The 57,671-nt window shown below is 70.7% G+C and carries 50 protein-coding genes and 1 tRNA gene (2 of these 51 cut by a window edge); 35 read left to right on the top strand and 16 right to left on the bottom strand.

Going from position 1 to position 57,671, the window contains the following annotated elements; translation table 11 throughout:
* Together Bequi_RS08365 and pyk are read left to right on the top strand one after the other, a co-directional pair.
* A protein-coding gene (locus Bequi_RS08365; protein WP_249737479.1) for a glutamate synthase subunit beta crosses the window boundary here: on the top strand, window positions 1–1,308 show its 3' portion. 171 nt of this gene lie to the left of the window's left edge; only the last 1,308 of its 1,479 coding nucleotides appear in the window; its start codon lies beyond the left edge, outside the window; the stop codon is at window positions 1,306–1,308.
* Window positions 1,309–1,484: 176 nt separating this feature from the next.
* On the top strand, window positions 1,485–2,957 hold the full coding sequence (gene pyk / locus Bequi_RS08360; protein WP_249737478.1) for a pyruvate kinase: 1,473 nt from the start codon (window positions 1,485–1,487) through the stop codon (window positions 2,955–2,957).
* A gap of 87 nt (window positions 2,958–3,044) precedes the next feature.
* Here pyk and Bequi_RS08355 read toward each other — a convergent pair.
* A tRNA-Leu gene (locus tag Bequi_RS08355) sits at window positions 3,045–3,127 on the bottom strand.
* A gap of 218 nt (window positions 3,128–3,345) precedes the next feature.
* On the opposite strand from Bequi_RS08355, the gene Bequi_RS08350 reads away from it, so the two are divergent.
* The gene (locus Bequi_RS08350; protein WP_249737477.1) at window positions 3,346–4,020 is read left to right on the top strand and encodes an ANTAR domain-containing response regulator; all 675 of its coding nucleotides are present in this window, start codon (window positions 3,346–3,348) and stop codon (window positions 4,018–4,020) included.
* Window positions 4,021–4,117: 97 nt separating this feature from the next.
* Here Bequi_RS08350 and Bequi_RS08345 read toward each other — a convergent pair whose 3' ends face one another.
* Window positions 4,118–4,561 (bottom strand): hotdog fold thioesterase, encoded by a 444-nt coding sequence (locus Bequi_RS08345; protein ID WP_249737476.1) that lies wholly within the window; start codon window positions 4,559–4,561, stop codon window positions 4,118–4,120.
* Window positions 4,562–4,623: 62 nt separating this feature from the next.
* On the opposite strand from Bequi_RS08345, the gene polA reads away from it, so the two are divergent.
* The 6 genes from polA to aroD all read left to right on the top strand — a co-directional run bounded on the left by polA (window position 4,624) and on the right by aroD (window position 12,989).
* Window positions 4,624–7,341, top strand: coding sequence for a DNA polymerase I (gene polA / locus Bequi_RS08340; protein WP_249737475.1), 2,718 nt, complete (start codon window positions 4,624–4,626; stop codon window positions 7,339–7,341).
* Between the two features lie 178 nt (window positions 7,342–7,519).
* Complete coding sequence (gene rpsA, locus Bequi_RS08335; protein ID WP_249737474.1) at window positions 7,520–9,004, top strand: 30S ribosomal protein S1; 1,485 nt, start codon at window positions 7,520–7,522, stop codon at window positions 9,002–9,004.
* A gap of 145 nt (window positions 9,005–9,149) precedes the next feature.
* Window positions 9,150–10,370: a chorismate synthase gene (gene aroC / locus Bequi_RS08330; protein WP_249737473.1), complete on the top strand. Its 1,221-nt coding sequence runs from the start codon at window positions 9,150–9,152 to the stop codon at window positions 10,368–10,370.
* Window positions 10,370–11,020 carry a shikimate kinase gene (locus Bequi_RS08325; RefSeq protein ID WP_249737472.1) on the top strand — a complete coding sequence of 217 codons (651 nt, stop codon included), beginning with the start codon at window positions 10,370–10,372 and terminating at the stop codon, window positions 11,018–11,020. Before aroC ends, Bequi_RS08325 begins: the two co-directional genes overlap by 1 nt.
* Window positions 11,017–12,162: a 3-dehydroquinate synthase gene (aroB, locus tag Bequi_RS08320; RefSeq protein WP_249737471.1), complete on the top strand. Its 1,146-nt coding sequence runs from the start codon at window positions 11,017–11,019 to the stop codon at window positions 12,160–12,162. The genes Bequi_RS08325 and aroB overlap by 4 nt, the downstream gene beginning before the upstream one ends.
* Window positions 12,159–12,989, top strand: a complete 831-nt coding sequence (aroD, locus tag Bequi_RS08315; protein WP_249737470.1) for a type I 3-dehydroquinate dehydratase — start codon at window positions 12,159–12,161, stop codon at window positions 12,987–12,989. Before aroB ends, aroD begins: the two co-directional genes overlap by 4 nt.
* 60 nt (window positions 12,990–13,049) lie before the next feature.
* Here the strand turns inward: aroD and Bequi_RS08310 are convergent, their stop codons facing one another.
* Window positions 13,050–13,904, bottom strand: coding sequence for a trimeric intracellular cation channel family protein (locus tag Bequi_RS08310; RefSeq protein ID WP_249737469.1), 855 nt, complete (start codon window positions 13,902–13,904; stop codon window positions 13,050–13,052).
* A 57-nt stretch (window positions 13,905–13,961) separates the two neighbouring features.
* Between Bequi_RS08310 and coaE the strand changes: the two genes are divergently transcribed.
* Window positions 13,962–14,564 carry a dephospho-CoA kinase gene (gene coaE, locus Bequi_RS08305; protein WP_249737468.1) on the top strand — a complete coding sequence of 201 codons (603 nt, stop codon included), beginning with the start codon at window positions 13,962–13,964 and terminating at the stop codon, window positions 14,562–14,564.
* Between the two features lie 54 nt (window positions 14,565–14,618).
* Window positions 14,619–16,724: an excinuclease ABC subunit UvrB gene (uvrB, locus tag Bequi_RS08300; protein ID WP_249737467.1), complete on the top strand. Its 2,106-nt coding sequence runs from the start codon at window positions 14,619–14,621 to the stop codon at window positions 16,722–16,724.
* 93 nt (window positions 16,725–16,817) lie between these two features.
* On the opposite strand, the gene Bequi_RS08295 is transcribed toward uvrB, so the two are convergent.
* A complete protein-coding gene (locus Bequi_RS08295; protein WP_249737466.1) occupies window positions 16,818–17,363 on the bottom strand; it encodes a roadblock/LC7 domain-containing protein in 546 nt (181 codons plus the stop codon).
* Window positions 17,360–18,007, bottom strand: a complete 648-nt coding sequence (locus tag Bequi_RS08290; protein ID WP_249737465.1) for a hypothetical protein — start codon at window positions 18,005–18,007, stop codon at window positions 17,360–17,362. The genes Bequi_RS08295 and Bequi_RS08290 overlap by 4 nt, the downstream gene beginning before the upstream one ends.
* A gap of 185 nt (window positions 18,008–18,192) precedes the next feature.
* Between Bequi_RS08290 and Bequi_RS08285 the strand changes: the two genes are divergently transcribed.
* Complete coding sequence (locus tag Bequi_RS08285; protein ID WP_249737464.1) at window positions 18,193–18,564, top strand: roadblock/LC7 domain-containing protein; 372 nt, start codon at window positions 18,193–18,195, stop codon at window positions 18,562–18,564.
* Between the two features lie 69 nt (window positions 18,565–18,633).
* Here the strand turns inward: Bequi_RS08285 and Bequi_RS08280 are convergent, their stop codons facing one another.
* Together Bequi_RS08280 and Bequi_RS08275 are read right to left on the bottom strand one after the other, a co-directional pair.
* On the bottom strand, window positions 18,634–20,379 hold the full coding sequence (locus Bequi_RS08280) for a bifunctional 3'-5' exonuclease/DNA polymerase (RefSeq protein ID WP_249737614.1): 1,746 nt from the start codon (window positions 20,377–20,379) through the stop codon (window positions 18,634–18,636).
* Window positions 20,373–21,065, bottom strand: coding sequence for an MBL fold metallo-hydrolase (locus tag Bequi_RS08275; protein WP_430623105.1), 693 nt, complete (start codon window positions 21,063–21,065; stop codon window positions 20,373–20,375). Before Bequi_RS08275 ends, Bequi_RS08280 begins: the two co-directional genes overlap by 7 nt.
* Before the next feature lie 121 nt (window positions 21,066–21,186).
* On the opposite strand from Bequi_RS08275, the gene uvrA reads away from it, so the two are divergent.
* From uvrA to secG, 9 genes are all read left to right on the top strand, one after another.
* Complete coding sequence (gene uvrA, locus Bequi_RS08270; RefSeq protein WP_249737463.1) at window positions 21,187–24,036, top strand: excinuclease ABC subunit UvrA; 2,850 nt, start codon at window positions 21,187–21,189, stop codon at window positions 24,034–24,036.
* A gap of 5 nt (window positions 24,037–24,041) precedes the next feature.
* Entirely contained in the window at window positions 24,042–25,937 is a 1,896-nt protein-coding gene (gene uvrC / locus Bequi_RS08265; RefSeq protein WP_249737462.1) for an excinuclease ABC subunit UvrC, read from the top strand.
* A 58-nt stretch (window positions 25,938–25,995) separates the two neighbouring features.
* Window positions 25,996–26,907 (top strand): RNase adapter RapZ, encoded by a 912-nt coding sequence (gene rapZ / locus Bequi_RS08260; protein WP_249737461.1) that lies wholly within the window; start codon window positions 25,996–25,998, stop codon window positions 26,905–26,907.
* Window positions 26,904–27,956, top strand: coding sequence for a gluconeogenesis factor YvcK family protein (locus Bequi_RS08255; protein WP_249737460.1), 1,053 nt, complete (start codon window positions 26,904–26,906; stop codon window positions 27,954–27,956). Before rapZ ends, Bequi_RS08255 begins: the two co-directional genes overlap by 4 nt.
* A gap of 3 nt (window positions 27,957–27,959) precedes the next feature.
* Window positions 27,960–28,973 (top strand): DNA-binding protein WhiA, encoded by a 1,014-nt coding sequence (gene whiA, locus Bequi_RS08250; protein ID WP_249737459.1) that lies wholly within the window; start codon window positions 27,960–27,962, stop codon window positions 28,971–28,973.
* 182 nt (window positions 28,974–29,155) lie between these two features.
* Complete coding sequence (gap, locus tag Bequi_RS08245; RefSeq protein WP_249737458.1) at window positions 29,156–30,160, top strand: type I glyceraldehyde-3-phosphate dehydrogenase; 1,005 nt, start codon at window positions 29,156–29,158, stop codon at window positions 30,158–30,160.
* A gap of 138 nt (window positions 30,161–30,298) precedes the next feature.
* Entirely contained in the window at window positions 30,299–31,498 is a 1,200-nt protein-coding gene (locus Bequi_RS08240; protein WP_249737612.1) for a phosphoglycerate kinase, read from the top strand.
* Entirely contained in the window at window positions 31,495–32,271 is a 777-nt protein-coding gene (tpiA, locus tag Bequi_RS08235; RefSeq protein ID WP_249737457.1) for a triose-phosphate isomerase, read from the top strand. Before Bequi_RS08240 ends, tpiA begins: the two co-directional genes overlap by 4 nt.
* 122 nt (window positions 32,272–32,393) lie before the next feature.
* A complete protein-coding gene (secG, locus tag Bequi_RS08230) occupies window positions 32,394–32,636 on the top strand; it encodes a preprotein translocase subunit SecG (protein ID WP_249737611.1) in 243 nt (80 codons plus the stop codon).
* Window positions 32,637–32,754: 118 nt separating this feature from the next.
* Here the strand turns inward: secG and pgl are convergent, their stop codons facing one another.
* The 4 genes from pgl to tkt form a co-directional block, all read right to left on the bottom strand.
* Window positions 32,755–34,503 (bottom strand): 6-phosphogluconolactonase, encoded by a 1,749-nt coding sequence (gene pgl / locus Bequi_RS08225; protein WP_249737456.1) that lies wholly within the window; start codon window positions 34,501–34,503, stop codon window positions 32,755–32,757.
* Entirely contained in the window at window positions 34,500–36,035 is a 1,536-nt protein-coding gene (zwf, locus tag Bequi_RS08220) for a glucose-6-phosphate dehydrogenase (protein WP_249737455.1), read from the bottom strand. The genes pgl and zwf overlap by 4 nt, the downstream gene beginning before the upstream one ends.
* A 115-nt stretch (window positions 36,036–36,150) precedes the next feature.
* Window positions 36,151–37,266, bottom strand: coding sequence for a transaldolase (gene tal / locus Bequi_RS08215; RefSeq protein ID WP_249737454.1), 1,116 nt, complete (start codon window positions 37,264–37,266; stop codon window positions 36,151–36,153).
* Between the two features lie 91 nt (window positions 37,267–37,357).
* Window positions 37,358–39,454: a transketolase gene (tkt, locus tag Bequi_RS08210; protein ID WP_249737453.1), complete on the bottom strand. Its 2,097-nt coding sequence runs from the start codon at window positions 39,452–39,454 to the stop codon at window positions 37,358–37,360.
* Window positions 39,455–39,765: 311 nt separating this feature from the next.
* On the opposite strand from tkt, the gene Bequi_RS08205 reads away from it, so the two are divergent.
* The 10 genes from Bequi_RS08205 to Bequi_RS08160 all read left to right on the top strand — a co-directional run bounded on the left by Bequi_RS08205 (window position 39,766) and on the right by Bequi_RS08160 (window position 49,249).
* Complete coding sequence (locus Bequi_RS08205) at window positions 39,766–40,725, top strand: heme o synthase (RefSeq protein ID WP_347271984.1); 960 nt, start codon at window positions 39,766–39,768, stop codon at window positions 40,723–40,725.
* 14 nt (window positions 40,726–40,739) lie between these two features.
* A complete protein-coding gene (locus Bequi_RS08200) occupies window positions 40,740–41,693 on the top strand; it encodes a tyrosine recombinase (protein WP_249737452.1) in 954 nt (317 codons plus the stop codon).
* Window positions 41,694–41,741: 48 nt separating this feature from the next.
* Window positions 41,742–42,614 (top strand): ParA family protein, encoded by an 873-nt coding sequence (locus Bequi_RS08195; RefSeq protein ID WP_249737451.1) that lies wholly within the window; start codon window positions 41,742–41,744, stop codon window positions 42,612–42,614.
* A complete protein-coding gene (locus tag Bequi_RS08190) occupies window positions 42,614–43,528 on the top strand; it encodes a pseudouridine synthase (RefSeq protein WP_249737450.1) in 915 nt (304 codons plus the stop codon). Before Bequi_RS08195 ends, Bequi_RS08190 begins: the two co-directional genes overlap by 1 nt.
* A 59-nt stretch (window positions 43,529–43,587) precedes the next feature.
* Window positions 43,588–44,718: a prephenate dehydrogenase gene (locus Bequi_RS08185; protein WP_249737449.1), complete on the top strand. Its 1,131-nt coding sequence runs from the start codon at window positions 43,588–43,590 to the stop codon at window positions 44,716–44,718.
* 19 nt (window positions 44,719–44,737) lie between these two features.
* Entirely contained in the window at window positions 44,738–46,978 is a 2,241-nt protein-coding gene (der, locus tag Bequi_RS08180; RefSeq protein ID WP_249737448.1) for a bifunctional cytidylate kinase/GTPase Der, read from the top strand.
* Window positions 46,979–47,070: 92 nt separating this feature from the next.
* Entirely contained in the window at window positions 47,071–47,814 is a 744-nt protein-coding gene (locus tag Bequi_RS14235; RefSeq protein WP_283774833.1) for a TM2 domain-containing protein, read from the top strand.
* A 6-nt stretch (window positions 47,815–47,820) separates the two neighbouring features.
* On the top strand, window positions 47,821–48,294 hold the full coding sequence (locus Bequi_RS08170; RefSeq protein ID WP_249737447.1) for an NUDIX hydrolase: 474 nt from the start codon (window positions 47,821–47,823) through the stop codon (window positions 48,292–48,294).
* On the top strand, window positions 48,291–48,905 hold the full coding sequence (locus Bequi_RS08165; RefSeq protein ID WP_249737446.1) for a hypothetical protein: 615 nt from the start codon (window positions 48,291–48,293) through the stop codon (window positions 48,903–48,905). Before Bequi_RS08170 ends, Bequi_RS08165 begins: the two co-directional genes overlap by 4 nt.
* Complete coding sequence (locus Bequi_RS08160) at window positions 48,902–49,249, top strand: hypothetical protein (protein WP_249737445.1); 348 nt, start codon at window positions 48,902–48,904, stop codon at window positions 49,247–49,249. Before Bequi_RS08165 ends, Bequi_RS08160 begins: the two co-directional genes overlap by 4 nt.
* Window positions 49,250–49,270: 21 nt before the next feature.
* On the opposite strand, the gene purU is transcribed toward Bequi_RS08160, so the two are convergent.
* On the bottom strand, window positions 49,271–50,185 hold the full coding sequence (gene purU, locus Bequi_RS08155; protein ID WP_249737444.1) for a formyltetrahydrofolate deformylase: 915 nt from the start codon (window positions 50,183–50,185) through the stop codon (window positions 49,271–49,273).
* A gap of 140 nt (window positions 50,186–50,325) precedes the next feature.
* Here purU and Bequi_RS08150 point away from each other — a divergent pair, with 140 nt between their 5' ends.
* Together Bequi_RS08150 and Bequi_RS08145 are read left to right on the top strand one after the other, a co-directional pair.
* Entirely contained in the window at window positions 50,326–51,723 is a 1,398-nt protein-coding gene (locus Bequi_RS08150; RefSeq protein ID WP_249737443.1) for a sodium/glutamate symporter, read from the top strand.
* A gap of 65 nt (window positions 51,724–51,788) precedes the next feature.
* Entirely contained in the window at window positions 51,789–52,250 is a 462-nt protein-coding gene (locus tag Bequi_RS08145) for a hypothetical protein (RefSeq protein WP_249737442.1), read from the top strand.
* 396 nt (window positions 52,251–52,646) lie between these two features.
* Here the strand turns inward: Bequi_RS08145 and Bequi_RS08140 are convergent, their stop codons facing one another.
* The 4 genes from Bequi_RS08140 to Bequi_RS08125 form a co-directional block, all read right to left on the bottom strand.
* On the bottom strand, window positions 52,647–53,774 hold the full coding sequence (locus Bequi_RS08140; RefSeq protein WP_007926561.1) for a DNA cytosine methyltransferase: 1,128 nt from the start codon (window positions 53,772–53,774) through the stop codon (window positions 52,647–52,649).
* Window positions 53,774–54,526, bottom strand: coding sequence for an MAE_28990/MAE_18760 family HEPN-like nuclease (locus Bequi_RS08135; protein WP_249737441.1), 753 nt, complete (start codon window positions 54,524–54,526; stop codon window positions 53,774–53,776). Before Bequi_RS08135 ends, Bequi_RS08140 begins: the two co-directional genes overlap by 1 nt.
* Window positions 54,513–55,598, bottom strand: coding sequence for a DUF262 domain-containing protein (locus tag Bequi_RS08130; RefSeq protein WP_007926559.1), 1,086 nt, complete (start codon window positions 55,596–55,598; stop codon window positions 54,513–54,515). Before Bequi_RS08130 ends, Bequi_RS08135 begins: the two co-directional genes overlap by 14 nt.
* A gap of 111 nt (window positions 55,599–55,709) precedes the next feature.
* A complete protein-coding gene (locus Bequi_RS08125) occupies window positions 55,710–56,072 on the bottom strand; it encodes a hypothetical protein (protein WP_007926557.1) in 363 nt (120 codons plus the stop codon).
* A gap of 227 nt (window positions 56,073–56,299) precedes the next feature.
* Between Bequi_RS08125 and Bequi_RS08120 the strand changes: the two genes are divergently transcribed.
* Window positions 56,300–57,304 (top strand): DNA-processing protein DprA, encoded by a 1,005-nt coding sequence (locus tag Bequi_RS08120; RefSeq protein WP_007926555.1) that lies wholly within the window; start codon window positions 56,300–56,302, stop codon window positions 57,302–57,304.
* Window positions 57,305–57,558: 254 nt separating this feature from the next.
* On the top strand, window positions 57,559–57,671 hold the start of the coding sequence (locus Bequi_RS08115; protein WP_128277088.1) for a Cmx/CmrA family chloramphenicol efflux MFS transporter. The gene runs 1,051 nt beyond the window's last position; only the first 113 of its 1,164 coding nucleotides appear in the window; it begins with the start codon at window positions 57,559–57,561; its stop codon lies off the right edge, out of view.

Here is a 57,671-nt window from a genome sequence, read left to right as displayed (position 1 = left end):
TGCCACCAGGGCTGCCCGCTCGGCAACCTCATCCCCGAGTGGAACGAGCTCGTGTACCGGGAGGACTGGCGCGAGGCCGCCGAGCGCCTGCACGCCACGAACAACTTCCCGGAGTTCACGGGCCGCGCGTGCCCTGCTCCCTGCGAGTCCAGCTGCGTGCTCGGCATCAACCAGCCCCCGGTCACCATCAAGAACATCGAGGTCTCGATCATCGATCGCGCCTTCGAGGAGGGGTGGGTGACGCCGCTGGAGGCGCCCCGCCAGAGCGGCCGCACGGTCGCAGTGGTCGGCTCCGGGCCCGCGGGTCTCGCCGCCGCCCAGCAGCTCACGCGCGCCGGGCACAGCGTCGTGGTCCTCGAGCGGGATGACCGCATCGGCGGGCTCCTGCGGTACGGCATCCCCGAGTTCAAGCTCGAGAAGCGCCACCTCGCGCGGCGGCTCGAGCAGATGCGCGCCGAGGGCACCCGCTTCCGCACCGGGGCGGCCGTCGGCGGCGAGGGAGAGGGCGCGATCAGCCTCGCGGAGCTGCGCAGCCGCTTCGACGCGGTGGTGCTCGCCACCGGCGCGCAGGCCCCTCGGGACCTGCCGGTCCCCGGCCGCGAGGCGGCGGGGATCCACAGCGCGATGGAGTACCTCACCCAGGCGAACCGCCGGGTCGAGGGCGATGAGGTCCCCGGGCAGATCACGGCCGAGGGGAAGGACGTCATCGTGATCGGCGGCGGCGACACCGGGGCGGACTGCCTGGGGACCGCGCTGCGCCAGGGCGCGCGCTCGGTCACCACGCTCGCGATCGGCTACCAGCCGCCGAGCGAGCGCGACGAGCGCCACCCCTGGCCGCTGCACCCGGTGCTGCTGGAGGTCTCCGGCTCCCATGAGGAGGGAGGGGACCGCTCCTACCTCGCCTCCACGACAGGGTTCGAGGTCGACCAGGACGGCGCGGTCGCCGGGATCCGGGTGGCGCGCACGGTGATCGAGGACGGCCGCCGCGTGCCCGCCCCCGGCACCGAGCAGGTGCTGCCTGCGCAGCTGGTGCTGCTGGCGATGGGCTTCACGGGACCGGAGGACAACCAGGGCCTCCGCGAGGCCGGCGTGGCCCGTGACTCGCGCGGGAACCTCGCGCACGACGAGCGCTGGGAGACGACGGTCCCCGGCGTCTTCACCGCAGGCGACTGCGCCCGCGGGCAGAGCCTCATCGTCTGGGCGATCGCGGAGGGCCGCGCGTGCGCCGCCGCCGTCGATGCGCACCTCATGGGCTCCACCGCCCTTCCCGCCCCTGTCGCCCCGCACGCCAGAGCGCTCGCGCTCTGAGCCGAGAGCCTCGCCGCGCGGAGGGGAACTCGCGGCGAGGCTCTCGCTGTGCGCCGCGAGGCGCGATAGGGTGGGGACAACGGATCCCGGTGATGCGACCCCGTCAGAGGTGCGCTCAGTGTCGCCCGTCTGCAGGGGTCGGCCATCGGCCAGACCACTTCTACAGATGGGTTGACATGCGCAAAGCGAAGATTGTCTGCACGCTCGGTCCCGCGACCAGCAGCTACGAGCAGGTTCGCACTCTGATCGAATCCGGCATGAACGTGGCGCGGATGAATCTCAGCCACGGCACGTACGACGACCACGAGGCCGTCTACGCGAACATCCGCAAGGCCGCCGAGGACCTCGGCCGCAACGTGGCCGTGCTGGTCGACCTCCAGGGCCCGAAGATCCGCCTCGGCAACTTCGCCGACGGCCCCCACGACCTCGCCGTGGGCGACACCTTCGTCATCACCACCGACGACATCGTCGGCACCAAGGAGCGCGTCTCCACCACCTTCAAGGGCCTGCCGGGCGACTGCCGCCCCGGTGACGTCCTGCTGATCGACGACGGCAAGGTCTCGGTGCGCGTCACCGAGGTGACCGACACCGACGTCACCACGGTCGTGGAGGTCCCCGGCCCCGTCTCGAACCACAAGGGCATCAACCTCCCGGGCGTCGCCGTCTCCGTGCCCGCCATGAGCGAGAAGGACATCGCCGATCTGCGCTGGGGCCTGAACCTCGGCTGCGACCTCATCGCCCTCTCCTTCGTGCGCGATGCGCACGACATGGACGACGTGCTGCGCATCATGCAGGAGGAGGGGCGCCGCGTCCCCGTCATCGCGAAGATCGAGAAGCCCCAGGCCGTGCGCGCCCTGCGCGCGATCGTCGGCGCCTTCGACGGCATCATGGTCGCCCGCGGCGACCTCGGCGTCGAGCTGCCCCTCGAGCAGGTCCCCCTGGTGCAGAAGCGCGCCATCGAGCTCGCGCGCCGCAACGCGAAGCCCGTGATCGTGGCCACGCAGGTGCTCGAGTCGATGATCACGAGCCCCCGTCCCACGCGCGCCGAGGCCTCGGACTGCGCCAACGCCATCCTCGACGGCGCCGACGCGGTCATGCTCTCGGGCGAGACCAGCGTGGGCGCGTACCCCTTCGAGGCCGTGCGCACGATGGCGCGGATCATCAGCAACACCGAGGAGAACGGCGCCGACCGCATCATGCCGCTCGGCACGATCCCCCACACCCGCGGCGGTGCGATCACCCGCGCGGCGGCGGAGATCGGCGCCCAGCTCTCCGCGCAGTACCTCGTGACCTTCACCGAGTCCGGTGACACCGCGCGCCGTCTCGCCCGCCTGCGCCCCGGAATCCCCCTGCTGGCGCTGACCCCGTACGAGCACGTGCGCCACCAGCTCGCGCTGTCCTGGGGCATCGAGGCCATCCTGGTCCCGATGCAGAAGGACACCGATGAGATGGTGCGCGTGGTCGACGAGCTCATGCGCGAGCAGAAGGGCCTGCAGAAGAACGACCTGGTGGTCGTCGCGGCCGGTTCGCCCCCCGGCGTCCACGGCTCGACCAACACCCTGCGCGTGCACCGCATCGGCGATCTCGACGGCACCGAGTCCGCGCGCATCGAGGCCGATCGCATCGCCCAGGGCGCAGAGAACAGCTGAGGGATCACGGCCCGCTCCGCGAGGGGCGGGCCGGGATGCGATCGGGGCCGGCAGTCGCTGCAGCGACTGCCGGCCCCGCTCCTGTCGTACCGGATGCGGGGCTCGAACCCGCACGCCCTCACGGACAGCGCATTTTGAGTGCGCCGCGTCTACCATTCCGCCAATCCGGCTCGCCCCGGTGAGGGGGAGCGCCATCCGCCGGCAGACGCGCACGGGTGTGCACGCGCCGTCCGCCCGACAGAGCGGTGCGACCGGTGGACCCGGTGCGCCGAGGATGAGCTGGTCTAGAATGATACCCGCTGGATGAGGGGCCGCCCCGGCCCGGACCCGGCCACAACGAACAGTGCGCGGCTCTGCCGCCGCACGCACAGGAAGCGAGCCCGACCCCATGAACGAGGACACCCCGCGCGACCCCGACGCTGAGCTCGACACCGCGGTCCAGGACGCCCCGGCCGTCGCCGAGGAGGGCGCTGCTCCCGCCCGCCGCACCGCGGTCGTCGCCGAGGACGAGAGCCTCATCCGCATGGACATCGTCGAGACGCTCACCGAGGCGGGCTTCGACGTGGTCGCCGCGGTCGGGGACGGCGTCAGCGCCGTCGAGAAGGTGCGCGAGCTGCGCCCCGACATCGTCGTGATGGACGTGAAGATGCCGCAGGCGGACGGCGTCACCGCGGCGGAGGAGATCGGCGAGGAGAACCTCGCGCCCGTCGTCATGCTCACCGCGTTCTCCCAGTCGGAGCTCGTCGAGCGCGCCCGCGATGCCGGAGCGATGGCCTATGTGGTCAAGCCGTTCACCGCCGCGGATCTCCTGCCGGCGATCGAGATCGCGATCTCCCGCTACGCCCAGATCGTGGGCCTGGAGAACGAGATCCAGGATCTCGGTGAGCGGTTCGAGACCCGCAAGCGCGTGGACCGCGCCAAGGGCCTGCTGCAGGCGAACATGGGGCTCGCCGAGCCCGAGGCGTTCCGCTGGATCCAGAAGACCTCGATGGACCGACGGCTCACCATGCGCGAGGTGGCCGACGCGGTCGTCGACCAGCTGGGCGGCTCCGGCAAGGAGTGACCCGCCCGGGTCGGCGGTGCGCAGCGCAGCGGATCGTGCGCAGCGGATCGCCGATCGGAGACAGGTCCCGAGCGCGCGGGCCCGTGCTCGGCGCGCGTCAGCGCGGGGGCAGGAGCTGGGTCGTGACCTGGATCGTCGAGATGAGCGTGCCCTGCTCGTCGTGGACCTCCACGAGATACGCCGCGACCTGTCGGCCCAGCTGGCGCGCCGTGCACGTGGCGCGCACGCGCCCCGAGCGCGCAGAGCGGTGATGCACGGCGGAGACGGTGGTGCCCACAGCTGCGGCGCCCTCTCCGTGGACCGCCCGGGCCTGCAGGATCGCGGCCATCGACGCGACCGTCTCCGCGAGCGAGATCGTCGCCCCGCCGTGGAGGAGCCCCGCGGGCTGCAGATTGCCCTCCACGGGCATCGTCATCGCGCCGCCCTCCGGGGCCAGCTCCTCGAGCTCCATCCCCATGCGCGCGCTGAGCGTGCCCTCCAGGGCGGCGCGCAGCGCGCGGAGGCGGTCGTCGGTGCCGGGGAGCGCGGCGTCATGATCCATGCGCTCAGGGTGCCACAGGGCGCGCCCCGGAGCACGCGCGCTCTCGTGGGAGACTCATCCCCATGAGCTCGAGCGATCAGAACCTCCCCGCCGCCCCCGGACTCACCGACGGCCCCCTGCTGCTCATCGACGGGCACGCGATGGCGTTCCGCGCGTTCTTCGCGCTGCCGCCCGACGGATTCACCGACGGGCGCGGGCAGTCCACCAACGCCGTCTACGGCTTCGCCCGGATGCTGATCAACGTGGTGGCCGCCGAGCAGCCCGCCTATGTGGCCGTCGCGTTCGACATGTCGGGCGGAACGTTCCGCGATCGCATCTACGACCAGTACAAGGGCGGGCGCGACGAGACGCCCGCGCAGCTCGTCGGCCAGTTCCCGATGATCCAGTCCATGCTGAACGCGATGGGCGTGACCTGGCTGGAGGTCCCCGACTTCGAGGCGGACGACATCATCGCCACGCTCGCGACCCGCACGGCCGCCGAGGGCGGGGAGGCGCTGATCGTCACCTCCGATCGCGATGCGATCCAGCTGGTGAGCGAGCGCATCACCCTGCTGCAGCCCGTCAAGGGCGTCACCGAGATGCGCCGGATGGATCCCGCGGCGGTCGAGGAGAAGTACCAGGTCGCGCCCGAGCGCTACTGCGATCTCGCGGCGCTGGTGGGGGAGAGCGCCGACAACCTGCCCGGCGTGCCCGGAGTGGGGCCGAAGACCGCCGCGAAGTGGCTGAACCAGTACGGCGACCTCACGAACCTCCTCGCTCACGCCGAGGAGATCACCGGCAAAGCCGGCCAGTCGCTGCGCGACCACATCGCCGACGTCGAGCGCAACCGTCGCATGAACGCGGCGGTCCTGGACCTCGAGCTGCCCGCGGACCCTGCGGTCTACGCCCTGGGACGAGGGGACCGCGCCGCGCTGATGGGGGTCTTCGACGACCTCGCGTTCGGGCCGACGATCCGCAAGGACGTCCCCGAGGTGTTCCTCGCCGACGGGGAGGAGGGCGCCGAGCCCGCCGCCGCCGAGGAGCTGGGGGAGATCATCTCCGCGCAGGGGGAGCAGCTCGCGCGGCTGCTGGCCGGAGAGTTCGCGCAGGGCGCGGCGCTCGCGATCGACGGCCGCTGGGAGCTCGGATCCGGGGAGGCGACGGCGCTCGCGCTCTCCGCCGAGGGTGCGCTCGCGGTGGTCGATCTGCAGACGCTGGATCCGGAAGGGGAGTCGGCGCTCGCGTCCTGGCTCGCCGACGCCGCCGTCCCCAAGACCGCCCATGACGTCAAGCTCGCGATCCACCAGCTGCGCGGACGCGGCCTCGAGGTCGCCGGATGGCGCACGGACCTCGGGATCGCGGAGTTCCTGTGCCGGCCCGACCAGCGGCCCACGGATCTCGCCGGCCTCCTCATGCGCCACCTCAGCGAGGATCTGCAGGTCGCCAGCGCCGCCTCCCAGCAGGAGCTCTCCCTGGACTCCGGCGACGCCGCGCAGGAGGAGCTGGCGCGGGCGGCGGATGCGGTGCGCCGCCTCGAGCCGCTCCTGCGCGCGGACCTCGAGAAGCATGCCGCCGCCTCCCTCCACGACGACCTGGAGCTCCCGCTCGCCATGATCCTCGCGGACATGGAGGAGGCGGGGATCGAGGTGGACGACGCCCAGCTCGCGGAGCTCGACGAGGAGCGCGAGGGCCAGCAGCGGGCCGTCGCGGAATCGGCCTACGCCCACATCGGCGGGGACCGCATCAACCTCGGCTCCCCCAAGCAGCTGCAGGAGGTGCTCTACGAGCGGCTCGGCCTGCCCAAGGGGCGCCGCACCAAGACCGGTTACAGCACGGACGCCGAGACCCTCGCCGACCTCTTCGAGAAGACCGGGCACGGGTTCCTCGCGGATCTGCTCGCGCACCGCGATGTCACGAAGATGCGCCAGATCATCGAGACGCTGCGCCGCTTCATCGCCGACGACGGGCGCATCCACACCACCTTCCACCAGACGATCGCCGCGACGGGGCGGCTCTCCTCGAACAGCCCCAACCTGCAGAACATCCCGATGCGCACCGAGGAGGGACGGCGCATCCGCGGCGCCTTCCACGCCTCCGGCAGCGAGCAGGTGCTGCTCACGGCGGACTACTCGCAGATCGAGATGCGGATCATGGCCCACCTCTCCGAGGACGAGGGGCTGATCGAGGCGTTCCGCAGCGGGGAGGACCTGCACAACTACGTCGCCTCGCGCGTCTTCGACGTCGATCCGGAGGACGTCGGGCCGGCGATGCGCTCGAAGACCAAGGCGGTCAGCTACGGCCTCGCGTACGGGCTGAGCCCCTTCGGCCTCGCGCGCCAGCTGCGGATCTCGCAGTCCGAGGCGAGCGCCCTTCGCGACGGCTATTTCGAGCGCTTCGGCGGGGTGCGCGACTACCTCCGCGAGAGCGTCGAGGCCGCTCGCGCCACCGGCTACACCGAGACCATCCTCGGCAGGCGCCGCTATCTGCCCGACCTCAGGAGCGACAACCGCCAGCGCCGCGAGAACGCCGAGCGCGTCGCGCTGAACTCGCCCATCCAGGGCAGCGCGGCCGACATCATGAAGCTCGCGATGCTGCGCGTCGAGTCCGGCCTGCGAGGGGCCGGGCTGCGCAGCCGCATCCTCCTGCAGGTGCACGACGAGCTCGTGCTCGAGGTGCCGGGCGACGAGCTCGAGCAGGTGCGCGGGATCGTCGTGGACGGCATGGGCGCGGCCCATGAGCTCTCCGTGCCGCTCTCCGTGGGAGTGGGCGTGGGGAGGACCTGGCTCGAGGCCGGCCACTGAGGCCCGCTCCCGCTGCGGAGCGGGGGGCGGCGCAGCGGCGGCGATCACGGACGGCGCGGAGCACGGGCGGACGCTCGCGCCCGCTGAGGGGAGCTGGTAGGGTGGACGGGTCTGTGCGCGCCGCGCCAGGCGCGCACGTATCCCTACTCAATCCTGTCCCGACGGAGTCCCGACCTACATGACCGACACCACGACCCCCCAGATCGCCATCAACGACATCGGCGATGCTGATGCACTCATGGCTGCCATCGACGCCACCATCAAGTACTTCAACGATGGCGACATCGTCGAGGGCACCGTGGTGAAGGTGGATCACGACGAGGTCCTGCTCGACATCGGCTACAAGACCGAGGGCGTCATCCCCTCGCGCGAGCTCTCCATCAAGCACGACGTGGACCCCGGCGAGGTCGTCCAGGTCGGCGATGAGATCGAAGCGCTCGTCCTCCAGAAGGAGGACAAGGAAGGCCGCCTGATCCTGTCCAAGAAGCGCGCGCAGTACGAGCGCGCCTGGGGCACGATCGAGCAGATCAAGGAGGACGAGGGCGTCGTCACCGGTCACGTCATCGAGGTCGTCAAGGGCGGTCTCATCGTGGACATCGGCCTGCGCGGCTTCCTCCCCGCCTCCCTCGTCGAGATGCGCCGCGTGCGCGACCTGCAGCCGTACGTCGGCCAGGAGATCGAGGCGAAGATCATCGAGCTGGACAAGAACCGCAACAACGTGGTCCTCTCCCGCCGCGCCTACCTCGAGGAGACCCAGTCGGCGGTCCGCTCGGACTTCCTGCAGACCCTCCAGAAGGGCCAGGTGCGCGACGGCGTCGTCTCCTCGATCGTCAACTTCGGCGCCTTCGTCGACCTGGGCGGCGTGGACGGCCTCGTGCACGTCTCCGAGCTGTCCTGGAAGCACATCGACCACCCCGGCGAGGTCGTCGAGGTCGGCCAGAAGGTCAAGGTCGAGGTCCTGGACGTCGACATGGACCGCGAGCGCGTCTCCCTGTCGCTGAAGGCGACCCAGGAGGACCCGTGGCAGCTGTTCGCCCGCACCCACGCCATCGGCGAGGTCGTGCCGGGCAAGGTCACCAAGCTCGTCCCCTTCGGCGCCTTCGTGCGCGTCGAGGACGGCATCGAGGGCCTCGTGCACATCTCCGAGCTGGCCCAGCGCCACGTGGATCTGCCCGAGCAGGTCGTCACGGTCGACCAGGACGTCTTCGTCAAGGTCATCGACATCGATCTCGAGCGTCGTCGCATCTCGCTGTCGCTGAAGCAGGCCAACGAGGGCGTCGATCCCGAGGGCGATGACACGACCTTCGATCCCGCGCTCTACGGCATGGCCGCGGAGTACGACGAGGCCGGCGAGTACAAGTACCCCGAGGGCTTCGATCCCGAGACCAACGAGTGGCTCGAGGGCTACGACACCCAGCGCGAGCAGTGGGAGGGCCAGTACGCGGCCGCCTACGAGCGCTGGAACGCGCACAAGGCGCAGGTCGCCGAGGCCATCAAGGCCGACGAGGAGTCCGCTGCCCAGGGCAGCACCACGACCTCCACGTCGACCCCGGCTCCGGCTTCGTCCTCCGCCTCCTCGTACCAGTCGAGCTCCTCGGACGAGGGCACGCTCGCTTCGGACGAGGCCCTGGCCGCTCTGCGCGCCAAGCTCACCGGCAACTGATGCCCGCTGACGGCGGCCGCCCCCGGGGCGCGCCGCCGCAGTGACCGAAGGCCGGGACCCGCACGGGTCCCGGCCTTCGGTGCATCCTGCGCCCGCATGCCGACGGCGGGAGCGGCCGCCCCGCGCCCATGGGAGAATCGTGGGCATGCTCCGATGGCTCACCGCCGGCGAATCGCACGGCCGCTCCCTGATCACCACTCTCGACGGATACCCCGCGGGGGTGCTGCTCACCTCTGCGGACCTGCAGGGCGTCCTCGCCCGGCGCCGCCTCGGCCACGGGCGCGGCTCCCGCCAGAAGTTCGAGCAGGATGCCGTGAGCATCCTGGGCGGCCTGCGCCACGGCTCGACCCTCGGGTCCCCGATCGCCGTGGAGATCGGCAACACCGAGTGGCCGAAGTGGGAGAAGGTCATGTCGCCGGATCCCGTGGCGCGCGAGGATCTCCTGATCGACGCGGGCACGGGCGACGAGCGGGAGATCGCCCGCAACCAGCCCCTCACCCGCCCCCGCCCCGGCCACGCCGACATGGCCGGCATGGTGAAATACGGATTCGAGGACGCCCGCCCCGTGCTGGAGCGCGCCAGCGCCCGCGAGACCGCCGCGCGCGTGGTCGCCGGCGCCTTCGCCGCGGCGCTCCTGGAGCAGGCCGCGGGGATCCGCCTGGTCTCCCACACGCTGCAGGTCGGCACCGTCCGCGTCCCGGACGACGCCCCCCTCCCCGCACCCGGAGACGGCGAGGCGCTGGACGCCGATCCGCTGCGCTGCTTCCACCCCGAGACCTCCGCCCGCATGGTGGCCGAGGTCGACCAGTGCCAGAAGGACGGCGACACCCTCGGCGGGGTCGTCGAGGTGCTCGCCTACGGCGTGCCCGTGGGCCTCGGCGCGCACACGCAGTGGGACCGCCGCCTCGACGGCCGCCTCGCCCAGGCGATCATGTCCATCCAGGCCTTCAAGGGCGTGGAGATCGGCGACGGCTACGCGAGCGCGGCGCGCCGAGGCTCCGCCGCGCACGACGAGATCCTTCCGGGCGGAGAGGGCCCCTTCACCACCTCACGCGCCTCCAACCGGGCCGGCGGCCTCGAGGGCGGCATCTCCAACGGCGAGGTGCTCCGGGTGAGCGGCGCGCTGAAGCCGATCTCGACCGTGCCCCGTGCTCTGCGCACGGTCGACGTGCGCACGGGTGAGGAGGCGAAGGCCAACCACCAGCGCTCCGACGTGTGCGCAGTCGCACCCGCAGCGGTGATCGCCGAGGCCATGGTCGCGCTGACCCTGGCCGACGCCCTCCTCGAGAAGGCCGGAGGGGACAGCGTGGCGGAGATCCGCCGTCACCTGGGCCTGCCGGTCGCGGGCGGCGACGAGCCTCGCTGATGGCGCCGACTGACCCGTCGGCCGCCGCCGCGCGCGCGACTCCCGCGGACGTCCCCCCGCATCCCCCTGCCGAGCCCCTCCTGCGCGACGCGCCGCTGGCCGTGCTGATCGGGCCGATGGCGGCGGGGAAGTCGAGCGTCGGCCGCGCCCTCGCGAAGCTCCTCGGCGCCTCCTTCGCAGACCTCGACCTCGAGATCGTCGCCCGGGCGGGCGCCGACATCCCCGCGCTCTTCGCCGAGAGGGGGGAGGAGGGCTTCCGGGCCCTCGAGGAGGAGACGCTCGCGGACCTGCTGGAGACCCATTCCGGCGTGCTCTCGCTCGGCGGGGGAGCGCCGCTGCGCCCGGCCAGCCGCGACCGGCTCCGCGCGCATCGCGTGGTGCTGCTGGAGATCGACGAGCGCACGGCATCGCGCCGACTGCGGGGAGGTGCCGGCAGGCCGCTGCTCGCCGCGAGCAGCGACCCGCTGGAGACATGGCGCACCCTGCGGGATGCGCGCATCCCCCACTACCGAGCGCTGTCCCGCTGCCAGGTCGACGGCGGGGCAGGAAGCCCGGCCGCGGTCGCCCGCCGCGTCGCAGCCGCCCTGTCCGCCCTGGAGCGCACCGCCGCCCCGCACGCCGCAGAACCCGAGACCGAGGAGCACCCGTGAGCATCACCTCCATCCCCGTCGAGACCCCGGCGGGCGCCTACGACGTCCTCATCGGGCGCGGTCTGCTGAACGATCTCGCATCCCGTATCCCGCAGCGCGCCGCGCGCGTCGTGATCATCCACCAGGGCGCCCTGCGCACCATCGCCGAGGAGCTGCGCGAGCAGATCGCCGCCGGCGGCCGGCAGGCCTTCCTCGCGGAGATCCCCGACGGGGAGGACGCGAAGACCGCCCAGGTCGCGGGCTTCCTGTGGCAGGTCTGCGGCCAGGCGGAGATCAGCCGCACGGATCTGATCATCGGGCTCGGCGGCGGCGCCGCGACCGATCTGGCAGGCTTCGTCGCCGCCACCTGGCTGCGCGGCGTGGACGTCCTCCAGGTCCCCACGACGGTCGCTGCGATGGTGGACGCCGCCGTCGGCGGCAAGACCGGCATCAACACGGCCGAGGGGAAGAACCTCGTCGGCGCCTTCCACCCCCCGATCGCCGTGATCGAGGACCTCGACGTGCTCGCCGGGCTGCCCGCGCACGACGTGGCCGCGGGTCTCGCGGAGGTCGTCAAGGGCGGCTTCATCGCGGACACGGGCATCCTCGAGATCATCGAGAAGGACCCCCGCGCCGTCCTCGACACCGGCAGCGCGGAGTTCCGCGAGGTGCTCGAGCGCAAGGTCCGCGTGAAGGCCGCGATCGTCTCGCGCGATCTCACGGAGCAGGGCGAGAGGGAGTTCCTCAACTACGGCCACACGCTCGCGCACGCGATCGAGCGCAACGAGCGCTACCAGTGGCGCCACGGCGCCGCGGTGGCGGTCGGCATGATGTTCGCGGCCGAGCTCGCGGGGCTCGCCGGGAAGCTGTCCGAGGACGATGTGGACCGCCATCGCCGGATCCTGACCTCGCTGGGCCTGCCGACGACGTACCGCGACCGCCAGTGGCCGAAGCTCGAGGAGACGATGCGGCGCGACAAGAAGTCCCGCGCCGGGCTCCTGCGCTTCGTGGTCCTGGACCGTCCCGGCCGACCCACCCGTCTCGAAGGCCCCGACCCGACGCTCCTGCTCGCCGCGTACGCCGCCATCAGCGCTCCCGATCCGGAGGCTGCCCGCAGCGCGCGCACCCCGATCGCGCTCTCCGCGCCCGCGGAGCGCCCGTGAGGCCCCTGCGCCCTGTGCGCGTGCGCTCCCTCGTGATCGGGGAGGGGCGCCCCGCGCTCATCGTCCCGCTCACGGGCGCCGACGAGCCGGCGCTCCTGCACGAGGCGCAGGCGCTCGCGGGCAGCGCTGCGGACCTCGCGGAATGGCGGGTGGACCACCTCGAATCAGCCGCCGCGGCCGGCGCCCCCTCGCGCGACGGCTCCCCTGCCGGGGGTCGCCTCGCGGGCGGCCTCGGCGCGATCGTCTCCGAGGCGGTCCGCATGGCCGCGCGCCTGCGCACCGCGCTCGGCGAGATGCCGCTGCTGATCACCGTGCGCACCGCGCAGGAGGGCGGGCAGTGGGACCTCGCGGACCCGCAGTACGAAGAGGTCCTGGGCGCGCTGATCCGCAGCGGCGCCGCGGACGCTCTCGACGTCGAGGCGCGGCGCGACCCCGGCACCGTGCGCGCGCTGATCGCGCAGGCGCATGCCGCGGGGATCCCCGTCATCGGATCGGCCCACGACTTCGAGTCCACGCCCCCGCGCGAGGAGCTCGTGGCCCTGCTGCGCAGGATCCAGGACCTCGGTGCGGACATCCCGAAGGCGGCAGTGATGCCGCGCGGCCCCGGGGACGTCCTCGCGCTCCTCGAGGCGACCTGGGAGATGCGCAGCCGCCATGCCGAGGGACCGATCATCACCATGAGCATGGGGCCGCTCGGCGCGGTCACGAGGGTCAGCGGCGAGATCTTCGGCTCCGCGGCCACGTTCGCCGCGCAGCAGTCCGCCTCCGCTCCCGGCCAGCTCCCGCTGGAGGAGATGCCTGCGCTGCTGCGCGCCCTCGCCCCCTGAGGCGCGATCGGTTCGGTTCCAAAGAGCCAGGAGCTGGAGCCGGCCGGCCCCGGGCGGTGCTCAGCGCGAGGTGCCCGAGAGCCCTCCGCCGGAGCCATCGGCATCGCGGACGTACTCCTCGAGGCTGTCGTCCTCCCCGGTGGCGTCGGACACGAAGTCGTCGCGCTCCTCACCGGGGTCGACCACCGGGATGAGCCCCGTCTGGGCCGCGACGCGCTGCCGCTCGCTGCGGCGCACCCGGCGCACCATCGCCTTCATCTGCGAGGCGGACATCGTCACCTGCCACTCGCGGTGCTGGGGGAGGGACCACTGCCGCCAGGCCGCCACCACGGCGAGAGTGGAGCCGAGCAGCACGGGGCCCAGCACGCTCCAGCCCGGGAGCCCCAGCACGAGCACACCCCAGGTGGTGACGGCCGTCAGCAGGGCGTTGGTCGCATAGAGCGGGTTGCCGCCGAAGATCGCGGGGACACGACCGACCATCACGTCGCGGATCGCTCCGCCGCCGACCGCGGAGACGACGCCCAGCAGGATCGCGGGCAGCGGATCGAGACCGGCGTTGAGGGACTTCGCGGTGCCGGATGCGGCCCACAGCCCGAGAGCGAGCGCGTCGAGCACCACGATCAGGCGCTGCCAGGTGCGGCTCTCCGCATGGATCAGGTACGAGAAGCCCGCCCCGCACAGGGCGCACACCAGGTACCAGGGACCGGAGAAGGCGGCGGGGACGCCGAGATCGAGGATCAGGTCGCGCAGGATGCCGCCGCCGAGACCGGAGACGATGCCGATGACGGCGAAGCCGACCGCGTCGAACTGGAGGCGGGCCGCGAGGGCGCCTCCGGTGATGCCCATGACGATCACGCCGAGGAGATCGAGAGTGCGCAGCAGGTCGCTGCTGGCCAGAAGCTGATCGGGGGTCACAGCAGATCACCCTAGCCAGGCCCGTGCCGGAACGGGCCTCCGCCCTAGGATGCGGTCATGCACATCTCACGCATCGGCCTCACCGGCGGCATCGGCAGCGGGAAGTCCACGGTCGCGCAGCTCTGGCGGGACCGGGGCGCGCGCGTGATCGACCTGGATGCCCATTCGCGGGCGGTGCTCGATCTTCCGGGACCGGGCGTGGAGGAGGCCATCGCGCGGTTCGGAGAGCAGTACCGGGCCGAGGACGGCACGGTGGCCAGGACGGAGCTGGCGCGGCTCGTCTTCGCCGATCCCGCCGCGCGGGCGGACCTCGAGGCGATCGTGCTGGGCCGCGTGGAGGAGGCCGTGCGCCGCGAGGAGGAGCAGATGGTCTGCGAGGGCGCGGACCTCCTCGTCCACGACTCGCCCCTGCTGCTCGAGAAGGCGCAGGACCGCACGGGGCGCTATGCGGAGGTCGTGGTGGTCCTCGCCCGCCGCGAGGATCGGATCGAGCGGATCGCGCGGAACCGGGGCCGGGATCGCGCGTACGCGGAGTCGGTGATGTCGGCCCAGGTCACGGACCTCGAGCGGATCCGGCGGGCCTCGCGGATCCTGCTGAACACCGGGGACCAGGAGCTCCTGGCGCGGCGGGCGGGGCGCCTGCTGGAGTCCCTTCGCTGAGAGCGCACCGCCCCGGCACGGCGAATGTCCCCGGGTGGTCGTAGGCTCGGAGCCATGCGCCCTGTCACGGACCTCGTCCGCTCCGTCAACCCGTTCCAGGTGATCTCCGAGTACACGCCCTCGGGGGACCAGCCGAAGGCGATCGCGGAGCTCGCCCGCCGCATCAACGCCGGCGAGCAGGACGTCGTCCTCCTCGGCGCCACCGGCACCGGCAAGAGCGCGACCACAGCCTGGCTCATCGAGCAGGTGCAGCGGCCCACCCTGGTGATGGCGCACAACAAGACTCTCGCCGCGCAGCTCGCGAGCGAGTTCCGCGAGCTGCTGCCGAACAACGCGGTCGAGTACTTCGTCTCCTACTACGACTACTACCAGCCCGAGGCGTACGTCCCGCAGTCGGACACCTACATCGAGAAGGACTCCTCGATCAACGCCGAGGTCGAGCGGCTCCGGCACAGCGCGACCAATGCCCTCCTGACCCGCCGCGACGTCGTCGTGGTCTCCTCCGTGTCCTGCATCTACGGCCTCGGCACCCCGCAGGAGTACGTGGACCGCATGGTGCGGATGTCGGTGGGCGACCAGGTGGACCGCGACGAGCTGCTGCGGCGCTTCGTGGACATGCAGTACGACCGCAACGACGTCGAGTTCGTGCGCGGCACCTTCCGGGTGCGCGGGGACACCGTCGAGATCATCCCCATGTACGAGGAGCTCGCGATCCGCATCGAGTTCTTCGGCGACGAGATCGACGCCCTCTACACCCTGCACCCGGTGACCGGAGAGGTGATCCGCGACGAGAAGCAGATCCACATCTTCCCCGCGTCCCACTACGTCGCCGGCCCCGAGCGGCTCGCCCGTGCGATCGACTCGATCGAGAAGGAGCTGGGGGAGAGGCTGACCGAGCTCGAGAGCCAGAACAAGCTCCTGGAGGCGCAGCGGCTGCGCATGCGCACCACGCACGACCTCGAGATGCTGCGCCAGGTGGGCACCACCAACGGCGTGGAGAACTACTCGCGCCATCTCGACGGCCGCGCTCCGGGCACCGCCCCGAACACCCTCATGGACTACTTCCCGGAGGACTTCCTGCTGGTGCTGGACGAGTCGCACGTGACCGTCCCGCAGATCGGCGCGATGTACGAGGGCGACCGCTCGCGCAAGCGCACCCTGGTGGACTTCGGGTTCCGCCTCCCGAGCGCGCTGGACAACCGGCCCCTCACCTTCGGCGAGTTCACCGAGCGCACCGGCCAGACGGTCTACCTCTCGGCCACGCCCGCCCAGTACGAGCTCGATCGCGCCGACGGCGTGGTCGAGCAGATCATCCGCCCGACGGGTCTCGTGGACCCCGAGGTCATCGTGAAGCCCGTCAAGGGGCAGATCGACGACCTGCGCGCGGAGATCGAGGAGCGCGTGCAGCGCGACGAGCGCGTCCTGGTCACCACGCTCACCAAGCGCATGGCCGAGGACCTCACCGACTACCTGCTGGAGAACGGGGTGCGGGTGCAGTACCTCCACTCCGACGTCGACACGCTGCGCCGCGTGGAGCTGCTGCGCTCCCTGCGCATCGGCGAGTTCGACGTGCTGGTCGGCATCAACCTGCTGCGCGAGGGCCTGGATCTGCCGGAGGTGTCGCTGGTCGCGATCCTCGACGCCGACAAGGAGGGGTTCCTGCGCTCGCGCACCTCGCTGATCCAGACGATCGGCCGCGCCGCCCGCAACGTCTCCGGGCAGGTGCACATGTACGCCGACCGCATCACCGACTCGATGCGCGCCGCGATCGACGAGACCAATCGCCGCCGCGAGATCCAGATCGCGTACAACACCGAGCACGGCATCGACCCGACGCCGCTGCGCAAGCGCATCGCCGACGTCACCGACATGCTGACCCGCGAGGACATCGACACCGAGACCCTGCTCGCGACCGACTACCGCTCGGGCAAGGAGCGGGTGAGCCGCGATCGGGCCCGGGCAGGCGCGGTGGATGCCGCCGGGAGCCGCACGATCGATCTCGGCGACGATCCCGTCGGCACGCTCAGCCGGATGATCGACGAGATGACCGCGCAGATGCATCAGGCGGCCGAGACCCTGCAGTTCGAGGTCGCCGGCCGGCTGCGCGATGAGGTCCAGGAGCTCAAGAAGGAGCTCCGGCAGATCCAGCGCACCTCATGACGAGGGCCGCACACCCCGGCCGGGGTGCGCGGCCCTCAGCGCCTCGAGCGGCGCGAGCGCGAGCGCGCAGGTCTAGGGAGACCTCGGGAGCCCTCAGATCGAGGGGGCGCGGGAGCCGAGGGCGTCGGAGATCTGCTGCGCCGCGCTGCGCGTGCGCACCATCAGGGTGCCCAGCGGGATGTCCTGCGCCGACATCCCCAGCAGCAGCTGGCCGAAGGGCTCCACGCCGAACCCGAACACGGCCGTGCGGGTCGAGCCCGAGCTGATGGCCACGCTCGTGCGCGCCACCGCCCCCTGCTCCTCGGTCTCGGACTGCTCGCGGGGGCGCTCGCGCGAGGCGGGGACGGCTCCGGCCATGATGCGCGTCTCCGCCGCGGCGACCGAGAACATCGAGCTGTTGAGCGCCGCGAGCCGCCCGGCGTCGTCCATGCTCAGTCCGAGCGAGCAGATGTGGAGGCCGTCGGAGGTGGCGACGATGGCCGAGGTCATCTCCGGGAACTCCTTCCACGGCGCCTCGAGCCGAGTCGTGGCCGTGCGGCCGACGATCGGCGACCTCAGGCTCCAGGACTGGGCGATGGAGGGGTGCATGCGCAGCGACTCGGCCCCTGCGCCCTGCGTCGTCCCCTGGTTCTCGTTCATGCGGCGACCTCCGGGAGGTCGAGAGCGGCGCTGACGACGCGGATCACGCTGTCGCGGTCACGCGGGTCGGCTGCGAGCACGGGCTGGCCGCCCGCACCGAAGCGCTCGAGGACGGGCCGCAGCGCTGCGGCCCCGCTCGCACCGCCGTCGGCGGTCCGGGTGAGGGCGATGGCGAGCCGGGGGAGGCTCTTCGGGCCCATCGAGCCGATCCAGCTCTCCGCATCGGTCGCCAGGGTGGGGGAGTCCCCGTACAGCCACAGCAGGGCGCGCGTCCACGGCGCGTTGAAGGAGGCGCGCGCCTCGGCGAAGCGCTCCTGCCCGGGAGTACCGATCAGGGCGACGGAGATCTCCTCCGTGGGCTTCCACACTCCGTAGTCCAGGCCGACCGTCGTCGTGGTCTTCGAATCGGGGAGAGAGGCCGTCTCGGCGCCGAGAGTGAGAGGCACCTCGGTCTCGATGGTCTCGATCCCGCTGAGGGTGCGCACGGCGGTGGTCTTCCCCACGCCGACCGGGCCGGCCATGACCACGCGGAAAGACGTGGTGGAGCCGAGATTCCGCTGCGCCCGGCGGCCGCGGGTGCCGATGGGCGGGGTCGCGCCGGGGGCGGCCTCGCCGCTGCGGGGGGCGGGGTCGGAGGGGGGCATGGGGCTCCTGAGGTGGTGCGGGGGAGGGAGCGGCCGGGGAGAGGCCGCGGAACTGTCGGGCTCACTCAAGAATGTCCGAGGTCCATCGGCGCACGCCACGCGGAAGGGACTTTCGTCCCGGCGTGCGAGCGCCGACATCCCGGCGGCTCGGATCCCCGTGCCGCGACCAGCAGCCCAGGAGCATCATGGCCAGCCAGGAAGATCTCAACAACCTCATCACCGCGATCGCGAACGATGTCAACGGCTTCATCGGCGCGTCGATCGTCGACGTCGAGTCCGGCATGCCGCTGGCCTCCGCCAGCCGTCGCCCCGACTTCGACCTCGAGGTCGCCAGCGCCTACAACTCCGAGATGGTGAAGGCGAAGCAGAAGACCATCGCCGCCCTCGGCCTCAACGCCAACCTCGAGGACATGCTGCTCACGCTCGACTCGCAGCTGCACCTGATCAAGATGCTGTCCCCGACCCTGTTCATGTACCTGGCCGCTGATCGCCAGTCCACGAACCTCGCACTGCTGCGCGCTTCGGTCAACCGCCACACCGCGGGCTTCGAGGTCTGAGCCTGGGGGCGAGAGCCCTCGACAGAGCCCACGGGCAGGGCGCCGGGCGCACGGCGCCCTGCCCGTGCGTCATTTCGCCTCCGAGCGCTCCGCGATCGCGAGCTCGAGCGGGAAGTCCACCGCGCTGCCGGGGAACAGCAGGCGCCCCGCGCTCTCGGCCGCGTCCCGGATCGCGGCGGCGGCATCCTCGGCCTGCGCCGCCGGGGAGTGGACGAGCACCTCGTCGTGGAGGAAGTGGACGAGGTGCGCGCGGCGGGCGAAGACCGGGCCCGACGGCTCCGCTGCGTCGTCCGCTCCCGCGTCGGGGAGGCGGGATAGAGACAGCCGGAGCGCGGCGATCCAGGAGAGCGCCCACTCGGCGGCCGTGCCCTGCACGACGAAGTTGCGGGTGAAGCGGCCGCGGTCGCGGGCCGACCGGCGGGCGCGCTCCTGCGCCGCGGCCGATGCCTCCGGCAGGTTCGCCTCGCGCTGGGCCTCCAGCCAGCGGGGATCGGGCGGGGGAGAGGAGCGGCCGAGCCATGTCGAGACCGTGCCTCCGCGCTCCCCGACGGCGGCCGCGTCGTCGACGAGCCCCATCGCCGCGGGGAACGAGACGCGAAGCCGGCGCACGAGAACTCCGCTGTCCCCGCTCGTGCCTCCGTACAGCGCCCCGAGCATTCCGACCTTGGCCTCCTGGCGCGTGGCGACGATGCCTGACTCCACGATCCCCGCGTAGAGGTCCCGCCCGGCGCCGGCCGCCGCCATCGCGGGGTCCTGCGACATGGCTGCCAGCACGCGCGGCTCGAGCTGGGAGACGTCGGCGCTCACCAGCAGCCACCCCGGATCCGCTCGCAGCGCCGGGCGCAGCCGCCGCGGGATCTGGAGCGCCCCGCCGCCGCTGGAGGCCCAGCGGCCGGTGACCACGCCGCCGGGCACGTACACCGGGCGGTACCGCCCCTCGCGCACCCAGGCGTCGAGCCAGGCCCAGCCGTTGGCGGTGAGCAGGCGGGACATCTCCTTGTAGCGCAGCAGCGGCGCGATGGCGGGGTGCTCGTGCGCGCTGAGCTCCCACTTCGAGGTGGAGTCCACCGGGATCTCGGCGCGATGCAGCGCCCGCAGCAGGCGCGGGGGCGAGTCGAGCGCGAGGTGCGGATCCCCGAGCGCCCCGCGCACCTGCTGCGCGAGCTCCTCCATCCGCGCCGGCAGGGCGCCCGCGCGCGGCCGCGCCCCGAGGCTCTCGACGAGGATGCGATCGTGCTCCTGCGCATCCCAGGGCATGCCCGCCGCGCGCATCTCCGCGGCCACCAGGGCGCCGGCGGACTCTGCCGCTGCGAGCAGCCGCAGGGCAGTGGGCTCGTCGGCGCCGGCGATCGCCTCGAGCTGGCGTCGCAGCTCCTCCAGAGCGCTCTGGGCGTCCTGCGGGACCGGGCTCGATCCCGCCGCGGCGGTCTCGAGATCGAAGAGGGTCGCTCCCGGCTGCTCGGCGGGCCCGGGAGCGGGGGCATCGGGCGGCCGGTCCCACGACTCGGCCGCCTGCAGCGGGCCGGGATCGGCGACCCGCGCGCTGCGGGCGAGGATCACGTGCACCAGGCGCAGGTCATGGCAGCGCTCGACCCGCACCCCGGCCGCGAGGAGGGCGTCGTACCAGGCGGGGGTGTCGCTCCAGACCCACCGGGTCGGCGCGGCGGCCTCGCGCGCCGCGACCGCGCGGGCGAGGTCCCCTGGGGCGATCTGCTCCCGCGTGCGCTCGGCGCAGCCCGCATCGAGATCGATCAGGAGAGCGTCCGGACCCTGCGCCGCGCGGCCGAGGAGGCACCAGGGGGATGCGCTCACCAGCCCCGCTCTCGCCACTTCGCCACGTGGGGCCTCTCGGCGCCGATGGTGGTGCTGTCGCCGTGCCCCGGATGGACCCGTGTCGAATCCGCGAGCGGGAGGAGCAGGCGCTCCTCGACGTCGTCCACCAGCTGGGCGAAGCGCTCGGCGTCCCCGCGCGTGGCCCCCACGCCCCCGGGGAACAGCGAGTCGCCCGTGAACACGTGGTCGCCGTCCTCGCCGCCCCTCCAGAGCACCGCCACGGAGCCGGGGGTGTGGCCGCGCAGCGCGATCACCTCGAGGTCGTGGACGCCCACGCGCAGCACATCCCCGTGCGCGAGGGCGAGATCCGTGGGCACGGCGATGTCCGGGGCGTCGGCTGCGCCCGCCGCGGTGCGCGCGCCGGTCGCGGCGACCAGCGGGGCGAGCGCGCCGACGTGGTCGCGATGGCTGTGGGTGGTGAGCACCGTGTCCAGTCGGCCGCTCGGGGACCCCTCCCGCACGAGCCGCTGCAGGCGCGGGAGATCCGCGGCCGCGTCGATCAGCAGCTGCGCGCCGGAGACGCGGCAGGTCAGGAGGTAGACGTTGTTGTCCATGGAGCCGACGGAGGCCTTGCGGATCACGAGCGCGGGATGCCACAGGGCGAGCGCCGGACCGCCCTGCTCGACATGGGCGGCGAGATCGGAGGCAGGGTCGGGGCTGGGGCTCATGGCCCCAGTATCGCCCGCCGGACCGTCCGCGAGCCGTGGGGGCGCGGGCACGGGCGCCCCGGAGCGTGGCCGTCGCCTCACCGCGCCGCCGTTCGTCCCAGCCCCCTCGTAGGATGGTCCGGTGAGTGAATCCCTGCTGGTCCGTGGTGCGCGCGAGCACAATCTGAAGAACGTCGACATCGAGATCCCCCGCGAGAAGCTGGTGGTGTTCTCGGGGCTCTCGGGCTCCGGCAAGAGCTCCCTGGCCTTCGACACGATCTTCGCGGAAGGGCAGCGGCGGTACGTCGAGTCCCTCTCGGCCTACGCGCGCCAGTTCCTCGGCCAGATGGACAAGCCCAAGGTCGATCTCATCGAGGGGCTGTCGCCGGCCGTCTCGATCGACCAGAAGTCGACCAACCGCAACCCGCGCTCCACGGTCGGCACCATCACCGAGGTCTACGACTACCTGCGCCTGCTCTTCTCCCGCACCGGCGTGCAGCACTGCCCCGTCTGCGGAGAGCGCGTCACGAGCACCTCGGCCGAGCAGATCGTGGACGTCCTCCTCGGGGACGAGCCCGGCACCCGCTTCCAGCTGCTCGCGCCCGTGGTCCGCGGCCGCAAGGGCGAGCACATCGACCTGCTGAGCTCGCTGCGCTCCCAGGGCTACGCTCGCGCCCGCATCGACGGCACCGTCGTGCGGCTCGACGGCGAGATCGCTCTGGATCGCAAGCTCAAGCACACCATCGAGGTGGTCGTGGACCGCCTCGCGGCGAAGCCCGATGCCCGCCGCCGGCTCACGGATTCCGTCGAGACGGCGCTGCGCCTGGCCGAGGGCATCCTGATCGTGGACTATGTCGACCGCGAGGAGGGGAGCGAGTCGCGCGAGCGCCGCTTCTCCGAGAAGCGCTCCTGCCCCAACGACCACCCGCTCGCCGTCGATGACATCGAGCCGCGGTCCTTCTCCTTCAACGCTCCCTACGGCGCGTGCCCGGAGTGCACGGGCCTGGGGATGCGACTCGAGGTCGACCCCGAGCTCGTGATCCCCGACGAGGATCTCAGCCTCGCCGAGGGCGCCATCGCGCCCTGGACGATGGGCCATGCCGACCACCATCAGCAGGCGATGGCGGCGATGGCCGAGGAGCTCCACTTCTCGATGGACACCCCGTTCCGGGCGCTGCCCGAGCGCGCCCGCGAGGCCCTGCTGCACGGCAAGGACTTCTCGGTGCAGGTGCGGTACCGCAACCGCTTCGGCCGCGAGCGCACCTACACCACGGGCTTCGAGGGCGTCATCCACTACCTCCAGCGCCGCCACGACGACACCGAGTCCGACTGGGCCAAGGACCGCTACGAGCAGTTCATGCGCGAAGTGCCCTGCCGCGCCTGCAAGGGGGCTCGACTGCGCCCGGAGATCCTCGCCGTCACGGTGGGCGAGAAGTCGATCGCCGAGGTCTGCGAGCTCTCGATCCGCGACGCCCACGCCTTCCTCGGCACCCTCGAGCTGGGGGAGAAGGAGGCGCAGATCGCCGCAGAGGTGCTGCGCGAGATCCTCGCCCGCCTCGGCTTCCTCCTGGATGTGGGGCTGGACTACCTCACCCTCGCGCGCGCCGCGGGCACCCTCTCCGGCGGCGAGGCCCAGCGCATCCGCCTGGCCACGCAGATCGGCTCGGGGCTCGTGGGCGTGCTCTACGTGCTGGACGAGCCCTCCATCGGCCTGCACCAGCGGGACAACGAGCGGCTCATCACCACCCTCGTGCGCCTGCGCGATCTCGGCAACACCCTGATCGTCGTGGAGCACGACGAGGACACCCTCAACTCCGCCGACTGGATCGTGGACATCGGCCCGCTCGCCGGCGAGCACGGCGGACACGTCGTCCACTCCGGCTCCCTCGAGGACCTCAAGAAGAACCCCGAGAGCCTCACCGGCAAGTACCTCAGCGGCGCCCTGTCCGTGCCGGTGCCCGCCGTGCGGCGCCCCGTGGACCGCGATCGCCGCATCACGGTGACGGGCGCGCGCGAGAACAACCTGAAGAACGTCGAGGCCAGCTTCCCCCTCGGCGTCCTCACCGCCGTCACCGGCGTCTCGGGCTCGGGCAAGTCCACCCTGGTCAACGACATCCTGTACTCGGTGCTCGCCAAGGAGCTGAACGGCGCGCGCACGGTCGCGGGCCGCCACAAGCGCGTCACGGGCCTCGAGCACCTCGACAAGGTCGTGCACGTGGACCAGTCGCCCATCGGCCGCACCCCGCGCTCGAACCCCGCGACCTACACGGGCCTGTGGGACCGGGTGCGCACCCTCTTCGCGCAGACGAGCGAGGCGAAGGTGCGCGGCTACAAGGCCGGCCGCTTCTCCTTCAACGTCAAGGGCGGGCGCTGCGAGGCCTGCTCGGGCGACGGCACCATCAAGATCGAGATGAACTTCCTGCCCGACGTCTACGTCACCTGCGAGGTGTGCCAGGGGGCGCGCTACAACCGCGAGACCCTCGAGGTGCACTTCAAGGGCAAGAACGTCGCCGAAGTGCTCGACATGCCGATCGCCGAGGGCGTGGAGTTCTTCGCCGCGGTCCCGGCCATCCACCGCCAGCTGCAGACCCTCGTGGACGTCGGCCTCGGATACGTGCGCCTCGGGCAGAGCGCCACCACGCTCTCCGGCGGCGAGGCCCAGCGCGTGAAGCTCGCCTCCGAGCTGCACAAGCGCTCCAACGGCCGCACGATCTACGTGCTCGACGAGCCCACCACGGGGCTCCACTTCGAGGACGTCCGCAAGCTCCTCGAGGTGCTCCACAACCTCGTCGACAAGGGCAACACGGTGATCGTCATCGAGCACAACCTCGACGTCATCAAGAGCGCCGACCACGTCATCGATCTCGGCCCCGAGGGCGGCGCAGGCGGCGGCACGATCGTCGCCACCGGCACCCCCGAGGACATCGTCGCGAATCCGGACTCCCACACCGGGCGGTTCCTCGGCCCCGTGCTGGAGAAGGGCCGGGCCTGAGATCGGTGGCTGATCCCTCCTCCTACCGCCCGGCCCCGGGCACGGTCCCGGTCTCCGCGGGGGTGTACCGCTTCCGCGATCCCGACGGCCGGGTGATCTACGTCGGCAAGGCGAAGAACCTGCGCCAGCGCCTGGCGAATTACTTCCAGGATCTCTCGGTGCTCCACGAGCGGACGCGCCGCATGGTCACCACCGCCGCGTCGGTGGAATGGACCGTGGTGCGCACCGAGGTCGAGGCGCTCACGCTCGAGTACACGTGGATCAAGGAGTTCGATCCGCGATTCAACGTCAAGTTCCGCGACGACAAGTCCTACCCCTACCTGGCCCTCACCATGGGGGAGAAGTACCCGCGCGTGCACGTCACCCGCAAGCCCCGCCTGAAGGGCGACCGCTACTTCGGGCCCTATACGCATGTCTGGGCGATCCGCGAGACGCTCGACCTGATGCTGCGGGTGTTCCCCGTGCGCTCCTGCAGCGCAGGGGTGTTCCGGCGCGCCGAGCGCTCCGGCCGGCCCTGCCTCCTGGGATTCATCGGGAAGTGCTCGGCGCCGTGCACCGGCGAGATCACCGCCGAGGAGCACCGCCGCCTCGCGGAGCAGTTCGCGGATTTCATGGCCGGCAACACCGGGACGTACCTGCGCCGCATCGAGGCACGCATGCGCGAAGCGGCAGCCGCCCAGGACTACGAGACCGCCGCGAGCCTGCGCGATGACCTGCAGGCCCTGCAGAAGGTCACCGAGAAGAACTCCGTGGTGCTGTCGGATGCGACCGACGCGGACCTCATCGGTCTCGCGCAGGACGAGCTCGAGGCCTCCGTGCAGGTGTTCCACGTGCGCGGCGGCAGGATCCGCGGTCAGCGCGGCTGGACCGCCGAGATCCTCGACACCTCCGGCCCGTCCGATCTCATCGAGCGCGCGCTCACGGTGCTGTACGCCGAGGGCGCTCCGGCGCCCGCCGAAGTGCTCGTCCCCGTGCTCCCTCCCGATCCGGAGCAGGCGCGGGAGCTCCTCGGCTCGCGCACAGACCTCCGGGTCCCTCGCCGCGGCGAGAAGAAGGAGCTGCTGGAGACCGTCACCGACAACGCGAAGGAGGCCCTGCGCCTGCACCGGCTGCGGCGCGTCGGCGACCTCACCGCCCGCTCGAAGGCCCTCGAGGACCTCGGCGAGGCGCTCGAGCTCGCCGAGCCGCCGCTGCGCATCGAGTGCTTCGACATCTCGCACTCGCAGGGCACGAACGTCGTCGGCTCGATGGTCGTCTTCGAGGACGGCCTGCCGAAGAAGAGCGAGTACCGGCGCTATTCGGTGACCGGCGAGGCCGCGCGCGATGACACCGCCTCGATGCACGACGTCCTCACCCGGCGGCTGAAGCACCATCTCGACCCGCCCGAGAAGACCGCGGAGGAGGCGAGGAGGTTCGCATACCCGCCCTCGCTGATCCTGGTGGACGGCGGACCCCCGCAGGTCGCCGCCGCTCAGCGCGTGCTCGACGAGCTCGGGATCACCGACATCGCCCTCGCCGGCATCGCCAAGCGCCTGGAGGAGATCTGGCTGCCGGGGGAGGAGCACCCCGTGATCCTCCCGCGCACGAGCGAAGCGCTCTTCCTCGTGCAGCGCCTGCGCGACGAGGCCCACCGCTTCGCGATCACCTACCACCGCTCCAAGCGCGGGCGCGCCATGCAGTCGAGCGCCCTGGACGAGGTTCCGGGCCTCGGTCCCGCGCGCAAGAAGGCCCTGCTGGACGCCTTCACCACCGTGGCGAAGGTCCGCGAGGCGGAGCTCGAGGACCTGCAGGCCGTCCCCGGGATCGGCCCCGCGCTCGCTGAGCAGATCCTCACCGCGCTACGATCCGATGCACCCGGTCCCGCCGTGAACATGACCACCGGCGAGATCCTGGACGCCTGATGCACCTGCCCCCGCTGTCCATGACCGCGACACCCGAGCCGAGGGAAGAGACGCACCGATGAGCACCCCTGATCCCGCCGAGACCGGCGCCGCCCAGCCCGCCGTGCACGAGCCCGATGAGCTCGTCATCATCACCGGCCTCGCAGGCGCTGGCCGCGAGACGGCCGCCCATGCGCTCGAGGACCTCGGCTGGTACGTGGTCTTCAACATCGCCCCGCAGCTGATCCCCACCCTCTACGAGCTCCAGCAGCAAACCGAGGGCAGCGCCGCCCGACTCGCGGTGGTCGTGGACCCCCGCTCCGGCCCGTTCTTCTCCGAGCTCTCCGACGTGGTCACGAGGATGCGCGCTGCGGAGCTGCGACCGCGGCTCGTCTTCCTCACGGCGAGCGAGGACACCCTCGTGCGCCGCTTCGACTCCGTGCGCCGCCCCCACCCGCTCCAGGGGGACGAGGGCGTGCTGGAGGGCATCCGACGCGAGCGCGAGGTGCTGGCCCCGTACCGCCGGCTCGCGGACGTCATCATCGACACCTCGGAGCTCAACGTCCACCAGCTCACGATGAAGATGCGCACCACGTTCGGCACTCCCAGCGAGCAGGCGCTCACCGTCAACGTGCTCTCCTTCGGGTTCAAGTACGGCATCCCCATCGAGGCGGATCACGTGAGCGACGTGCGCTTCATCCCGAACCCGTACTGGGTCCCCGAGCTGCGCGACAAGCGCGGGATCGACGAGGACGTCGCCGCCTTCGTGCTGTCCGACGCCAACGGCCGGGAGTTCGCCGAGAAGTACCTCGAGATGATCCGCCCCGTGCTGCGCGGGTACTCCGCCGAGAACAAGCACTTCACCACGCTCGCCATCGGCTGCACGGGCGGGAAGCACCGCTCGGTGGCGATCTCGGAGAAGATCGCGGAGGGGCTGCGCGCCGCCGGGCACTCCGTGCGGGTGCGCCATCGCGATCTGGGGCGCGAATGAGCGTCACCACCCGCCCCGGCAGCCCCCGCCGCGGGCGCGGGCGGGGGCGCGCGGGCTCCTCGCTGCGCGTCGTGGCGCTCGGCGGGGGCCACGGGCTCGCCTCGAACCTGCGCTCCCTGCGCCTGCTCGTCGAGGACATCACCGCGGTGGTGACCGTCGCCGACAACGGCGGCTCCTCCGGCCGCATCCGCGGCGAGCTGCCTGTGCTGCCGCCCGGGGATCTGCGGATGGCGCTCGCGGCGCTGTGCGAGCAGACCGAGTGGGGCACCATCTGGCATGACGTGATCCAGCACCGCTTCGCCACCGACGGCGAGCTCAGCGGCCATGCGCTCGGGAATCTGCTGATCGTCGCGATGTGGCAGATCATGGACGACCCGATCGCGGGGCTCGACCAGGTCGGCGAGCTGCTGGGCGCGCGCGGCCGCGTCCTGCCCATGGCGCTGGAGCCCCTGGACATCGAGGCGACCGTGCGGTTCGAGGACGGCAGCAGCCGCCTGGTGCGCGGGCAGGCACAGGTCGCGACCGCCCCGGGGCGCGTCGAGGAGATGCGCCTGATCCCCGAGGATCCGGCGGTCCCCGCCGAGGTGCTCGAGGCGATCGCCCGCGCGGACTGGGTGATCCTCGGCCCGGGCTCCTGGTACACCTCGGTGCTGCCGCACCTGCGCGTGCCCCAGATCGCGGAGGCCCTGCGCACCACGTCGGCGCGCTGCGCGGTGATCATGAACCTCTCCAGCGGCGCCCACGAGATCGCGGGGATGGGCAGCCGCGATCTGCTGCAGGCGGTCATCGACCAGGCGCCGGGCGTGCGGATCGATGCGCTGATCGCGGATCCGACCGCGCTGCCCGACGCTCTCGACCTCGCGGAGTTCGCCGAGGGGCTGGGGATCCAGGCGCTGCTGCGGCAGGTCAGCGTGGGGGACGGCACGCCCACGCACGATCCGGTGCGCCTCGCGGCCGCTTATCGGGACGTGTTCGAAGGCGCCTACGGGGACGTGGACGACGACAGGCGGCGCTCGGGGGACGCGCCGCGATCCGACGAGAGGAACTGACCGATGGCACTGACCACGGACGCCAAGGAGGAGCTCGCACGGCTGGAGGTGACTCGGCCGTCGGCCCGCAAGGCGGAGGCGGCCGCGATGCTCCGCTTCGCCGGAGGGCTGCACCTGCAGGGCGGGCGGATCGTCATCGAGGCGGAGCTGGACTCTCCTGCGGCGGCGCGCCGCCTGCGCGCGATCATCGCCGACGTCTTCGGGCATCCGAGCGAGATCCTCGTGACGGCGCCCTCCGGGATCCGCCGCAGCACCCTCTACACCGTGCGGGTGCTGGGGGACGGAGGGGTCCTCGCCCGCCAGACCGGACTGCTCGATGCGCGCGGCCGCCCTGTGCGCGGCATGCCCCCGGCCGTCGTCGGCGGCGCCGCGATCGACGCGCGCGCCGCATGGCGCGGCGCGTTCCTCGCGCGCGGCACGCTGACCGAGCCCGGCCGCAGCGCCGCTCTCGAGCTCGGATGCCCGGGGCCCGAGGCGGCCCTCGCGATGGTCGGCGCCGCGCGCCGTCTCGGCGTCGCCTCCAAGGCGCGCGAGGCGCGCGGCGGCGATCGCGTCGTGCTGCGCGACGGCGACGCCATCGCCGCGCTGCTCACCCACATGGGCGCCCACGACACGGTCCTCGTGTGGGAGGAGCGCCGCACGCGGCGGGAGGTCCGGGCGACCGCGCACCGGCTGGCGAACTTCGACGACGCGAACCTGCGCCGCTCCGCGCGGGCTGCGGTCGCGGCCGGGCAGCGGGTCGCGCGCGCCCTGGAGATCCTCGGCGACGACGTCCCCGACCATCTCCAGGAGGCGGGGCGGCTGCGGCTCGAGCACCGCCAGGCGAGCCTGGAGGAGCTCGGGCGCTGCGCGGAGCCCCCGATGACGAAGGACGCGGTGGCCGGCAGGATCCGGCGGCTGCTCGCGATGGCCGACAAGCGCGCCCAGCAGCTCGGGATCCCCGCCACCGACCAGATCCCCGAGCTCGAGGACCGCGATCTGGACCTCGATGCAGCGGAGCACTCCGCGACCGCATGACGAACGGGGACGCCGGGCGCTCCGGGACGGAATACCCTGGGCATGTCAGAGCGCATTGCTAGACTCGACGCAGGTCGTGGACATCGTCTCGGAGCTCTTCCGAACGGCGCCGCGGTCGTCCGAGCGTACGAGGGAGTGCGCGACACTCACCCCGCAGCAGATGCTGCGAAATAGGAGGAACCGTGACTGTCAAGGTTGGAATCAACGGCTTCGGCCGTATCGGCCGCAACTTCCTGCGCGCCGCGCTCGAGCAGCAGGCTGACATCGAGATCGTCGGCGTGAACGACCTGACCGACAACGCCGCTCTCGCGAATCTCATCAAGTACGACTCGATCGGCGGTGTCCTCAAGGAGGACGTCTCCTACGACGAGAACAGCATCACCGTGGGCGGCAAGGTCATCAAGGCCTTCGCCGAGCGCGACCCGAAGAACCTCCCCTGGGGCGAGATCGGCGCGGACGTCGTCATCGAGTCCACCGGCATCTTCACCGACGCCACCAAGGCCGCCGCGCACATCGAGGCCGGCGCGAAGAAGGTCATCATCTCGGCTCCGGCCACCAACGAGGACGCCACCTTCGTCATCGGCGTCAACGAGGGCGACTACGACCCGGAGAAGCACCACATCATCTCCAACGCGTCGTGCACCACGAACTCCCTCGCTCCCTTCGCGAAGGTCCTGAACGACGAGTTCGGCATCGTCAAGGGCCTCATGACCACGGTCCACGCCTACACCTCGGACCAGGTCCTCCAGGACGGCCCCCACAAGGATCCCCGTCGTGCACGCGCCGCCGCGCTGAACATCGTCCCCACCACGACCGGCGCCGCCAAGGCCGTCGCGCTCGTGCTGCCCGAGCTGAAGGGCAAGCTCGACGGCTACTCGCTGCGCGTGCCGGTCCCCACGGGCTCGATCACGGACCTCACCTTCGAGGCGAGCCGCGAGGTCACCGCCGAGGAGATCAACGCCGCGATCAAGAAGGCCGCCGAGGGTCCCCTCAAGGGCATCCTGCGCTACACCGAGGATCCGATCGTCTCGAAGGACATCGAGGGCGACCCGCACTCCTCGATCTTCGACTCGCAGCTCACCAAGGTGAACGGCAACCTGGTCAAGGTCTTCTCCTGGTACGACAACGAGTGGGGCTTCTCCAACCGCCTCGTCGAGCTCACCGCCCTCGTCGGCAAGAGCCTCTGAGCACCTGAGCCCTCTCGTGACGGAGCCCGTCCGGTGCCGACCCCTCCCCGGGGCCGGCATTCGGGCGGGCTCCGCCCGCGTCACCATCCCGCCGCCCAGCGCCTCCCGCAGCGGCCCTCCTCCGAAGGAGCCCACGTGCTGAAGACCATCGACACCCTGGGCGATCTGCGCGGCACGCGCGTGATCGTCCGGGCCGATCTGAATGCGCCCCTCGACGGCACCACCATCACCGATGACGGCCGCATCCGCGCCGCCCTGCCTACGATCACGCAGCTGGCGGACGCCGGCGCGCGCGTCGTGGTCATCTCCCACCTCGGCCGCCCCAAGGGCGCCCCGGAGGAGAAGTACTCCCTGAAGCCGGTCGTCGCGCGCATGTCCGAGCTGCTCGGAGCGGACGTCGCCTTCGCGACCGACACCGTCGGCGCCTCCGCCCAGGAGACCGTCGCCGCTCTGGAGGACGGCCAGGTCGCCATCCTCGAGAACCTGCGCTTCAACGCCGGGGAGACCGCGAAGGACGAGGCCGAGCGCACCGCGTTCGCGAAGGAGCTCGCCGCCCTCGGCGACGCCTTCGTCTCGGACGGCTTCGGCGTCGTGCACCGCAAGCAGGCCTCCGTCTACGAGCTCGCTCAGCTCCTGCCCGCTGCGGCCGGCCAGCTGGTGCGCTCCGAGGTCGAGGCGCTGCGCAAGGTCGTCGAGAACCCCGAGCGCCCCTTCGTCGTCATCCTCGGCGGCGCGAAGGTCTCGGACAAGCTCGGCGTCATCGAGAACCTCCTGACCAAGGCCGATCGCATCATCATCGGCGGCGGCATGGCCTACACCTTCATGAAGGCGAAGGGCTGGGAGGTGGGCATCTCGCTCCTCCAGGCCGACCAGGTCGACACGGTCAAGGGCTACATGGAGCAGGCGGAGAAGAACGGCGTGGAGATCATCCTGCCGGTCGACACCGTCGTGGCGCGCGAGTTCAAGGCCGACGCCGAGGCGACGATCGTCCCCTCCGACGAGATCCCCGCGGACCAGGAGGGCCTGGACATCGGCCCGAAGAGCCGCGAGCTGTTCGCCGAGAAGATCGCCGACGCGAAGACCGTCTTCTGGAACGGCCCGATGGGCGTGTTCGAGTTCGAGGCCTTCGCGGCCGGCACCAAGGCCGTGGCCGAGGCTCTCGCCGAGGCTCCCGGCTACACCGTGATCGGCGGCGGGGACTCCGCGGCCGCCGTTCGCACCCTGGGCTTCGACGAGTCGAAGTTCTCCCACATCTCCACCGGCGGCGGCGCCTCCCTCGAGCTCATCGAGGGCAAGGACCTGCCCGGCATCACCATCCTCGAGGAGGACGCCTCATGACCACCCCCCGCATCCCGCTCATGGCGGGCAACTGGAAGATGAACCTGGACTGGAAGCAGGGCCAGGCTCTCGTCGAGGACCTCGGCGACGCACTGAAGGGCCTGGACTCCTCGAAGGCGGAGGCCGCGATCCTCCCGCCCTTCGTCGACCTCCGCACGGTGCAGACCGTCGTCGACGCCGGCAAGCTGCCGATCTCCTTCGGCGCCCAGGACATCTCCGAGCACGAGGAGGGCGCCTACACCGGCGAGATCTCCGGGCAGATGCTCGCGGCGCTGGGCTGCACCTACGCGGCTGTCGGCCACTCCGAGCGCCGCCAGTACCACGGCGAGACCGAGCAGGTCACGAACGCCAAGGTGAAGGCCGCGCTGAAGAACGGCATCGTCCCGATCCTCTGCGTCGGCGAGGGCCTCGAGGACCGCAAGGCCGGCAAGCAGGTCGCCACCAGCCTCGCGCAGGTCGAGGGCGGGCTCGAGGGCCTCAGCGCCGCCGAGGTCGAGAAGACCGTCATCGCCTACGAGCCCGTCTGGGCGATCGGCACCGGCGAGGTCGCGACCCCCGATGACGCGCAGGAGGTGTGCTCGGCGATCCGCGACTGGATCCGCGCCGCGCACGGCGACTCCGCCGCCGATTCCGTCCGCGTGCTCTACGGCGGTTCGGTGAAGTCCTCGAACGTCGCCGAGCTCATGGAGAAGCCCGACGTGGACGGCGCCCTGGTGGGCGGCGCCTCGCTGAAGGCCGACGAGTTCGCGAAGATCGTCCGCTTCCAGGACTGATCGCTCTGACCGCGGCCGCTGAGGTCGCGCATCCCACGGGCCGGCCCTCGCAGAGGTGTCCGGCCCGTGGCGTATCCTGAAGCGGTCGTCCCATCCCGTCGGAAGGTGCTGTGCTCGTGGATCTGAACCTGCTGAAGATCATCCTGCAGGTGGTGCTCGGTGTCACCAGCATCCTCGTGGTCATGCTGGTGCTGCTGCACCGCGGCCGCGGCGGCGGACTCTCGGACATGTTCGGCGGCGGCGTCTCCGCGACCGCCAGCGCCTCCGGAGTCGCCGAGCGCAACCTCACGCGCCTCACGGTGATCCTCGCTCTTCTCTGGGGCGGCGCCGCCGTCGGCCTCGGAGTGCTGGAGCGGTTCATCTGAGCTCCGGCCTCATCGCCTGACCCTGCCCGCGGGCAGATCGCGCACCGGATCCGCGCACAGAAGAGGAGCCCTCCAGGCGCATCGCCTGGAGGGCTCCTCTTCTGCTGCGTCCGCGGGCTCAGTCCTCGGCGGAGCCCTTCTGGGCATCGCCCAGGTCGCCGGCGGAGGCCGTCTCCAGCTCCGCGGCCGAGGCCTCGTCGAGGTACCAGGTGGTCGACTCCAGACCGCGCACGGACGATGCCGGCACGTTCCACGGATCGATCCCGCCGTGGGCCGCGCGCACGGCGCCGGCCTTCTCCTCACCGGCGGCCAGCAGCACCACGTGGCGCGCGGAGTTCAGCACCGGCCAGCTCATCGAGACGCGCTCCGGCGGGGGCTTCGGCGAATCGTGCACCGCGATGGCGCTGGCGGCGTCGCGTCCCTGATCCGGGTGCTCCGGGAACAGGGAGGCCACGTGGCCGTCCGGGCCCATGCCCAGCAGCAGGGCGTCGAAGAACGCCTGCCCGCGGGTGTGGAACGGCTGGTCGCCGCCGGCGCGGTCGAGCTGCTGCCCGTACCAGGCCGCCGCGTCCTCCAGGGACATCCCGCTCGTGGAGGAGGGGACGCGGTGCACCTTGGCGGGATTCAGGTCCACGGCCTCGAGGAAGGACTCGCGGATCTGCTCGTCGTTGCGATCGGGCGAGCCGTCCTCGACGAAGCGCTCGTCGCCCCACCACACGTGCACGGCGGAGGCATCGACCTGCCGGGCCGAGAAGGCCCGGGGCAGGGCGGCGGCGACGCGCGTGCCGACGGTGCCGCCGGTGACCACGAGGTGCGCCTCGCCGCGCTCGCGGATCGCGGCGGCGAGCAGGGCGGCGATGTCATCGGCCGCGCGCAGGGAGAGCTCCTCCTCCGAGGCGGAGACGACGTCGGCCGGAGCCGGCTTGCCCTCGGCGTACGTCGAGGCGTCCTCGATGCCCGAGAAGGCGTGGGCGAGGGTCTCGCCGTAGACCTCATCGGGATCGAGCCGGCGCAGCTCCTCGGCGAGCAGCTCGTCAAGACCGCGCTCGACCATCGGGATCTTCTGGTCCTCCTGGTCGCCCGAGAGGCGCAGGTCCACGGAGTCCGGAGCGGTGCGGATCAGCTCGATGCGTCCGTCCTCGCGCACGAAGCGCACGCCCACGAGGCCGGGGCCGCGCGCGATCGTGGGCGCCTGGATCTCCGCCTCGACGCCCAGCTCCATGCTCAGCCATGCGGCCATGAGCACGGTCGAAGGATCCTCGGCATCGCCGATCACGACGATCTCGGAGGGCATGGACTGCGGGGGCAGCTCGAAGGCGGAGGCCACGAGGCCGCGCCACCGGGTCAGCCGCGCCCACGAGAGGTCGGAGTCGCCGCTGCCGTAGCCGCGGCGGAGCCGCTTCATGGTGGCGAGGGGCTCCGGGCACGCCATCGCATCGGTGATGCGGCGCTGGGAGATGGAGCCCAGCGTGTCGTGCATGGGGGAGGAGGGCGCGTTCTCCGGCCACCAGGTGACGATGGGGGAGTCCGGCAGGAGCAGCGGGTTGATCAGCGTGTCCAGGCTGGTCATCACCTCTCCGCGAGCGCGCAGGATGATGATCTCCCCGGCGCCCGCGTCCCGGCCCACGCGGATCTCCGCGTCCAGGCCCGTGGGCGCCTCGGTGTCGGCGTCGACCACGATGACGCGGCTGGGGTGCTCATGGCTCGCCTTGACCGCGGCCTGCAGCGGCGCGTCGATGTCCTCGCCGGTGGCGACGATGATCAGCGTGAGCACGCGGCTGAGCGTGCTCACCCCGAAGGTCTCGCGCATCTCGGTCATCTTCTTGTCGATGGCGGATGCGGTGGTGTCGTTCAGCGTGGTGATCATGGTCGCCTCCAGCTGCGCCCGTCGCGGGCCAGCATGTCGTGTGCGGTCTCCGGGCCCCAGGTGCCCGGGCGGTAGGGGGCAGGGGGCATGTTCTCGGCCCAGTACGCGGTGATGGGGTCGAGGATCTCCCAGCTCAGCTCCACCTCGCGCTGGCGGGGGAACAGCGGCGGATCGCCGAGCAGCATGTCCAGGATCAGCCGCTCGTACGCCTCCGGGGACTCCTCGGTGAAGGAGGAGCCGTACTGGAAGTCCATGTTGACGTCGCGGACCTCCATCTGCGTGCCCGGGACCTTCGAGCCGAAGCGCATGGTCACGCCCTCGTCGGGCTGCACGCGGATGACGATCGCGTTCTGGCCGAGGTCCGCGGTGTCCGTGGAGCGGAACGGCAGGAACGGTGCGGGCTTGAACACCACGGCGATCTCGGTGACGCGGCGGCCCAGGCGCTTGCCCGCGCGCAGGTAGAACGGCACGCCCGCCCAGCGGCGCGTGTTCACGTCCAGCCGCATCGCGGCATAGGTCTCGGTGACGGAGTCGGCGGGGATGCCGTCCTCCTGGAGGTAGCCCTTGACCTCCTCGCCGCCCTGCAGTCCGGCGACGTACTGGCCGCGCGCGGTGTGGAGGGAGAGATCCTCCGGGAGCGTGATGGAGGCGAGCACCTTCTCCTTCTCGGCCCGCAGGTCGCGGGCGTCGAAGGAGATCGGCTCCTCCATCGCCGTGAGAGCGAGGAGCTGCAGGAGGTGGTTCTGGATGACGTCGCGCGCCGTGCCGATGCCGTCGTAGTAGCCGGCGCGGGATCCGATGCCGATGTCCTCGGCCATCGTGATCTGCACGTGGTCGACGTAGTTCGCGTTCCACGTGGGCTCGAACAGCTGGTTGGCGAAGCGCAGCGCCAGGATGTTCTGGACCGTCTCCTTGCCGAGGTAGTGGTCGATGCGGAAGACGTCCTCGGGGCGGAACACCTGCTCGACGACCGCGTTGAGCTCCTTCGCGGAGGCGAGGTCGTGGCCGAAGGGCTTCTCGATGACGACGCGGCGCCAGGAGCCGTCGCGCGGGGTGTTGAGCCCGGAGTTCGCGAGCTGGGAGCAGACCTCGGGGAAGGCGTCCGGCGGGATCGAGAGGTAGAAGGCGTGGTTGCCGCCCGTCCCGCGCGTGCGGTCGAGCTCGCTGACGACGTCGGTGAGGGTCTGGAACGCCTCGGGATCGTCGAAGGTGCCGGTCACGAACCGGAGACCGCCGCGCAGCTGCTCGAAGGTCTGCTCGTTGAAGGGGGTGCGGCTGTGCGCCTCGACGCTCTCGCGCACGTAGTCGGCGAAGTCGTCATGGCTCCACTCGCGGCGCCCGTATCCCACGAGGCCGAAGCTCGGCGGGAGCAGCCCGCGGTTGGCGAGATCGTAGATGGCGGGCAGCAGCTTCTTCTTGGCCAGATCGCCGGTGACGCCGAACATCACCATCGAGGCGGGGCCGGCGATCAGCGGCAGTCGCCGATCGCGGGGGTCGCGCAGAGGGTTCTGCGCTGTGGACGAGTCGTTCACTGAGGTCCTTTCAGCAGGATGCGGAACCGGACCGGCCGGTTCCGCGATGCTCTCACGAGGGGAGGCCGGGCGGCGCACCGATCGGTGCGCCGCCCGGCCGGGTTGGAGCGGGGGATCAGGCCTTCGCGGCCTTCGCGACGGCAGCGCCGACGGTCTCGTACAGCTCGCCCCAGGCCTTCTCGAACTTGTCCACGCCCTCGGTCTCGAGGACCTGCCACACGTCATCGAGGTCGACGCCGGCGGCGGCGACCTCCTCGAGGACGGCCTCGGCGCGCTGCGCAGCGTCCGCGTCCAGCGGAGCGGCGAGCTCGGAGTGATCCGCGACGGCCTCGAGGGTCTTCTCGGGCATCGTGTTCACGCTCGGGGAGCCGACGAGGTTGTCGACGTACAGGGTGTCCGAGTACTCGGGGTTCTTCACGCCGGTGGAGGCCCAGAGGGGACGCTGCACGTTCGCGCCCTTCTCCTTCAGCGCGGCGAAGCGCTCCCCGGAGAACTGCTCGAGGTACAGGCCGAAGGCGACCTGGGCGTTCGCCACGCCGGCCTTGCCGCGCAGCGCCAGCGCGTCCCCGCCGAGCTTCTCGAGGCGCGCGTCGATCTCGGAGTCCACGCGGGAGACGAAGAACGAGGCGACCGAGGAGATGGTGGTCAGGTCGTGGCCGTTCTCGACGGCCTTCTCGAGACCGGCGAGGTACGCATCGATGACCTCGCGGTAGCGGTCCACGGAGAAGATCAGCGTGACGTTGACGCTGATCCCGGCGCCGATGACCTCCGTGATCGCGGGGAGGCCCTCGCGAGTGGCGGGGATCTTGATCATGACGTTCTTCCGGTCCACGATCTCGAAGAGGCGGTGGGCCTGGGCGATCGTCTTCTCGGTCTCGTGGGCGAGGCGGGGGTCGACCTCGATCGAGACGCGGCCGTCCTGGCCGTGGGTCTGCTCGAAGATCGGGCGGAAGAGGTCGCAGGCGCTGCGGACGTCGTCGGTGGTGAGCTTCTCCACCACGGCGTCGACGTCGGCACCGGAGCCGGCGAGCTCCGCGATGTCGGCGTCGTAGTCCTCGGCCCCGGAGATCGCGGCCTGGAAGATCGAGGGGTTGGTGGTCACGCCCACGACGTTGGAGGAGTCGATGAGCTCCTGGAGGGTGCCGGAGGTGAGGCGGAGCCGGTTGAGGTCGTCGAGCCAGATGGAGACGCCTGCGTCGGAGAGAGCCTGGGTGCGGGTGTTCTGAGCCATGAGGATGGTCCTTTCGCGTGCGGATTCCGGTGACGTGCGGAGTGGGGCGAGCAGAGCGGGGCGGGGCCTTCTCGGCCCCGCCCCGGTCGGATCAGGCCTTGGCGGCCTCGAGGGATTCCTTCGCCGCGGCGACGACCGCGTCGGCGGAGAATCCGTACTCGGCGAACAGCGTGGCCGCATCGGCGGAGGCGCCGAAGTGCTCGAGGCTCACGGCGCGGCCCGCGGTGCCCAGGTACTTGTACCAGGACTGCGCGATGCCGGCCTCGACGCTCACGCGCGCCCGCACCGAGCTCGGGAGGACGGACTCGCGGTAGGACTCGTCCTGCGCGTCGAACCACTCGACGCACGGCATGGAGACCAGTCGCGCCTTCACGCCCTGCTCGGCGAGGTCCTTCTGCGCCTGCGCGGCGTACTGGACCTCGGAGCCGGTCGCGATGAGGATGACGTCGGGCTCGCCGCCCTCGGCGTCCTTCATCACGTACCCGCCCTTGGCGAGGCCGCTCGCGTCCGCGTACTCGGAGCGGTCGAACGTGGGAACAGCCTGGCGGGTGAGGATCAGGCCGACGGGGCCGTCGCGGTGCTCGAGGGTCGCCTTCCACGCGGCCGAGGTCTCGTTGGCATCAGCGGGGCGCACGATGCTGAGACCCGGGATCGCGCGGTAGGCCGCGAGGTGCTCGACGGGCTGGTGGGTGGGGCCGTCCTCGCCGAGGCCCACGGAGTCGTGGGTCCACACGAAGATGTCCGGCACGCCCATCAGCGACGCGAGGCGCACGGCGCCGCGCATGTAGTCGGCGAACTGGAAGAACGTGCCGCCGTAGGCGCGGGTGAGGCCGTCCACGTTGATGCCCGTGAGGATCGCGCCCATGGCGTGCTCGCGGATGCCGAAGTGGAGGGTGCGGCCGTGCTCGTTGCCCTGGAACTCCTCGGTGGAGCGCTCCGCGGGGATGAACGAGGGCTCGCCCTTCATGGTGGTGTTGTTCGAGCCGGCGAGGTCGGCGGAGCCGCCCCACAGCTCGGGCAGCACCGGCGCGAGCGCGTTCAGCACGGTGCCGGAGGCGGCGCGGGTGGCCACGCCCTTGGCGTCGGCCTCGAAGGCGGGGAGGGCGTCCTCCCAGCCCGCGGGCAGCTCGTGGGAGCGCAGGCGCTCGAGGAGCTTCGCGGCCTCGGGGTTCTCCGACTTCCAGCTCTCGAACTTCTCGTCCCAGGCCTTGCGCGCGGTCTGCGCGCGCTCGGCGAGGGAGCGGGTGTGGGCGAGGACGTCCTCGTCGACCTGGAAGGTGCGCTCCGGGTCGAAGCCGAGCGTGGTCTTGAGCTCGGCGATCGCGGCGTCGCCGAGGGCGGAGCCGTGCGAGTCGTGGCTTCCCTGCTTGGGGGAGGGCCACGCGATGATCGTGCGCAGAGCGATGAAGGACGGCTTGTCGGTCACGCTCTTGGCGGTCTCGATCGCATCCTTGAGGGCGGCGAGGTCCTCGACGTACTCGGTGCCGCCGTTGGTCCAGTCGACCGTCTGCACGTGCCAGCCGAGCGCCTCGTAGCGCGCGGCGGTGTCCTCGGTGAAGGCGATGTCGGTGTGGCCCTCGATCGAGATGTCGTTGTCATCCCAGACGACGATGAGGTTGCCGAGCTTCTGCGTGCCCGCGATCGAGGAGGCCTCGTTGGTCACGCCCTCCTGCATGTCGCCGTCGGAGGCGATCACGTAGGTGTAGTGATCGAAGGGGCTCAGTCCGAGGCCGGCCTCGGGATCGAGCAGGCCGCGCTCGCGCCGCTGCGCCATCGCCATGCCGACGGCGGTCGCGAGACCCTGGCCGAGCGGACCGGTGGTGGTCTCCACGCCCTTGGTGTGGCCCCACTCCGGGTGGCCGGGGGTCTTGGACTCGAAGGTGCGCAGCGCCTCGATGTCCGACATCTCGAGGCCGAAGCCGCCGAGGAAGAGCTGGATGTACTGGGTCAGGCTCGAGTGGCCTGCGGAGAGGACGAAGCGGTCGCGGCCCAGCCAGTCGGTGTCCGCGGGGTCGTGGACCATGACGTCCTGGTAGAGGAGGTAGGCCAGCGGCGCGAGGCTGATGGCGGTGCCGGGGTGCCCGTTCCCGACCTTCTGCACGGCGTCAGCGGCGAGCACGCGAGCGGTGTCGATGGCCCGCTTGTCCAGCTCGGTCCAGCCGTCGATTCCCTTGTACGAATCAGTCACGAAAGCAGTTCCTTCCGACGGGAGCGGCGGTGCTGTGCCGCTCGAAGGTGATGGGCGCGCGGACGAAGGCCGGTAGGCGGTCGTCCCGCATGCGCGCCGACTCCTCCACCTTAGACCGCGCAGGCAGGGAGGGGCATGAGTGTCCTTCGCTTGCCGCGCGCCCCTCACGACGCCGCCGCGCGCGCCCCCAGCTCGCCGCCGCCGCGCACATCACGTCGCGACCGCCGCCCGCTCGGAGGGCACAGGCCGTAGACTCGGCAGGTGCGCGAGCGATCGCCTGTGCACCCCCGGAATCGGAAGGATGGTGGACGGTGACTGCCACGCAGGGAGCCTCCGCCGTCGGCAGCAGCCGGCGAACCCCCTCGCAGCCCGAGCAGTCAGGGGGATTCGGTCGGACGCTGCGCGCGTACGTCGCGCTGACCAAGCCCCGGATCATCGAGCTCCTGCTGATCACCACCATCCCCACGATGTTCCTCGCCGAGGGCGGGTTCCCCTCGCCGTGGCTGATTCTCGCCACGATCATCGGCGGCTACCTCGCCGCCGGCGGCGCGAACGCCCTGAACATGTATCTCGATCGCGACATCGACGCGAAGATGCGCCGCACGCGCAACCGCCCGATCATCACCGGCGAGGTGTCCCCGCGCGCCGCCGTCGTCTTCGGCATCGCGCTGTCGATCGTCTCGGTGGCGTGGCTCGGCCTCCTGGTCAACTGGGCCTCCGCCGCCCTCGCCCTCGGGGCGATCCTGCTGTACGTCGTCTTCTACACGATGATCCTCAAGCGCCGCACCTCCCAGAACATCGTCTGGGGCGGGGTCGCCGGGTGCATGCCCGTGCTGATCGGCTGGTCGGCGGTGACGGGGACGGTCTCCTGGACCGCGTTCCTGCTCTTCCTCGTCATCTTCTTCTGGACGCCCCCGCACTACTGGCCGCTCGCCGAGAAGTTCACGAAGGACTACGAGACCGCCGGAGTGCCGATGCTCCCCGTGGTCTCCTCGCGCACGAACGTCGCGCACCAGATGATCATGCACACCGTGCTCATGATCGCCTGCAGCCTCGCGATCATCCCGCTGGGGCGCACCGGCTGGGTCTACGGCCTCACCGCCGCCGCCGCTGGGGCCTGGTTCCTGTGGCTCGTGATCCGCTACGCGGTGCGCACCCACCGCGGCCTCGAGGGCAAGGCGCTCGGCCCGATGGTCGTCTTCCACGGCTCGATCACCTACCTGACGCTCCTGTTCGTGGCGCTGGCGATCGATCCCTTCGTCCGCTTCTGACGGCGGCCGCCCCGGTGGCACCCCGCCCTGAGGACGCCCGCCGGCTCGAGCAGCACCTGGCTCACCTGCGCATCGAGCGCGGGCTCTCCGCGAACACCCTCGCGGCCTACCGCGGTGATCTGACGCGCTATCTGGAGCACCTCGCGGGCTCGGGAATCGCGCTGACCGCCGTGCGCCCGCACGACATCTCCGCGTGGACGCAGGATCTGCGCACGGGCGCCGACGGGGGAGCGCCGCTCGCGGCCTCGAGCGCGGCGCGGGCCCTCGCGGCCGTGCGGGGGCTCCACGCCTTCCTCGACCAGGAGCGCGAGTCCGCCACCGGCGACCCCGCGCGCCTCGCCCCCACGCCGGCGCGGCCCCGGACCCTGCCGCACCCGATCTCGATCGAGGAGACCGAGCGGCTGATCGAGGCCGCAGGCCGGCCGGGGACAGGGATCCTGCCCGAGGCGCGCGCGCTGCGCGACCGCGCCCTGCTGGAGATCCTGTACGGGCTCGGGGCGCGCATCTCGGAGGCCATCGGACTGGACATCGACGACGTCGACCTCTCCTCCCGCGCGGCCCTGCTGCACGGGAAGGGGGACAAGCAGCGCGTGGTGCCCGTCGGCCGCTTCGCAGCCCAGGCGCTCGAGGCGTACCTGACGCGGGCGCGCCCCGCCCTTGCGGCGCGAGGCCGCGGCACCCCGGCGATCTTCCTCGGGATCCGCGGCACCCGCCTCACCCGCCAGGCGGCCTGGGCGATCGTGCAGAGCGCTGCGAGCGCGGCGGAGATCGAGCGCGAGATCAGCCCGCACACCCTGCGCCACTCCTATGCCACCCACCTCCTCCACGGCGGTGCGGACGTCCGCACCGTGCAGGAGCTGCTCGGCCATGCCTCCGTCACCACGACCCAGCTGTACACGCAGGTCACGGTGGACTCCCTGCGCGAGGCCCATGCAGCGGCGCATCCCCGCGCCCGCCACGGGGCATAGACTGGCCCGCGAGCCGAAGACCCCGAAGAGACGACAGGACTGACCCACGTGAGCGACTCCTCGAAGCTGACCCTCGATCTCGACCTGGGGCCCATCGGGCTTCCGCTCCCGGACTTCCCGGAGCCCCCGGCGCTCGAGAGCCACGGGCCCGCCCGCGTGATCTCGATGGTCAACCAGAAGGGCGGGGTCGGCAAGACCACGAGCGTGATCAGCCTGGGCGCGGCGCTCGCAGAGCTCGGCCGCAAGGTGCTGCTGGTGGATCTCGATCCGCAGGGCGCACTGTCCGCCGGAACCGGGGTGAACCCGTACGAGCTCGACGTCACCGTCTACAACCTCCTGCTGGACCGCTCCCACGACGTCCATGACGTCGTGCAGTCCACCTCCACCGAGAACCTCGACGTGCTCCCGGCCAACATCGACCTGTCGGCCGCGGAGGTGCAGCTGGTCAACGAGGTCGCGCGCGAGATGGCGCTCGCCCGGGTGCTGCGCCCGCTGACGGACGAGTACGACGTCATCATCATCGACTGCCAGCCCTCGCTCGGCCTGCTGACCGTGAACGCCCTCGCCGCGAGCCACGGCGTGATCATCCCGCTCGAGGCCGAGTACTTCGCGCTGCGCGGTGTCGCCCTGCTGGTCGAGACCATCGAGAAGGTGCAGGACCGCATCAACCCGCGGCTCGACATCGACGGCATCCTCATCACCATGTTCGATCCGCGCACCCTCCACGCCCGCGAGGTCAGCCAGCGCGTGGTCGAGGCGTTCCCCGACAAGGTCTTCCGCACCACCATCAACCGCACCGTGAAGTTCCCCGATGCCTCGGTGGCCGCCGAGCCCATCACCTCCTTCGCCCCGGGCAACAAGGGCGCGGAGGCGTACCGCCAGCTCGCGCGCGAGCTCATCGCGCGCGGCGGCGCCGCCTGATGGTGCCGGCACCGCGCTCCAGCTCGGGTGCTTCCGCCTCCCGCTCGTCCTCCGGCCAGCAGGGTCCCGCGAAGCGCCGGCGCAGCGCCTTCACCCCGCCCCGGCAGGTCCGGCTGCGCGACTCCGAGGGGGAGCGTGTGCGCCCGTCTGCCCCCGCGGAGACCGCCGACGGCGGCGCCCCCGCGGAGGGGGAGCGGCTGCAGAAGGTGCTCGCGCGCGCGGGCTTCGGCTCGCGCCGGGCGTGCGAGGCGATCATCGCCCAGGGCCGCGTGAGCGTCGACGGGCGCGTCGCGCAGGAGCAGGGGATCCGCATCGATCCCGCCGTGCAGGTGGTCCATGTCGACGGCCGGCGCCTCCAGCTCGATGACGCGAAGCTCACCGTCGTCCTGCACAAGCCACGGCACGTGGTCAGCGCGATGCACGATCCCGAGGGCCGCCGCGATCTCACCGAGTTCGCCGAGCGCTACCCCTCGCGCCTCTACCACGTGGGCCGCCTCGACTACGAGACCGAGGGGCTGCTGCTCCTGACGAACGACGGCGAGCTCGCGCACCGCCTGACCCATCCGAGCTTCGAGATCGAGAAGACGTACATCTGCCGCTTCGATGCTCCGGGCGCGTTCCCCCGGGTGCTGTTGAAGACCCTGCGCGAGGGCGTCGAGCTGGAGGACGGTCCCGCGCGCGCCGATCGCGCCCGGCTCATCGCGCACGACGGCCGCGAGGCGGTCGTCGAGGTCACGCTGCACGAGGGCCGCAACCGGATCGTGCGGCGCATGTTCACCTCGCAGGGCCACGAGCTCACCTCCCTGATGCGCACCCGCATCGGGCCGGTCCTGCTCGGCGACCTCGGGGCGGGGGAGACCCGCGAGCTGAGCGGGCGCGAGCTCGGCACGCTGATGGCCGAGGTCGGTCTGTGAGCGGCGCCGAGCGGACCGCTGAGCGGGCCGCTGAGCCGGCGGTCCGTGCGCACGGTCCGGTGCCCGCCGAAGGCTTCCTCCCCGGTCCTGTGCGGATCGTCGGCACCGGCCTCATCGGCGGCTCCCTCGGGCTCGCGCTGCGGGCCGCCGGCGCCGAGGTGCAGGTCAGCGACATCTCTCCGGGCACCACTGCCCTCGCGATCGAGCTCGGGGTGGGCCGGGCGATCCGGGAGGACGACGAGGAGCCCGCGCTCGTGCTCGTCGCCGCGCCGCCGGACGTCGCCGCCGCCCTCGTGGCCGAGCAGCTCCGGGCCCATCCCGGGGCGATCGTGGCCGACGTCGCGAGCGTGAAGTCCGTCGTGCTCGACGGGCTGCTGCGCCGCGAGGCCGAGGGGCAGCTCGATGCGGAGCAGATCTCCCGCTACATCGGCGGGCATCCGATGGCCGGTCGCGAGACCTCCGGGGTGATCGCCGCGCAGACCGACCTGTTCCGCGGCAGGCCCTTCGTGATCGTCCCGCATGAGCGGACGGTGCCCGCAGCGGTCTCGCTGCTGCGACGCGTCGCCGTCGAGATCGGCTCCCTCCCGGTGAACCTCAGCGCCGCCGAGCACGATGCCGCGGTCGCGCACGTCTCCCATGCCCCGCAGGTGGTCGCGAGCCTGCTCGGCGCCGCGCTGCTCGATGCGCAGGGGATCGCTCTGGATCTCGCCGGGCAGGGCCTGCGGGACACCTCCCGCATCGCCGCCTCGGATCCGCGCCTGTGGGTGGAGATCCTCAGCGCGAACGCCCGTGCCCTCACCCCGGTGCTCGAGGACATCCGCGGCCGGCTCGACTCGCTGATCGGATCGCTCGCGACCCTGCAGGGCGATCCCGATCCGGCCGTCGGCTCGCGCCGCGAGGTCGCGCGGCTGATCGCCGATGGCAACGCGGGAGTCGCGCGGATCCCCGGGAAGCACGGCTCCGGGACGGACTCCTTCGCCGCGGTCGTGGTGCTGGTGCCCGATGCGCCCGGAGAGCTGGGGCGCCTGCTCACCGAGATGGGGCAGATCGGGGTCAACCTCGAGGATCTGCGCCTCGAGCACAGCCTCGGCCAGCCCGTCGGCCTCGCGCACGTCGCCGTGGCCCGCGCCCATGAGTCACTGCTCACCACGGCCCTGCGCGAGCGCGGCTGGACCGTCGCCGACGCCTGAGGCCACGTATCCTGGGGGGATGCAGACCCTCGATCCTGGCCTTCCCACCCCCGCGCCGCGGCAGCACGCCCCCGGAGTGAGCGTCGCGATCGACGGCCCTGCCGGCTCCGGCAAGTCCACCATCGCCCGCCTCCTCGCGGAGGCGACCGGCGGCGGCATCCTCGACACCGGCGCGATGTACCGCGCCGTCACCTGGGTGTGCCTGGCCGACGAGGTCGACCTAGACGATCAGGACGCCGTCGCCCACGTCGCCCGCGAGATCGACCTCGAGCTCGGCACGGACCCGAACGGCGCCTCCGTCGTGGTCAGCGGCGAGGACATCACCGCCGCCATCCGCGCGCAGACGATCACCGAGGCCGTGAGCGCAGTCGCCACGAACACGCAGGTGCGCACGATCCTCCAGCGCCGCCAGCGCGAGATCCTGCTGGCGACCGCCGCCCAGCGCGGCGTGTGCGTGGCCGAGGGCCGCGACATCACCACCGTCGTCGCCCCGGATGCCGACCTCCGGATCCTGCTGACGGCGAGCCCGGATGCCCGCATGGCGCGCCGCGCGGCCGAGCTCGATCTGGAGGACACCGAGGAGACCCGCGCGGCGATGCGCGACCAGGTGCTGCGCCGCGACCGCGACGACTCCACCGTCTCGGAGTTCCTCGTCCCGGCCGACGGCGTCATCGCGCTGGACACCACCGAGCTGAGCGTCGACGAGGTCCTCACGCACCTGCTGAAGCTGGTCGAGAAGGTCCGCGCGGAGAAGGCCGCCGAGCGCGAGCTGCGCCGGGCGGAGGCCGCCGCGGCGCGCGAGGAGCGGGCCGGCCTGAGCGACGAGCTGCAGGACGAGGACATCGAGAGCGTCTGGCGCGCCGGGCTCGACGACTACGCGCTCGATGAGGAGGATCTCCAGCTCCTGCAGGGCGAGGAGGACGATGCACTCCCCGCGCGCGAGCGGAAGAACCTGCCGGTCGTCGCGGTCGTCGGCCGTCCGAACGTCGGTAAGTCGACGCTGGTCAACCGCATCCTCGGCCGCCGCGAGGCCGTCGTCGAGGACACCCCTGGCGTCACGCGCGACCGCGTGTTCTACGAAGCGGAGTGGACGGGCCACGACTTCTGGCTCGTCGACACCGGCGGCTGGGAGGACCGCGTCCAGGGCATCGCGTACCGGGTCGCCGAGCAGGCCGAGATCGCGATCGACCTCGCGGACGTCGTGATGTTCGTGGTCGATGCGACCGTCGGCATCACCACCACCGACGAGCAGCTCCTCAAGGTCCTGCGCAAGGCGAAGCGCCCCGTGCTGCTGGTCGCCAACAAGGTCGACGACGCCCGCACCGAGATGGAGGCGGCGGCGCTGTGGAACCTGGGGCTCGGGCAGCCGCACGTGGTCTCCGCGACCCACGGCCGCGGCTCCGGCGACCTGCTGGACGCCGTCGTCGCCGCACTGCCCGCCGAAGGCCGCGGGGCGGCTCCGGACTCCGGGCCGCGCCGCGTGGCGCTCGTCGGCCGCCCGAACGTCGGGAAGTCCTCGCTGCTGAACAAGCTCGCCGGCGAGAACCGGGTCGTGGTCGACGACCTCGCAGGCACCACGCGCGACCCCGTCGACGAGAAGATCGAGCTCGGCGGGGAGGTGTGGACCTTCGTCGACACCGCCGGCATCCGCCGCCGCATCCTGCAGACCCAGGGCGCCGACTTCTACGCGTCCCTGCGCACGCGCTCCGCGCTCGATCGCGCAGAGGTGGCCGTCGTGCTGCTCGAGGCCTCCGAGCCGATCTCCACGCAGGACCTCAAGATCATCGACATGGTCCTGGAGTCGGGCCGCGCGCTCGTGCTCGCGTTCAACAAGTGGGATCTGATCGACGAGGAGCGCCGCCACCAGCTCGAGCGCGAGATCGAGAAGGATCTCGGGCACGTGGCGTGGGCGCCGCGGGTGAACCTCTCGGCGCGCACCGGTCGCCACACCGACAAGCTCGTGCCGGCGCTGAAGATCGCGCTGGAGTCGTGGGACACCCGCATCCCCACTTCTCGCCTGAACGCCTTCCTCGGCACTCTCGTGGCCGCGCACCCGCACCCCCTGCGCGGCGGCAAGCAGTCCCGCATCCTGTTCGCGACCCAGGCGCGCACCCGCCCGCCGCGGATCGTCATCTTCGCCTCCGGCTTCCTCGAGCACGGCTACCGCCGCTTCATCGAGCGCCGCCTGCGCGAGGACTTCGGCTTCGAGGGCTCGCCGATCGAGATCGGCGTGCGGATCCGCGAGAAGCGCAAGCGCTGATCCGAGGGTCCCGACCTGCCGCGAAGGGCGGATGCACCGCGGTGCATTCGCCCTTCGTGCATCCTCGTCGCGCGCGCCGTATTGTGGGCGCCATGAGCTCCTCCTGGACCCCGAACCCGAGCCCGAATCCGCAGCCCGAGGGCGAGAGCGAGACGTGGGCGGCGCCGGACGCCGGCGCTCCCGCTGCGTCGGACGCCCAGAGCCCGGACCTCCAGAACCCAGACATCCAGAACCCGGACATCCAAGAGCCGTCCTCCGGGGCCGCGCCCTACGGCTCCGCGTCGCAGGGCTCCGACTCGTACGGCTCTGACTCGTACGGCTCGACCTCCCAGGATGCGAATCCCTACGGTGCTGCGCCGAGCGGTGGAGGGAACTCCTCCTCGTACGGCTCCGCTCCGTACGGCTCGGATCCGGGCGCCTCCGCGCCCTACGGCTCCGCCCCCTACGGCTCGGATCCCTACGGCACCTCTCCCTACGGGGCTTCGCCCCAGGCGCCGGGCGCCGACGATGCGGACCCGCACGGCGCTCCGGGGTCTGCACCCGGCTACGGCGCAGCCCCTGCGGGCGGATACGCCGGGGCGCAGCAGACCGGGTACCCGGCTCCCGGCACCGTCGGCACGAGCCGCCTGGCAGCAGGCCTGCTCGGGATCTTCCTCGGCGGCTTCGGCGTACACCGCTTCATGCTCGGCTACACGACCATCGGCATCATCCAGATCGTCGTGACGATCGTGACCTGCGGTTTCGGCTCCCTGTGGGGTCTGGTCGAGGGGATCATGATCCTGGCGCGCACCCCCGCATTCGAGACCGACGCCAACGGCCGCCCGCTGTCGGAGTGAGAACGGGTGGCCACACCTGACTTCATCCTCGAACTGCGCCGCCACATCGGGCACGCCCCGCTCTGGCTGAGCGGGGTGACCGCCGTGGTCATGGACCCTCAGCGCACGAGCGTGCTGCTCGTGCGGCGTGCCGACACGGGCGCATGGACTCCTGTCACCGGTATCATCGACCCGGGGGAGGAGCCTGCTGCAGCGGGCGGCCGGGAGGTCGAGGAGGAGGCGGGGGTCCTGGCCCGACCGGTCCGTCTGGTCGATGTGCGCACGCTGCCGCTCATCACCTATGAGAACGGCGACCAGGCCCAGTACCTCGATCTGTGCTTCCTGTTCGAGCACGTCTCGGGCGATCCCCACCCGGCCGACGGCGAGAACACCCATGCCCGCTGGTTCGACCTCGAGGAGCTCCCGGAGCTGAGCCCACGCTTCCAGGAGCAGATCGCATGTGCGCGCGCCGGCGGCCCGGCAGCAGAGTTCCGGGTATGAGGCGCAGCGTCGCTCCCGGCTCCCTCCTCGCCCTGCCGCTCACCTCAGCGGAGGCTGACCGCGCCGAGGTGCGGGTCCTGCTCGATCCCTCCCACGCCGAGCGGTCGGCACAAAAGAATCTGCGCATCTTCGGCGACGGCGTCCTCGTGGAGGTCCGCTATCGGGGCCAGAGCCTCATCCCCGGGATGTGGGCGGATCCGCGCATCCTCCAGATCCCCGTCGAGGGTCACGAATCCGTGCGCGCCGCGGATCTGCGCCTGCCGGCCGTCATCCTCGGCAGCGGCGCGCACGCGCAGCTGGCGTGGGGGGAGACCCGCTGGCCGATGGCGCTGGACTCCGCGCTCGCGATCCCGCAGTCCTGCCGGCCCGGTGTGCACTCCGCTGCGCAGCTGCGGCGCCTGGCGCTCGTGGCGCTCGGGCGCCGCGACGAGGTCGCGCTCACCCTCTGGCAGGATCCCGCGATGGACGTTCCCTGGCACGACGTGCGGCTGGTGCCGCACGCGGCGGCGTGGTTCTCCGCGGCTCAGGTCCCCGTGGGGATGCGCTATGCCGACGCCGCAGACTGGCAGGGCTTCCCTGTCGAGCGACTTCTTCGCGAGGAGCACAGATGAACGAGGACGACCGCTTCCAGAGCGACTTCGCCCCGACCCGTCCGGAGCGCCGAGAGAAGGAGCCGTTCATCACCCGGCGCAGCACAGCAGGTCGCGCGATCCGGGTCGGTCTCTCGATCATCGCGCTGCTCGTGCTGTTCCGCATCGTGTGGTCGATGATCACGTCCGGTGATCTCTTCGATCGAATGCCCGGCAATCCACCGGTGGCGGCGTTCGCGCTCTGCGCGCTGATCGTCCTGATCCCGAACGTCATCATGCTGGTCCTGAGGATCGTCCGGAGCGGGCGCGATCGGCGATCACCGCAGGACTCGTCGGAGGACTGGGCTCGCCGCAAGGAGCGCTGAGACCAGGGTTCGCGCTCGACCTCAGCGGAAGACGACGGTGCGGGTGCCGTCCAGCAGGACGCGCGACTGGGCGGCCCAGGTGACGGCGCGCCGCAGAGTGAGTGCCTCCTGGTCCTGGCCTATCTCCCGGAGCTGGGCGACGGAGTGGGCGTGATCCACGCGCGTCACGTTCTGCTCGATGATCGGACCCTCGTCGAGGTCTGAGGTGACGAAGTGGGCGGTCGCGCCGATGAGCTTCACCCCGCGCTCGTGCGCCTGACGGTAGGGGTTCGCGCCCTTGAAGCCGGGCAGGAACGAGTGGTGGATGTTGATGCAGCGGCCCGACAGCGCCTCGCACAGCTCGGGGGAGAGGATCTGCATGTACCGGGCGAGGATGACCAGCTCGATGTCGTGCTCTTCGATGGCCTCCAGCACTCGGGCCTCGAATTCCGCCTTCTGCTCTGCGCCCTTCACCGGGTGCGATTCGAACGGCACGCGGTGGAACTCCACGAGCTCGCGCAGGGTGTCGTGGTTCGCCATCACCAGCGGGATCTCCACGGGCAGCTGACCGGCGCGCTGATGGAACAGCAGGTCGCGCACGCAGTGCTCGGCCGTCGAGGCGAGCACGAGGACGCGGCGGGGGCGGCCGGCCTCCTCCAGCTGCAGCTCCATCGCGAAGCGCTGCGCGATGGGGGCGAGCTTCTCGCGCAGGAGCTCCGCATCCGCACCGATCTCGATCTGCTGGCGCAGGAAGAAGCGGCCGGTATCGGGGGAGGAGAACTGCTGGCTCTCGAGGATGTTGCCGTCGGCGGCGACGATCGCGCCGCTGAGCGCATGGACGATCCCGGGACGGTCCTCGCAGACGACGGTCAGCACCCACTGCGGCAGCTGTGCGCTTCCGGAGGGAGCGGCGGGAGGCGCCGAGGGCAGCGTGGCGGCAGGGGAGCGGTCGGGCATGGGGGCGAGTCTAGGGCGATCCCACTGCGCGGACCGCGCGTCTCCGACTGCCGGACACCCGCGCGCCTGCCGTCGGCTGGGCTCCCAACCAGCAAGGATTGCGATGAGACCCCCGCCCCCTGGTGAGAATGGAGCACCCCATGGACGCCGCCGCCTTCCGCGAGACGCTGATCCTCGATGCCGGCCTGATCGGCGCGCTGCTGCTGGTGGGTGTGGTGCTGCGCGCATGGCTGCGGCCGCTGCAGTGGCTCCTGCTTCCCGCTCCCGTGATCGCCGGGCTCCTCGGATTCCTGCTCGGCCCCCACGTGCTCGGTGCTCTTGCCGAGGCTCGCGGCTGGCACCTCGGGTCGTGGGCTGTGCAGGGGCTCCCGTTCTCCGGAAACGTCGGCTCCTACACCACGATCCTCATCGCCGTCGTCTTCGCGTGCATGGCCCTGTCCCAGGAGTTCGGTCTCTCCCGGATGACGCGCTCGATCGGCGGGTTCGCCGGCTACGGAGTGCTGATGTCCGCCGGGCAGGTGGCAGTCGGCATGATCCTCGCGCTGCTGGTGCTCGGGCCGCTGCTGGATGCGCCGAGCTCGATGGGCCTGATCCTGTTCGCCGCCTGGTCCGGCGGCTTCGGCACCTCCGCCGCGATGGGAGACGTGTTCGCTGCGAACGGTGATCCCGCGGTCACCTCGGTCGCGTTCACCGCCGCGACCGTCGGCATGCTCTCCGGGATCATTGGCGGGGTGATCCTCGCGCGGATCGGCGCCTCCCGTGGGCATGTCGCCGCGTTCGACGTGCGCCGGGGTCTGCCGGCCTCCCTGCGCACCGGCGTGCTCGGGGCCGACGAGGGCGCCGCCCACGGCCGGCACACGATGTCGGGCAGCTCGATCGAGACCCTCACCCTGCACGCGGCGCTGATCGCCGCGATCCTCGCCGCCGGCTATGTGGTGCAAACCCTCTCCGCGCAGTGGCTGAACGCGTTCGCGCTGCCGCTGTTCACGACCGCGTTCCTCGTGGGCATCCTCGTGCGCTGGGCGATGGCGCGCCTCGGCGCGATCCGCGTGGTGGACCCGGCGACGACGAAGTCGCTCTCCGGTGCGGCGTCCGACGTGCTGATCGTGTGCGGGATGGTCTCGATCCAGCCCGCCTTCGTCGCCCAGCACGTCGGATCACTGCTGCTGATCTTCGTGCTCGGCCTGGCGTTCTGCCTGTTCCTGGGGCTCGTCATCGCACCGCGGTTCCTCGGCCGGAATTGGTTCGAGAAGCAGATCTTCACCTGGGGCTGGGCCACGGGCTCGGTCGCCACCGGCATCGCGCTGCTGCGGATCGTGGACCCCGAGCAGGAGTCAGGCACTGTCGAGGACTTCGGCTACGCGTACATCCCGCTGATCCCGATCGAGGGCGCGGCCGTCGCCATCGCGCCGCTGCTGGTGATCGCCGGCGCGTCATGGAGCGTCGCGCTGATCTGGAGTGTGATCGCGCTGGTGGGGCTGTGGGTGCTGGTGCGGGCGCAGAGGCCGAGCCGAGCTGCGCAGCAGCGCGTGGCCTGATTGCCGCGCGGGTGCCAGAGTATGCCATGACTGCAGACGGCATCGGATGGAAGAGGGGATCGGTCATGACGGATCTCCGTGCACGCTACGGCGCGCCGGCTGCCCCGGAGCCGCGGGCACTGCGCCGACGGATCCTGCTCGCTGCCGCGCTCTGCTCCCTCGGGACGACTGCGATGACCGCAGCGGAGATCCTCCTGCGCGGAGGGGAAGCGATGCTGACGTGGCTGATCGCGAACCCCATCGGAGGTCTGCTCTTCTGCACGATGCTGCTCCTGGCACTGAAGTCCCCGAGCCGTCTGAGCACCACCGTGCGAGCCGCCGCAGCTGCCGTCGCCGTCTGGTGCATCGCTCCAGCGCTGATCGCTGGGTTCGCTCTCGGAGGCGCCACGAGCGAGGGGTTCTCCCTGTTCATGCTGCTCCTGCAGCTCCCGCTGATCGGCTCGATCCGCATGCTGGTAGGGATCCTCGGTGCCGCTGTGTTCGGGGCCGCGGTGCGCCGGGGCCAGGAAGGGATCCGCAGGATCTGAGCGAGCGGATTGGTGGGCTCCAGCCGACCCCCGGTTGTGCGTGACGCGCAACCACAGTCGTGGGGAAATCCCGCGAGGCTGGCCCCAGAGCCATGCGGTGGCTCACCCCCTGCTACCAAGCGCCCCTAGGACACAGCCTCCACGGGAGGGCTTGCCGGGAAACGTGAACCCACGCAAAAAAGTCCTGAGCCGCGACATCATCTGTCAATGATGTCGCGACTCAGGACAATGGTCGGGCTGACAGGATTTGAACCTGCGACCCCTTGACCCCCAGGCGTCCAAACGGCTCCGACCAAGCCGGATTCCGCGTGATTCCGGGGTCAGATCATGCAGAACACGTCACGGGATGCATGGTTTGCATGATTCTGGTCCCCTTCTGGTCCCCTTCTGGTCCCCCTACGACCGAGCGAGATGATCGCCGCGTGGCTCTTGTCCTGGCGTCCCTCGCTCAGCCCCAACTCGGCTCTCCGGCGGCCGGAACCGCGAAGCGTGCGCGACGATCGTCTGGCCAACAACCTCGCCGAGGCGCACTGGTACGGCGTTGCCGATGAGGCGTCCCAGCACGCTGAAGCGGACGGGCTCGCCCGGAGGTACGAACTTGTACTTGGGTGGGAAGGTCTGCAAGATCGCAGCTTCCCGCAAGGAGATGGCCCGATCCTGCTCGGGGTGACCGAACCGCCCGTTCCCGTACCCGAAGCACTGGGTAGTGATCGTCGGACTCGCGTCGTCCCACGACATCCGGCCATACACACTCGGATACGTGGCGCCCGTGCTCTTCCGATGACAGGCGGCCTGGAGCGCATCGGGCCAGTCGCGCCATGTACCGCCCGGCTTCGAGTGGCGTATCCGTTCAAGGTTGGTTTTACTCAATCGTGACGCGACATGCAGACGGTCTTTCGGGTCTGACTCACCAGCCTCGATCGGACGGAGGCGACCGATGGCCTCCCGCACGGTCCTCACACGCTCGGTGTCTTGCGCCAGCGTGAGGCCGTCAGCGCCCAGCTTGGAGGCGATGAGAACCAGGCGCTTGCGTGTCTGCGGGATGCCCACCCGGACCGCTTGAACGACAGACCACTCAACTGAATAGCCATCCAAGTTCTCCAAGAACTGATCGAAGACGGGATGGTCGAGTAACTGAGGAACATTCTCCATCGTGACCAGATCGGGCTGGACTTCCTTCACGAGCTTGCCGAACGTCTCAACAAGTTGCCAGTCGTCTCCGCGCTTCTTGCTCCTGCCCGACCGGCTGTACGTTGAAAACGGCTGGCATGGGGCGCATCCAGCGATCATGCTGATGTCGGCACCGCCAATCATGGCTGCAACGTCAGACGCCGAAAGTTCATTGACATCACGTTCAATGAACTTGGCCTTGTTATTGGCCTCGTAGGGATACTTGCACGCCGGGTCGATATCGATGCCCGCAACAACTTCGATACCTGCCTGGACGAGGCCGTATGTCAGGCCGCCAACTCCGCAGAACAGATCGACGGCACGAATCGTCGGAGCGTTCTCGCCCTCACTCATCAAGCGACCACTCCTTCCGTCTCCATCTGCTCTTTGCTCTTCGCAATCTCGACCTGGATAAAGCTCACGAAACATCCAACTGCTTCTCTCAGATAGTCTCCGACCGCAGTAGCGAGGACCTTGAGCTCCGCTACCGTCACGCCATCGCTGCAGTCAACGAATGACAGCGACCCATGAGCAAGTCCGTTGCGACGGTTCTTAACTAGTTTGAGGGCGCCCATGTCATCTCGAATGTGACGCTTTGCCGCTTCGAGGACATCAGGTGAGAGCGTCAGGCCACAGCCAACTCGTTCACATATCTTCTCAATCGAAGAGTCGTCCCAGTTTCCGCCCCCACCAGGTTCGATCTTGAACCCTTTGACAGGCATCTGCTGCAACAACTGCTCGCACAGATCAAGTGCCGCTTGCAGACGTTTGTCCGGCCCCAGATCGCTATGAGTGCGCGCGATCGAACGCACCCACTCAGTTCGGAGACCAGTGCTTAGCTCGCTCGGACGCCGTTCCGCTTCCTCGACGGCGGCGACAACCGCTTCCAAGCATCGGAGCACGGTGGCTTCTACGAGGTTGTAGAGCTGTAGGTAGAGACTTGAGTTGAGAATCTTCTTCTGCTCAGTGGTGATCGGAGCGTCGGTTCCACGCAGGCGGGGTGTGCCCTCGCGGGCGGCATCCTCGACGTTCTGCGGAAAAGAGAGGTACGCCTCTATTTCTTCGTACCTCTCCTCAAAAAACGGAGCAAGATCAATCGTCGCCATGCCCCACCAGCTTGTGCTTCACGAAATCAATACGTCCGCGAAGGCGAGCGATCGCATTCGCACCGTCCGAACTCGTGATCTTCTGGAACTCCGGCAGACCAATCCAGGAGGCGACATCAATCTGGTCGGCCGGGCGGTCGGCAAGCTCCGGCATCTCAGCCAGTGCCCGGTCAACGCCGATAGCAATCGACTCGAATCGCGTCCGCGGCGTGGCCGTGCTCTTCTCGGCTTTACGGAATCCGAACGGGAAATTGCGTGACACAAAATCAAGAACAGCATTGAACCGCTGGCGATATGCGTCCGCCAGGTCCGGGTTTGAAGCGAACTCTTGATTCATCTTCTTTGAGTAAGTGAAGAGGAAGTCGGAAGGCCGGTCTCGATAGCCGTCAAGACCGTCTCCGTAAGCGAAGAGTCGCGTGACGAGTTCCTCGTAGCCACGCTCTCTCTTGGCCTTCGCTGGCATCGGCGCGAGCTGGGCAAGGAGCGGCACGTTAGCAAGTTCAGTTACAACGTCCAGGAACGGCCCAGCGAGAGCGCCACGACGAATCTCTGCATTGTTGGCGATCTTGCTGCCCGTGTTGATGCGCTCAAACATGTCGAGCCGCGCCGCCTCATCGGCATGCTCATTCAGAACGATGCCGCGAACTGATCGGTTCTTGATCTTTCGCTGCCTCGACTCGGGGAGGTCATCGAAACGGAATCCCGACAGATGTGTCAGAGGATCAAGTTCGCCAAGCTGGAATCCGCCGTAAATGAACTCTTCGATAGTGCGCAGTCTCTGCGAGCCGTCAACGATTTCCAGCCGCCCGTCCGGCATCTCCCAGAAGAAGATGAACGGAATCGGAAGACCCATAATCAATGACTCAATGAACCGAGACTTACGACGCTCCTCCCAGGTGAACTCGCGCTGATACGCGGGCACGACATATTCGCCGTCGCGGACCTTCTGGGCCAGCAGCTCGACGGAATACTCCGTGAGGAAGAAGTCGATTCGTTTGGACTGCTCAACGATCTGCGCTTCGGCAAGCTCGATCTGCTCCGCAGTCGGTCGATCCTTGGACCGCGCCACCATCGCACCTCCTCCTTCTGCTTGCTTCACCTCCGACAGGTAGGCCTTGCCTCTAGGCTACCGGGGCGCTGCCCTTGCCACCGCGACGACAGGCGGGCGAACCCCAAGCCCACGTCACAGGATGCCGGGTGCCTCCGACATCTGTCGGCTGCCCTCGCCCTCCCCCACGTCGGCGACTCGTCGGACCCTCCGTTCCTGTGCTTGGACGAGCACGAGCTGGACGAGGCTGACCGGCCCGATCCAGAAGAACTTGAGGGCGTTCCACGCGAACAGCAGGACCAGCAGGTAGAGAGGACCGGGGCCTTCCCGCAGGATGATCGTGTGGCAGATCGCTGTGGCGTAGTAGTAACCGCCGCCCAGGAGCAGCATGGCGGGGATGCCCCACTTCAAGCCTCGACGGCGGTAGCGGATGGCGCCGAGCAGCAGGTTCGTGGGCGCGTACTGGAAGACGCCGTAGCCTCGTTCGCTCAGGTTCATGGATTGGCGAATCATTGCGGGCCTCTTTCCTCGTCATAGCGCGACGTGTTCCGTCGTGGAGGCGGCTATGAACCGAGTGCCCGCGAGGGGCCGTCCCGAAGGACCCGCGTAGTTTGCTGAACCTGCCTCATCTCACAGTCTACGACTGACGTGTGACGGAGGGAACCCCTCGCTGAGCGCAAGAGCGTGTACCTCGTCGGTGACCTTGGAGCGAGAGGACACCGATCATGGCGACGATGGCCGAGCAGGTACAGGACGAGCGGCAGGCGCGAGCCGTGCTGTCGATGATCGCCGAGCCGAACGACCCAGCCACCGGCATTGTCCTCGCCCATCACGGCGGCGTCGAGACGCTGCGCCTGATCCAGGCCGACGACGACGTGCCCTGTCTCGCTCGCGCCGAGGCGCTGATGTGGCGCGAGCGGCTTACCGAACGGATCACGCCCGGCCTGCTGGATCAACTGGCGCAGGCGGAGCGGCACGGGTTCGGCACGCTCATTCCTGCCGACAAGGAGTGGCCCGCCGGCCTGAACGACTTGGGCGATCGTGCTCCGTACCTGCTGTGGATGCGCGGGGCGGTCTCGTTCCTGATGACGCCACTGAGCGATCGAGCCACGATCACCGGCTCTCGTGCCTCAACCCAATACGGCGAGCACGTCACGGGCGAGCTGGCGATGGGCCTGGCCGATGAGGAACGGGTCATCGTCGCCGGTGGCGCTTACGGGATCGAAGGGGCCGCGCACAAGAGCGCGCTGGCCGCGGGCGGTCAGACGATCGCGGTCCTGGCCGGTGGGCTGGATCGTCCCTACCTGGCCGGACATTCCGAGCTGCTGAACCGGATCGGGGATATCGGGCTGCTGGTCAGCGAACTGCCACCCGGCTCTGCGCCGACAAAGCACAGGTTCCTCGCCCGTAGTCGCCTGTTGGCGGCACTGTCGGGTGCGACCGTGATCCCCGAGGCCGGGCCTCGATCCGGGTCGATGACCACGGTCATCGACGCACGCGACCTCGGCCGGGGCGTCGGCGCCGTGCCTGGTCCGCTGACCAGCGTCGCGAGCGCCGGACCGAACGTACTCATCAAGCAAGGATTCGCCTCGCTCGTCACGCAGCCCAGCGACGTGATCGACCTTCTCGACGCCGACCCGAGCCCAGGTCGGGCCATGACCCGACCCGAGATCGGACGCGAGTTCGGGCACCGGCGGCCGTCACGGAGCACGCCCGGACGCTCTCTCTGAGTTCGAGGTGCCCGCGCCGAGAACGCCGCGCGGGTGCTCCGCTCTGCTTCTGAGATAGTCTTGGGGCTATGGGGTCACCTGAGTCAGACAGAGCAGGGCTGCCGGCACGCCGGTAGCCCTGGATGCTGACGTTCTTCCCCACCAGCCTCGTCGCACGCGCGCCCTGAGTCGTCGCGTCCGTTGAGCCCGTGCATCCGAAACACCGGCCGTGCCTTTCGCACCCGTATTCGTCTCATGTTTCGGAAAGCACTCTCATGCCCTTCTTGCTGTATCTACTTGCCCTCGCCGTCTTCGCTCAAGGAACTTCCGAGTTCGTCTTGGCTGGCCTGCTACCGGCTATCGCCACCGAGCTTGGCGTCTCACTGAG

Origin of the sequence: Brachybacterium equifaecis (genome assembly GCF_023509525.1) — a bacterium.
GTDB lineage: Bacteria > Actinomycetota > Actinomycetes > Actinomycetales > Dermabacteraceae > Brachybacterium > Brachybacterium equifaecis.
This window is presented reverse-complemented; position numbering and strand designations above follow the sequence as displayed.

Bases quoted from the DNA above. Each gene is read 5' to 3' on its own strand.
- Bequi_RS08125 (WP_007926557.1), bottom strand. From the start codon at position 56,072: ATGAACCTGAGCGAACGAGGCTACGGCGTCTTCCAGTACGCGCCCACG.
- aroC (WP_249737473.1), top strand. From the start codon at position 9,150: ATGCTCCGATGGCTCACCGCCGGCGAATCGCACGGCCGCTCCCTGATC.
- tpiA (WP_249737457.1), top strand. From the start codon at position 31,495: ATGACCACCCCCCGCATCCCGCTCATGGCGGGCAACTGGAAGATGAAC.
- Bequi_RS08255 (WP_249737460.1), top strand. From the start codon at position 26,904: ATGAGCGTCACCACCCGCCCCGGCAGCCCCCGCCGCGGGCGCGGGCGG.
- Bequi_RS08190 (WP_249737450.1), top strand. From the start codon at position 42,614: ATGGTGCCGGCACCGCGCTCCAGCTCGGGTGCTTCCGCCTCCCGCTCG.
- Bequi_RS08150 (WP_249737443.1), top strand. From the start codon at position 50,326: ATGGACGCCGCCGCCTTCCGCGAGACGCTGATCCTCGATGCCGGCCTG.
- Bequi_RS08160 (WP_249737445.1), top strand. From the start codon at position 48,902: ATGAACGAGGACGACCGCTTCCAGAGCGACTTCGCCCCGACCCGTCCG.
- Bequi_RS08290 (WP_249737465.1), bottom strand. From the start codon at position 18,007: ATGCCCCCCTCCGACCCCGCCCCCCGCAGCGGCGAGGCCGCCCCCGGC.
- pgl (WP_249737456.1), bottom strand. From the start codon at position 34,503: ATGATCACCACGCTGAACGACACCACCGCATCCGCCATCGACAAGAAG.
- Bequi_RS08350 (WP_249737477.1), top strand. From the start codon at position 3,346: ATGAACGAGGACACCCCGCGCGACCCCGACGCTGAGCTCGACACCGCG.
- Bequi_RS08120 (WP_007926555.1), top strand. From the start codon at position 56,300: ATGGCGACGATGGCCGAGCAGGTACAGGACGAGCGGCAGGCGCGAGCC.
- purU (WP_249737444.1), bottom strand. From the start codon at position 50,185: ATGCCCGACCGCTCCCCTGCCGCCACGCTGCCCTCGGCGCCTCCCGCC.
- uvrB (WP_249737467.1), top strand. From the start codon at position 14,619: ATGCGCCCTGTCACGGACCTCGTCCGCTCCGTCAACCCGTTCCAGGTG.
- Bequi_RS14235 (WP_283774833.1), top strand. From the start codon at position 47,071: ATGAGCTCCTCCTGGACCCCGAACCCGAGCCCGAATCCGCAGCCCGAG.
- coaE (WP_249737468.1), top strand. From the start codon at position 13,962: ATGCACATCTCACGCATCGGCCTCACCGGCGGCATCGGCAGCGGGAAG.
- tal (WP_249737454.1), bottom strand. From the start codon at position 37,266: ATGGCTCAGAACACCCGCACCCAGGCTCTCTCCGACGCAGGCGTCTCC.
- Bequi_RS08130 (WP_007926559.1), bottom strand. From the start codon at position 55,598: ATGGTGGCGCGGTCCAAGGATCGACCGACTGCGGAGCAGATCGAGCTT.
- Bequi_RS08295 (WP_249737466.1), bottom strand. From the start codon at position 17,363: ATGAACGAGAACCAGGGGACGACGCAGGGCGCAGGGGCCGAGTCGCTG.
- pyk (WP_249737478.1), top strand. From the start codon at position 1,485: ATGCGCAAAGCGAAGATTGTCTGCACGCTCGGTCCCGCGACCAGCAGC.
- Bequi_RS08165 (WP_249737446.1), top strand. From the start codon at position 48,291: ATGAGGCGCAGCGTCGCTCCCGGCTCCCTCCTCGCCCTGCCGCTCACC.
- Bequi_RS08285 (WP_249737464.1), top strand. From the start codon at position 18,193: ATGGCCAGCCAGGAAGATCTCAACAACCTCATCACCGCGATCGCGAAC.
- Bequi_RS08135 (WP_249737441.1), bottom strand. From the start codon at position 54,526: ATGGCGACGATTGATCTTGCTCCGTTTTTTGAGGAGAGGTACGAAGAA.
- Bequi_RS08325 (WP_249737472.1), top strand. From the start codon at position 10,370: ATGGCGCCGACTGACCCGTCGGCCGCCGCCGCGCGCGCGACTCCCGCG.
- rapZ (WP_249737461.1), top strand. From the start codon at position 25,996: ATGAGCACCCCTGATCCCGCCGAGACCGGCGCCGCCCAGCCCGCCGTG.
- Bequi_RS08145 (WP_249737442.1), top strand. From the start codon at position 51,789: ATGACGGATCTCCGTGCACGCTACGGCGCGCCGGCTGCCCCGGAGCCG.
- Bequi_RS08345 (WP_249737476.1), bottom strand. From the start codon at position 4,561: ATGGATCATGACGCCGCGCTCCCCGGCACCGACGACCGCCTCCGCGCG.
- Bequi_RS08275 (WP_430623105.1), bottom strand. From the start codon at position 21,065: ATGAGCCCCAGCCCCGACCCTGCCTCCGATCTCGCCGCCCATGTCGAG.
- der (WP_249737448.1), top strand. From the start codon at position 44,738: ATGCAGACCCTCGATCCTGGCCTTCCCACCCCCGCGCCGCGGCAGCAC.
- Bequi_RS08140 (WP_007926561.1), bottom strand. From the start codon at position 53,774: ATGAGTGAGGGCGAGAACGCTCCGACGATTCGTGCCGTCGATCTGTTC.
- whiA (WP_249737459.1), top strand. From the start codon at position 27,960: ATGGCACTGACCACGGACGCCAAGGAGGAGCTCGCACGGCTGGAGGTG.
- polA (WP_249737475.1), top strand. From the start codon at position 4,624: ATGAGCTCGAGCGATCAGAACCTCCCCGCCGCCCCCGGACTCACCGAC.
- rpsA (WP_249737474.1), top strand. From the start codon at position 7,520: ATGACCGACACCACGACCCCCCAGATCGCCATCAACGACATCGGCGAT.